Here is a 56264-nt window from a genome sequence, read left to right on the forward strand (position 1 = left end):
CAAACTTCGCGCGTAGCCGGGACAGGTCGAGATCGGCGACAACATCGGCGACCGACTCACTCGCGACGAGTGCCAGCGCACCGCAGTCATCGAGGACGTACTGCACCTCGTCGGTACGCAGATGGCGGTTGATGGCCGTGTAGTAGAGTCCCGAACGCTGTGCTGCCCAGGTGATCTCGAGAAATGAGCTGGTGTTCTCCATCAGGATCGCGATGTGATCACCCGGCTGCAGCCCTCGCTCACGCAGGGCGCGCGCAAACCGGATCGACCGGTCCTCGAGTTGGGCGTAGGTGACAACCTCGCCACTGATGCCCATCACGATGGCCGGCGCCTGTGGCGTCAGTCTCGCGTGGTGACCTGGTGTCATCTCCATGGGGTTGTCCTTGCTCGTGTCGGATCAGGGTTTGACTGATCCGAGTTGGTCACCGATCACTTCGTCGATCACTCCGAGTTGCCCGCCGAGTTCGAGGGCGACCGCGCGGACAACGCTCACGTCTTTACTGACGAATTCGCCGACGGCGTCGCTGAACGCGGCAACCGATCCGCGTGCCGAAACCCCGGCCAGCGCACGGCTGTTGGAGCTGGCGTGGGGGAGAGCGCTGAGCAGCGTGGATTCGTCGACGCCGAGTTCGGCACCGAGGCGAACGCCTTCGCGCAGCAATCCGATCTGCGCCGCAAACAATGCGTTGTTGACCAGTTTGACCCGCTGACCGGTGCCGATGGCCCCGACGTGGAGGATCGGTTCGGCGTAACTCTGCAAGGCCGGGCGGATGCGGTCGACGGTCTCGGTGTCGCCGCCGACGAAGAGGGTGAGGTCGCCGGCCGCGATGTTGTGCGGACCGCCACTGACCGGTGCATCGGCCACCTGGACACCAAAAGCTCTGGCGCGCTCGGAAATCAGCTCTGCGGTGACCGGGCTACCGGTGGTGTGCAACACCAATGCCGAACCCGGACGCATCGACGCGATCAGCGGACCCTGGAGGCAGATGTCGCGTACCTGATCGTCGGTGAACACGCAGACGGTCACGATATCGGCGTCAAAGGCGATCTCACTGATGTCGGTGACCGCCTCGGCGCCGGCTTCGGTGACGTCGCCACGCGACTGGTCGTTGCGGACGAGGGCACGCACCTGATGGCCGCCGCCGACGAGGCGGCGAACCATGGGGAGTCCCATCCGGCCGGTGCCGACAAATCCGACGCGCATCATGAGTCCTGTCGTGGGTAGTTCATCTGGGCGAGGGTGGCGTCGGCTGCATCCAGAACAGAACCGACCGTGGCGCCGGCGGCGTCGGCAAGGCTTGCGCTCAATGTGACGTCCTTGCGGAGCAATTCGCCGGCATGCCCGGCGATCTGGTCCAGAGATCCCGCGGTGGCGGTGATCCGGCCCAGGGCAAAGCTGTTCCCCGATCCGCGGGCCAGAACCTCGGCCAACCGCACGGGGTCGACGCCGAGCTTTTCGCCGAGTGCCATGGTGCTGGACGCGGTGGACAGGTTGGCGGTGAACAGCAGATTGTTGAGCAGCTTGGTGACTTCACCGGCACCGATGCCACCAAGGTGCACAACGGGATTCCCGTACGTTTCGAAGACCGGCCGCACGCGGGCGACAACGTCGTCGTCGCCGCCGACCATGACCAGCAGCGTTCCGGCCGCAGCGCCCATCCCGCCGCCGCTGACCGGTGCGTCAACCAGTGAGATGCCCTGCGCGGCAGCCTTCTCGGCCAATTCGCGGCAGGTGTCCGGATGGACGGTCGAGTGCACTGCAATGACGCCACCAGCGCTCATGCCACGCAGGATGCCCTGCTCGCCATCGATGACTTCTCGGACGTCTGCGTCGTTGACGACGCATACACAGGCAAGGTCGCTGGCCGCACCGAGTTCGGTGGGAGAACCGGCAATCTTCGCCGCGGTGTCACTGTACGGTTCGAGCGACTCCGGGCGCCGGGCCCACAGGGTCGTCTCGTATCCGGCTTCGACGATCCGGCGGGCCATCGCGCCGCCTTGGCTGCCGAGGCCGATGAATCCGACTCGCATCGTTACTCCTTCTGCTTGAAAGTGCTCAGTATCGGGGACGTTTTGCGTCATCGACGCACTCTTCGACAAACGACAAGATATTCAAGTGGTAGGCCATCGCGGTGTAGCCGAGGCTCAGGTTATGGCCACCGTCGAACTGCTGTTCCACCTCGACCCGCGGCGACATGCTGAACAGCGCCCCGATGTCGTGGAGCGCGTCGGGGTCGTTGCGCCAGACGTTTTCGAACTCACCGGCGGTGAAGTGCACCGGAATCCGGATCTGCGCGGCGAGGTCGGGGAAATTCATTCGCGGCCAGTCCCGGACCACCTCGTACTCGTACTTCGGGCCGGACGCGGAAATCGGTCCTCCGCCAGACAGTTCCGGTGGGTAGAGCCGCGCGGGATTCCACAGCAGCTCGCGAACACCGGCGCCATCAGGCTTGATCCCGCCTTTGCCCCGGGGTACCAGGACCGATGCGGCCTTGGCCTGATGTTCGGTTCCGGTTCCCGAGAGCTCGATGCCCAGGAGGTCACGGCCCCGGACGTCGGCGGCCATCCGCACACCCAACTCGCATCCCACGGAGTGGGCCAAGATGAAGATGCCCGCACCCCGCGATCGTGAACCGAGGTGGGCTTCAACTGCGGCATAAGCCCAGTCGACGCGCTGCTCCGCGGTGGTGAACCGGTCGACGAAGTCAAACGACGCTTCGTATCCCGGACGGTCCAGGGCCAGAACGGTATAACCGTTCGCGGCCCCGGCTCGCAGAAGCGAGTGCCGTGGGAATCCGGGGCAGTCGTAGTAAGCCGCCTTGGATGCCCCACCGTGCAGTGCCACGATCACACCGCGAGGATTCGGTACTGCGAGAAGCAAACTCGACGACGGGGTCCCATCGACGTCGACTATCTGAGCGACCGGTACGTCAACCGTGTCCGTCTCTACGACCGTCACGGGGCCGACCTCAGCAACATCACGCCGCCGGGGGTGAGCCCGCCGCTGCTGACGACGGCGGTGGCGGCACCGGGCACCTGGCGTTCGCCGCCCTCACCACGCAACTGGGTGATCGCCTCGTGGACCAGTCCCATGCCGTGGGTTCGGCCGTGCGACAACTGACCACCGTGGGTGTTGAGTGCGACCTCGCCGCCGATGGAAATGTTCTTACCGCCGTCGAGGAAGTCCTTGGCCTCGCCGATCTCACAGAAGCCGAGCGCTTCGATCCACGACAGACAGTTGAAGGTGAAACCGTCATAGAGCTCGGCGACATCGATATCGCTCGGGTGCAACGAGGTTCGTGTCCACATATGGGCAGCGGGACCGAGAACCTGCGGTTCATGGGTCAACGTGCTCTGGTCCCACTCGATGCGTTCCATGATTTGCGTGCCGACGGCTTCGACGTAAATCGGAGGTTTGGCCAGGTCTTTGGCGGCGTCTTTGGCCGAGACGATGACGGCGACCGATCCGTCGCAGGGCACATCGCAGTCGAAGAGACCGAAAGGCGTGGTGATGGTGCGGGCCGACAGGTAGTCGTCCATCGTCATCGGATCGCGGTAGATGGCAGTGGGATTGAGCGCGGCATTCTTTCGCTGGTTCAGGGCGATCCAGCCGAGTGTCTCCCGGGTCGTCCCGTACCGGTGAAAATGTCGCTGCGCATTCTGCGCCAACGTGTGCGCCGCGGAGATGCCGCCGAACGGCATCATCCAGCTGTTGGTGCGACCGCCGCCACCGGGCGGAGAGACCTTGCCCTGCTTCATCAGTTCGTTGTGCGTGGATTCCCACAGGGTGCGGAAGCAGAGCACGTGGGTGGCCATGCCGCTGGCAACCGCCATCATCGCGGCGATCACGGAACCACCGGGACCGAAGGTCTCCATGCCGCCGTTGTACCAGCTGGGCCGAATGCCCAGGGCCGCTTCGACTCCCATGACGCCAGTACCTTCGCCGAAACCTCCGACGTTGCCGGGGCCCGGATAGCTGGAGATGCCGTCGATGTCGTCGATCGTCAGGCCGGCGTCGGCGATCGCACGCTCGCAGGCGGTGATTGTCAGCGACATCGGCGAAACCATCAGGCGCCGACCGATTTCGGACATGCCGATACCGGTCAAGGCGACTTTGTCCTCGAACTTCTCCGAGGTGGCCCTCGATCGCACATGCAGGCCGATATCTTGTGGCTCGATCTCGTCGTGTGGCGCTGCGGCGGGCTGCTCGCCCTGGTCGGCGGCGGGGCGGAACAGTGGGTACCAGACGTCTTCTTGGTTCTCGAAAACGACCTCCATCCGCATCCCGAGCTCGAGCTCGGCAGGGTCGCATTCAACAGCGTTGGTGGTCAACCGGATTCGCGAATCCTCTTCGAGTGCAACCTGGGCCACCACGTACGGGGCGGGCATACCGGGCAGACTGAATCGCTCGTTGAGTGTGAACCCGATAAGGGTGGCATAGCCGGAGACATCCCGGGGTGCAAGTTCACGACCGCGGCAGTAGCGGCAGACCGGCTGTGGTGGATGGATCAGCGATGAGCAGCTCTGACACTCCTGAATACGTAACACGCCATCGGAACCCGACGTCCAGAAGAACTCGGTCTCGCTGGTGAGTAACGGCAGAGGACGTTTCGTCTTGTCGGCCACGGTGCCTCCTTGTTGGTATTACGACAGCGACCGCCACGCCTGCATCAGCGTGGCGGTCACTGCCAGATCAGTTGTTCTGTGCCGACTATCCGGCTGCTTCAGCGCGCGCCTTCGCGACGACTGCAGGCTCTGCCAGACGTGTGTCGTCGACCAGCTTCTGCAGCCGGACGAGGGTGGCGTCGAAGCCGTCGCCGATCCGCTCACCCGGAGTGAAGTCTGCCGGCAGGTGACGCATGCCCTGGATGACACCGATGGTGTCGTAGTGGACGGTGGCCTCCGGGTCACACTTGTAATCCGGAAGGCGGTCGAGCACTGCGAGTAACATGCGCTTGAAGACGGTCCGGGCGACATTGGATCCGGCGCAGCGATGCAGCCCGAGTCCGAAGCTGTAGTGCCGGTTGGCATGCCGGTCGAGAATTACCTCGTTGGGATCGTCGAACACCTCGGGATCGCGGTTGGCCATCGCCCACGAGAGCCACAACCGGTCGCCTTCCTTGAACTCTTTGCCCTCGATCTCGATGTCCTCGGCGACCGTACGCCCGTCACCGGGTGCCGGGGTGTAATAGCGCAGGAACTCCTCGGTGGCGGAGTCGAGCAGCTCATCTCGATCGTCGCTGAGGGTCTTGCGCGCTTCCGGATTCTCCGAGAGCCATTCGAGTGCGTGTGCGGTCAGTGCCGTCGTGGTGTCAAAGCCACCGCCGATCAGAAGACCGAGGTTGCCGAAGATCTCCATGTCAGGCAATGGTTCGCCATCGAGCCGGGCCTCCGCCAGAGCGTTGATCAGGCCCGGACGTGGGTTCGCCTTGATCTCTGCGAGATTGGCGAACAGATCGGCACCCATGGTCCGGTGCATCTCGTTGACCCGTGCGATATCCGGGGAGTCTGGCGGGGTGTAGACGGCAGCATGAACCGGCTCGTTGTAGAGCGTCCACTTCTCCAGCGGGATGCCCATCATGCCCAGGGTCAGGACCGCGGGCACGATGTTGGCGAGCTCGTCGACGAAGTCGATACGTCCCGACTCGATCTTCTCGTCGAGGCATGCATGCACGACCTCGTCGATGAACGGGATCCACGCCTTCACCGCAGCCGGTGAGAGGTACGGGTTCAGGATGCCACGGTAGATCTTGTGTTCGGGATCGTCCATTTCCAGGATGCCGCCACGAAGACCGTTGGCGCGCTCCGGGGTTGGGATCGAGATGCCCTTGTATCCCGAGCCGTCACCGGTCACGTCGTGGTCGGTGGAGATCACCGGGCAACGGGCGAGTTCGAAGACCTCTTTGTTGCCCGCGGCAACCCAATGGCCGCCGTAGGTGTCACTCCAGGCAACGGGGCACTCTGACTGCATCTTCTGCGTGACTTCTTCGAACTCGTCCCGATAGTGCGCAGCGTGTCGTTCGAATTTGAATCTAGGTGACTTGCGAGCGTCGTGGGTGACGTCGTCAACGGTCATGGGCGCCGTCCTTTCTCAGGTATGCGGGGCTACCGAATAGCCGGGGGCTGCTATTCGGTGATGGAGATTGCTCGTTCCGGGCACGAGGCGAACGCTTCGCGAACGCTCTTCTCATGCTCGGCCGGCACATCTTCGGTGATGGCCTGCGAATGACCGTCAATGTCATCCAATTCGAACGATTCGGGCGCGATCATCGCACAAAGCGTGTGGCCCTGGCACTTGTCTGCGTCGACGTGCACCTTCACTGTGAATCTCCTCGGGTAGTTGAAAAGCGGGCTGGGATAGGGGGTCCGGCGATCAGAAGTGGACGCCGTACCACTTCAGGTAGCCGCCGCCGTCGACCCGCTGCTGCGTGCCGGTGACGTAGCGGGATTCGTCAGACGCGAGGAACAGCACCATGTTGCTGATATCGACGGGCTCGATGAACGGGATCTTCATCGCCTGCTGTACACCGAACACGGGCTCGGCGTCTTCGCGCGTCGGATGCTCCAGGTCGGGGCGGAATGAACGGTACATCGGTTCGCTCTGGAGCATGGGGGTATTGCAGTTCGTCGGGTGAATCACGTTGGCGCGGATGCCCTCCGGGGCGATGTGCAGCGCGAGATTGTGGATGAAGTCGGTCAGGGCGCGCTTGGAGTAGACGTACGCCGTGCCACCGGGATCCTTGCCGGGCTCATCAACCTTGCTGGTGTCCATCAGCGCCGCGGTGGAACCGGTGGCGATGATCGAAGCACCTTCTTTGAGGTAGGGCAGAGCCAGGGTCACCGCGTTGATGGTTCCCACGAGGTTCGTGTTGATGACGTCGGTGAAGGACTGCCACCGGGGCTCGCCCTTCATGCCGGCGATACCTGCCTGTGCCACAACGATGTCGAGCCGGCCGAGCTCGGCGACACCCGTCTCGATTGCAGCCTTGACCTGAGCCGCGTCGCGGACGTCGGCCTGCACGGTCACGATGCGACGATCGTGCTTCTCGACCAGTCTGGCTGTTTCTGCGAGGTCTTCCGGGGTTGCCATCGGGTAACCGATGGTCTCGAAATCGGTGCAGTAGTCGATGGCAATGATGTCTGCGCCCTCTTCGGCCAGACGCACAGCGTGGCTGCGGCCCTGCCCTCGTGCTGCTCCCGTGATGAACGCGACTTTGCCCTCTACACGACCCATGGTGAATGCCTTTCAAATTTCTTCAGCTGCTGGAAACGATCAACAACGGCGGGTGGCGCCGATGCGCTTGCTTAGGTGTTGCGGCCGCCGTTGACGCCCAAGATCTGTCCGGTGATGTAGCTGGCGTCCTCGGAGATCAGGAAGGCGCACGCGTTGGCGATGTCTTCGGGCCGTCCGACACGGCGCACCGGAGTGCGGAGGATGTGGTCTTCGACGGTGCCGCCAAGACGCTTCTGGCCCTCGGCGCTGCGCAGGAGCGGGGTGTCGACGAAGCCCGGCGGTACCGCATTCACGGTGATGCCGACCTGGCCGAGTTCGAGCGCGAGCGACTTGGTGAGCCCGTTGACCGCGGACTTGGCCGAGACATACGCGGCCATGTACGGCTGGCCCGAATGCGCGCTGGACGACGAGATGTTGACGATCCGGCCCCACTTGGCTTTCAGCATGTCCGGCAACGCGGCCTGGATGCAGTGGTAGGTGCCGTGGAGATTGACCTCGTGGATCTTCTTCCACTCGTCGAAGTCGAGGTCGACAAAGCGGCCGAAACTGTCGATGCCGGCAGCGTTGACCAAGATGGTGACGGGACCGAGGGTCTCGCGAACCTCCGCCAACGCAGCGTCGATCTGCTCACGGCTGGTGATGTCGACGGTGTAGGAGTTCTTCTCTTCGCTTGGTGTCCGGTCGAAGGAGGCGACGTTGTAGCCGTCGGCGACAAGTCGCTCGACCACAGCGCGACCGATGCCGGAGCTACCGCCGGTGACAACTGCTGTTTTCACGCCCATGCCTCGCTGCCGGCCATCGTCGTCCGGTGCATCTCGCGTTCCGAGCTGGGGTCATACGGCAGTGCGCGATGCAGCATTCCGGTGTTGTCCCAGATCACCACGTCGCCGACCTGCCATTCGTGGGTGTAGGAGAAGCGCTCCTGCGTGGTGTACGCGAGCAGTTCGTCGAGCAGCTCGCGGCTCTCTTCAGGACGCATTCCGACGATGTGATCGGCGGTGGCGCCGATGACCAGCGACCTGCGGCCGTCCTTGCGGTCCCAGACCAGCGAGGTCTCGTGGGTGGGCAGTTTGCGCCAGCCGGCGAGCATGTCGGCGGGCGGATCCGGATGGACCAGTCGCTGGGCGGCTTCGAAGCTGTGGACCACGCGGAGACCTTCGTAGCGCTTGCGCTCGTTGTCAGACAGGCTCTCGTACGCGGCGTAGGTGCTGGCGAACTCGGTGCCGCCGCCAACCATTGCCGCGTGCTTGCAGGTCAACATCGTTGCCTTGGCGGGAATGTCGTTGGTGGTGTCGTCGATGTGCCAGAAGAGCGTGCCCTTGAGGTACTCGGCAGAGCGGGACTTCTCGGGGTTCAGTGAGACCACAAAAACCTCTTTGCCGCCCGGGGCCAGAACCGTGCCGAGCTTGCGGCTGAACGCAACCTGCTGCTCGTCGCTGAGATTCAGGCCACGGATGAGGAGGACACCCCGCCATTTGAGTGCTTCGAGGCACTGTGCGGCCACCACATCGTCGAGCAGGTCTTCGACGCCATGGACCTGAACTCCCAGTGCGGGGCTGAGGGCTGTTGTCTCAATCACAAGAATCTCCCTTTCTATTTGCGAGAACGATACTCTCGAAATGTAGCAGTCTGCAAGAGTCTGATGCGTTTGCTCTGCGTCTTTTGCCCGTTTCGCTGCCCGGGGTCTGCCCGTAGCCGGGTAGGCGCGCGCCGGAAATGTTGCTACAGTCCGTTTAAGGCGAATGTGGCGTTGGTCATATTTGAGAATGAAGTTTTCACAGATTTTGAGGAGGCGCAATGCCAGCCCAGGAAGCAGTGGTAGCCGGTGGAGGAACCGACGTGAATGGTGGAGGTGTCCGTAAGCGTCTGCTGATCGGCGGCAAGTTGGTGGCACTCGACAAGGAGTTCGCATCGCTCAACCCGGCCACCGAAGAGGTCTACGGCTATGCCCCTGACGCCGGTGTGAACGAGGCCAAGGCGGCGATCACCGCTGCACGTCAGGCATTCGACCACACCGACTGGTCCACCAACACCGAGCTCCGACTCAAGTGCCTCGACCAGTTCCATCAGGCAATGCTCGACCACTCCGAAGAGCTGCGCGAACTGACCATGGCGGAGGTCGGGGCCCCGCGGATTCTCACGCACGGCAATCAACTCGACGTTCCGATCGGGATCATCAAGTTCTACGCGGATCTGCTGCGTGAGTACCCCTTGACCGAGGACCTCGGCGAGATCGAGATCAATGGCCAGAAGCATCGCCGCTGGGTGGAGAAGGAAGCCGCCGGTGTGGTCTCGGCCATTGCCGCATACAACTATCCGACGCAGCTCGCTCTCGCCAAGCTCGTTCCCGCCCTGGCCGCCGGGTGCACGGTGATCCTCAAGGGCGCTCCGGACACTCCACTGCTGACCCTCGCCCTCGGTGAACTGATCGCCGAGCACACCGACATCCCGGCCGGCGTCGTCAACGTCCTGTCCTCGACGGAGGTCGCGGTCGGAGAGGTGATGACCACACATCCAGATGTCGACGTTGTGACCTTCACCGGATCCACCCCGGTTGGCCGCCTGATCATGGCCGCCGCGGCCGACAGCCTCAAGCGCGTGTTCCTCGAACTCGGCGGCAAATCGGCACTCATCGTGCTCGACGACGCAGACCTGCAGACAGCCGCCCAGTTCGCGGCGTTCAGCATCTGCTCGCATGCCGGCCAGGGCTGCGCGCTGACCAGCCGACTGCTCGTCCCGCGTGAGAAGCACGACGAGATCGTCGCGATGGTCGCAGCGATGATGAAGCGGGTCACGTTCGGTGATCCAACGAACCCGAAGACCTACATGGGGCCTTTGATCAGCGCGAAGCAGCGCGACAAGGTCGATGGAATGGTGCAGCGGGCCGTGACCGCCGGCGCAACGCTGGCATTCGGCGGCGAGTCGGTGAGCCCCGGCTACTTCTACAAGCCGACTCTGCTGGCGAACGTGGATCCGTCCAGCGAGATCGCCCAGGATGAGGTCTTCGGGCCGGTCCTGGCAGTGATCCCGTTCGACGACGACGAGCACGCCGTCCAGATCGCGAACGATTCGCAGTTCGGTCTGTCCGGCGGTGTCCTCAGTGCCGATGAAGACCGCGCACTCGCGATCGGTCGTCGGATCCGTACCGGAACGTTCAGCATCAACGGCGGCAACTACTTCAGCGCCGACGTGCCATTCGGTGGGTACAAGCAGTCGGGCCTCGGCCGTGAGATGGGTGCACCCGGACTCGAAGAATTCCTCGAGATCAAGTCCTTCGCAGCTCCGGTGGCCGCATCGTGAAACCACTCGAAGGGATCCGCGTCCTCGAGGTCGCGATGTACGGCTTCGTCCCGTCGGCCGGTGCCGTGCTCTCCGATTGGGGTGCCGAGGTCATCAAGATCGAACATGCCGTGACCGGTGATCCGCAGCGCGGATTGCGTCAGACCGGCACGATGGTTGTCGTGGGCGACCCCAACCCGAATGTCGAGCACGCCAACCGCGGCAAGCGGAGCCTCGGCCTGGACATGTCCGTCCCGGAAGGCAAGGAAGTCCTGATCGAACTGATCAAGAAGGCCGATGTCTTCCTGACCAGCTTCCTGCCCGATCACCGCGTCAAATTCGGGATCGACGTCGACGACGTCCGGGCGATCAACCCGAACATCATCTACGCCCGCGGCAGTGCCCTGGGGCCCCGCGGCGAAGAGTCGAATCGCGGCGGGTACGACATGACCGCATTCTGGTGCCGCGCCGGTACGGCCGCAACGGTCACGCCGCCCGGAACCAAGGGCATGATCGCGCCTCCGGGACCGGCGTACGGTGACACGATCTCGGGTACCAACCTGGCCGGTGGCATCGCCGCAGCGCTGCTCAAGCGGGAACGTTCCGGCGAGCCCTCGGTGGTCGACGTTTCTCTGCTCGGTAGCGGAATGTGGTCGATGGGCCATGGCATCGCGTTGTCCGCGCATCTGAAAGAGCCGATGGTTGCACCGGTTCCGGGTGTGCATGGTTCGCCGGTGAACCCGCTGACCGGTGTCTACGAGACGGCCGACGGCCGGTACATCTCGTTCATCATGATGCAGCCGTCGAAGTTCTGGGCGGATGTCTGCCGGCATATCGAGCGTCCGGAACTCATCGACGATCCGCGATTCGCCACGGGCAAAGACATCTCTGCCAATACCGAAGCCGCGGTGGCGATCCTGCGAGAGGCGATCAAGGGCCGCACGCTCGAAGAGTGGACCCCACGCCTCAGCACACTCGCGGGCCCCTGGGCGCCGGTGCAGGACTCGTACCAGGTCAGTGCGGACCCCCAGGTCCGGGCCAACGACTACTACGTCCAGGCCGGCGAGATCGAATTGGTGTCCACCCCGGTCCAATTCGATGTGACTGCGACGACGACCTCTGCTGCTCCGGAGTTCGCCGCCAACACAGACGAGATCCTCTTGGAAATCGGGCTGGACTGGGAGCGCATCATCGAACTGAAAACCGCCGGCGCGGTCACCTAGGTAATACGGGAGATTCAATGCCTTACATCGCCTCTATCGGAACGTACCTGCCACCGTGGGGTACTCCGGATCATCGCATCGCCGGTGACGACGAGGATGCCATCACGATGGCGGTGGAGGCAGGGCGGGCAGCGCTCAGCAAGGGGGGCACGGTCGACTCGGTTGTACTCGTCACCCGTGACCTTCCATTGCTCGAAAGCAGCAATGCTGCAGTGCTTCTCGCCGGGCTTGATCTCGACCCCGAGCTAGAGGTGACCGAGCGTCTCGGTGGCGCGCCGGCAACGCTTGATGCGTTGAGTTCGGCGCGCCAGCGGACGCTGGTCATAGGTGTGGACCTCGATCCGGCCGGAGCGGCTGCCGCTCTGACCTCCGATTGTGGTCTGCACGTGCGCACGTCGGCCCGGGTGGCGCGCAGCCTTCCGGTCCGCACGCGCAATTCATCCACAGGAGTTGTGCACGATTACGGCGACCCGCGGTTGTTGCACGACCGTGGTCTGGTGGCCTCGCTGGCCGCGGCCTGGCTGGATCATCCGACAGCTGTTGCCGGCGTGGATCAGAAACACGCAAATGAACTGAGCCAGGGGTTCTCCGCACCGCTGCCTACTGTGGGCGCCAGTTCAGGTCTGTTCGCCCTTGCGGCGATGGCCGAATCGGAGACCACCGGTCCGCTGGCCGCCGTCGAACAGGCGAGCCTGTCCGGGATCACGGTTGCCGCCGGGTCGGTCGCGCTGCACCGCCGCGAGCCCGCGGCCCGGCCCAAGCTGGAGACGACGTACATCCCGGGCAACGAGATCCCGATCTCGCTCGCGGCATACGAGCGGGCGTTCGAGGCGAAGGTGCGTTGGGAGGCAGGCAAATACGCCGATTCCGAGAACCTCGACTTCCCGCCGCGCTACCAGGTCTCCGATGACTCTGCGCTGCAGACCGAATACGAGCTCGTACCGCTACCGCGGACCGGGACCGTGTACACCGGTGTCACCGTGCATGTTCCGGTGCCGGGTTTGAAAACCCCCTATTCTTTGGTGATCGTCGAACTCGAAGATGTGAACGTTCGAGCGCTGGTCAAGGTGACCGGTGCAGATCCCGGGTCGGTGGGTATCGGCGATCGTGGGCGTCTGGCGCTCCGCCGGGTGGCCATGCGTTCGGGAGTTCCCGACTACGGCTACGCATTTGAGCCCGAACCTGTTGCGGAAGGAGCAGTGGTATGAGGAAGGTTGCAGTTGTCGGTGCGGGTATGACTCCGTTCGCCGAACACTTCGCTCACGGAATCAAGGACCTGCTCCCGATGGCCTACGCGGAAGCGGCGGCCAGCGTGGACAAGGGCATCAACAAGAACGATCTGCAGGCCGCCTGGTTCGGTGCCATGGGTACGACCGACGGGTTCCCGTCCGGCATCCTCGCCGACTCCCTTGGCCTGCCGGACATTCCGGTCACGCGCATCGAGAACTCGTGTGCCACCGGCAACGATGCCGTCCGTAATGCCTTGTACGGCATCGCCTCCGGCGCGTTTGACGTCGCGCTCGTGATGGGCGCCGACAAGCTCCGCGAGACTGCGTCGAAAGACATGCTGTGGGAGTGGGAAGCGACCTCTCGGGATATGGCGTGGGACTACCCGCTGGGACTGGTTGCGCCCGCCGGATTCGCGCTGCACGTGAGCCGCTATCTCCACGAGTCGCCGGCCACCCGCGAACACATGGCGATGGTCGCGGTGAAGAACCATCGCCAGGGGGTCAACAACCCCAAGGCGCGTTTGCGGTTCGAGATCACGATGGAGCAGGCCCTCGAGGCCCCGACGGTGGTCACACCGTTTGGTCTCTATGACTGTGCCCCGCAGAGTGATGGCGCGGCCGCTTTGATCCTCGCCGCCGAAGACGTCGTCGACCGCTATACCGACCGGCCCGTGTGGGTCCGGGGTGTGGGCCTGGGCCTGGATTCGGTGATGCACCAGCACAAGACAGACATGACCACATTCCCGGCCACCGTTCGTGCGGCCAAGCAGGCGTTCACGATGGCCGGATTGACTCCCGCCGACGTCGACGTCGCCGAGGTGCACGACTTCTTCACCGGTGTCGAGATCATCAGTTACGAAGACCTGGGCTTTGCCGACCGCTTCGAGGGCTACAAGCTTCTCGAAGCCGGTGACACCTCCGTGGGTGGTTCGTTGCCGGTGAATCCCAGCGGCGGTCTGAAGTCGAAGGGTCACCCGCCGGGCGCCACCGGTGTCGCACAGTGTGTCGAGTTGTTCGACCAGCTGCGCGGCAATGCCATCAACCAGGTCGACGGCGCCAAGGTCGGTTTGGCACACAATCTCGGTGGACCCACCGCCGTGGCAGCCGTGACGATCCTCGAAGGCCCCGACTCGGCCCGCTAACCCCCCGCCGACCGTGCCCAAATCACCGTCGACCGTGCCGAACCGTTCGTTGACCGTGCCGAAACCGCAAGGGCAGTAGCAGTTTTGGCACGCTCGGCGGTATCTAAGGCACGCTGGGCGGTATTTACGGCACGCTCGACGGTGGACCATCCGCCGACCGTGCCCAAATCACCGTCGACCGTGCCGAACCGTTCGTTGACCGTGCTGAAATTGTAAGGGCGGTAGCGGTTTTGGCACGCTCGACGGCAACGAAGGCACGCTGGACGGTATTTAGGGCACGCTCGACGGTGGACCATCCGCCGACCGTGCCCAGATCACCGTCGACCGTGCCGAACCGTTCGTTGACCGTGCCGAAACCGTAAGGGCAGTAGCAGTTTTGGCACGCTGGGCGGTAACTAAGGCACGCTGGGCGGTTTTGTTGGCACGCTCGGCGGTGGGTGGTGGTGGACGGGCTACTCGGCGGCGCGTCGGATTTGTTTGAGCATGCGTTTCACGATCAGTCCATGTGCGCCGGAGCTGATGACCAGCCGCCGATAGCCCCACCCGAGTACTCCGGGAAATACTGCATACGAGCGGGCGCTGACGATCGTTCCGCCGGCTTCGGTGCTTGTCGAAAACACGAGCTGGTATCTCGAGAACCGGTGGCGGCCGGCAAGTGTGATGTGACCCTCGGGCACGGATTCGGTGACTTCGAACCCGGGAATTGTGGCGCCCAACTCGGGGATTGTGCCCGAACCGCGCCGAGGCTCTGTTCCGAGCAGATCCGTGAAGTGCGTGTTGGCGCCGAGCTGTGTGCGCGCGATCCAGGCACTCAGCGCTTCCCACGTCGTGGCCAGTGAGGCAGCCACACTCAACCGGTGTTCATCGATCAGTGGAAGATCAGTGTCCATCCGGGTGTCCCTTCACGGATCCGTCTCAGCGGAGCAGGTCCTTCACAACCTTTCCGGTTGCGTTGGTGGGCAATTCGGTGAGGAACTCGATGGACCGGGGCACCTTGAAGCCGGCCATGCGCTGGCGGCTCCAGGTGATCAGATCGGCCTCGGACACAGCTTCGTTCGTCACCACGAAGGCTTTGCAGACCTCGCCGAGGCGTTCGTCGGGGACCCCGATCACCGCAACCTGTGCAATCGCGGGGTGCTCGAGCAGGAATCCTTCGATCTCGGCGGGGTAGGCGTTGAAGCCGCCGACGATGAACATGTCCTTTTTGCGGCCGATGATCCGCAGGCGTCCGCCCTCATCGAGGTTTCCGAGGTCGCCGGTGTGCAGCCAGCCGTCGGAGTCGATGGCTTCGGCCGTGGCCACGGGATCGTCGAGGTAGCCCTGCATGACGTTGTACCCGCGGATCAGCACCTCGTTGTCATCGGCGATGCGCAGTTCGATTCCATCGCACGGTGTTCCGACGGTGGTGGCGATCTGTTCGAAGGTGTCGCCGGCCCGTGATGCGGTGGCCGTACCGCCTTCGCTCAACCCGTAACCGGTCATGATGGTCTCGAAGGGGAGATCTTTTTTGATCCGGCGGATGAGTTCGACGGGGATGTCGGCCGAGCCGGTCACCGCCGCGCGCAGCGACGAGAGGTCGCGGCTGCCGTCGTTCGCCGCGAGCAGCGATTGATACAGCGTCGGGGGTCCGGGGAGCATCGTGATCTTCTCGCGCTCAACCAGATCGAGCACCTCATCGACATCGAGCACAGGCACCGGAAGAATGGTGGCGCCGCGGATCATCGATGCGATCATGCCGGCCTTGTAGCCGAACATGTGGAAGAACGGGTTGACGATCAGATAGCGGTCGCCTTCGCGGAGATCGGCGAGATCGCACCATTCGGAGAACAGCCGCAATGTCTGCCGGTGGTTCATCATGACGCCCTTGGGGCGTCCGGTGGTGCCCGAGGTGTACATGATGTCGGCGATGTCGTCGCCGCTGACCTCACACTCGAAAGGCTCACCACTGGACAGGAAGTCGGACTTGAGGTCGATGACGGGAACTCCGTCGGGGCCGCTGTACTCGGTGCCGAGGAAGCCCTGCTGCACGAGCAGCAGTTTGGCGCCGCTGCGGCGGACGATGTCGTCGGCCTCGTCAGCCTTGTACCGGGTGTTGACCGGGACCAGCACTGCGCCGGCGGTCAGCAGCCCGAAGACCGCGATGACCCATTCGGCCGAGTTGGGTGCCCAGATGGCGACCCGGTCGCCTTTGTTGATGCCCGCTGATGCAAAAGCTCCGGCTGCCTTCCGAACCCGTTGTGTGAGTTGACGGAAAGTCAGCCGGAGCGGTCCGTCGACGATCGCTTCGTTGTCACCGAAGCGATCGCCGACGGAGAGGACCATCTGCGGGATGGTCTCCCAGGTCATACCTTGAGCAACCTCGCCATGTTTCCGCCCATGACCAGCTTCTGATCCTCGAGAGGCAGGTGCTGGATGTGGTTGATGTACGTGGTCGGCTCGGCCAGGCCCTCGGGATGCGGGTAGTCCGACCCGAACAGCACGCGCTCGGCGCCGATGAGGGCGGTGAGCTTGCTGAAGTCTTCTTCCCAGAAGGGGCTGACGTGGATGCTCTTCTTGATGGCAGCCACCGGATCCTGCATGCCGAAGCCCTCAGGAGCCTTCTTGTACACGTCGGCCAGTGTCTGCAGCACGTGCGGCAACCAGCTGGCACCGTTCTCGATGACGGCGATGCGCAGCTCCGGGAAACGGAACAGGGCGCCGTGGCAAACCCACGAAGCAACCGTGTCCTGGATCGGACGCCATTCGCTGACCATGCGGAACGCGTTGGTCACGAACGGGAGCATCTCGTCGCTGGTGCCTTCCCAGTCCTGGTTGTACCGCGCGTAACCGCTGTCGGACGAATGCTGGGTGACCAGCACGTCGAGCTCGACAACGCGCTTCCAGAACGGGTCGAACTCGGGCAGGGCAAACGACCGCGGGCCCTTGTATCCGGGGACCGGAGCGGGGCGGACCAGGATGGCCTTGGCGCCACGCTCGACACACCACTCGAGTTCCTTGATGGCCTCTTCGACGATCGGCAAGCTGATCACCGGGACGGTGAAGATGCGATCCTCGTAGTTGAAGCCCCAGGTCTCGTACAGCCACTGGTTGAGCGAGTGGACCACGGCGTGGATTAGTTCCGGGTTGTCACTCATGCGCTCCTCGATGAGGCTCGCGAGCGTGGGGAACATCAGGGTGCGGTCGATCTGCAGCTCATCCATGAGCTTGAGACGCGCAGCAGGCTCGCGGAAGGCGGCAGGTGCCTTGATCGGCTTGCCGAAGATCTCGCGCTTGCTCTTGCCTTCGGGGTTGCCGTTCTTGAAGTAATCCTCCATGGCACCCGGGCGAGCGACGACGTCAAACGTCGGGTTCGGGATGTATTCGCTGATCTGACCCCGGATGGCGATCTTCGTGCGGCCATTGACCTGGACGTACTGGATCGCATTCTTGTACTTCTCCGGAAGGAACTTGGTCAGCGCCTCCTGGGTCTCGTACAGGTGGTTGTCCGCGTCGAACAACGGATACGGCAATGCTTCGGGCATGAGATCCTCCATTTCCTTTAGTGAGAACCATATTCTCTTTACACGGATGTCGCAATATCCTTGCGAACCTGAAACTTCTGTACTTTCCCGCTCGCAGTCCGCGGGAACTCGTCGACCTGATGCAATTCCTCGGGCCACTTCTGCTTGGCCAGGCCGATCCGATCGCAGTGTGCCCTGACTTCGTCCATCGTGGGCATGGAATGGCCGGAATGGAGACGAAGGACCCCGGCGGCATGCTCGCCGAGGCGGGCATCGGGGGCGGCGACCACCACCGCTTCGGCGACTGCGGGCATGCCCATCAGGACCTCCTCGACCTCGAGTGCGCTGATGTTCTCGCCACCGCGAATGATGAAGTCCGCCTTGCGATCTGTGATGGTGAGATAGCCGTCGTCATCGATCACGCCGACGTCGCCCGTGCGATACCAGCCCTCGGAATCGAAGCTGCGTTCGGTCAGTTCCGGGTCGGTGTAGCCGATGCAGAGGTCGGGTCCGCGACTGAAGATCTCGCCGTCCTCACCGAGCCGGACCTCGACGCCCGGCAAGACATTTCCGTCGGTGAACAGACGCTTGTCGATGGGGGCGTTGTACATCGAGCCGACGATCGAGGGATGCTCGGTGCTCCCATACGAGCGGAACACCGTGATGCCGAGATCTTCGAGTCGCGTGGTGACCGCCGCGGGAACTGACGACCCACCCAAGCCGGCGTACTTCATGAAGGGCAGGTACTCGTCGGTGAAGTCGGGGTGGTCGATCAGGCTCGTGACGAAGTAGGTGGCACCGCCGCCGACGGTCAGGCCCTCCGTCTTCATCAGATGCATGGACTGCGCCGGGTCCCACACGTCGGTGAGGTTGATGGGACTGCCGTCGAGGACCGGGATGAGGAAGGCGTTGACCATCCCGATGAAGTGCCCGACCGGGGCGGCGGTGAGCTGGCTCCCGCGGTCGGGCGGGTACCACGCGCCGAGCTGCCGGGTCTCGAAACCGAGGGTGCGATGACTGTGGATCACACCCTTGGGCGAGCTGGTGGTTCCCGAGGTGAACGCGATCAGTGCCGGTAGCGCGGCATCGGTCTCGATGATCCCGGACATCGGTTCGTCGGCGAGGAGATCGTCGAAGTTGCGGCCGACCACACCCACGATCGGCACGTCGGCGCTGAGTTCGGGGGAGTACTCGAGACGACCGAACTTTTCCGTGGCGATGAACACCTTCGGCTTGATCGCGCCGAGGATGTAGCCGACTTCTTTGCGTCCATAGAAGTGGACGATCGGTACGACCGTGGCGCCGAGGAATGACGACGCCCAGAACGTTGCGGCGGCCTCCATCCAGTTGGGCAGCTGAAAAGCGACGATGTCCCCGGGGCCCACGCCGCGGTCCCGTAGGCCTGCAGCAAGCCGCCGGGCCACGAGTTCGACGTCGGAGAAGGTGCCTGACCAGGGGCGGATCGATGAATGGATGCGGAATTCGACATCGGGTGCGGCGGTCAGTCCCGCTGCCAGCAGTTCGCCGATGGTCTCGTCGGTCCACCAGCCCTGTTGCTCATATCTGGCCACCAGGTCAGCGGGGATGGTTCGCATGTCGACAACTCCAATACAGCTCTGGCTCTGAACCCGGGGTCCGCGGCGACGACCGGGATGACGCCCGATCGAGGGTGTCCCCGGTCAACTATGGTGATGATATTCTCACAACTGAAGAATGCCAATCTCATTGATGGAGAATCTCCCATGGTTGAACTTGAACTCGACGAAGGCCTGGCGGTCATCACGATCAATCGCCCCGAGGCCCGGAACGCAATTGCGCCCGAAACCATGGATCAGCTCGAGACCGCGCTGGACGAGGCCAAAGGCGCTCAGGCGCTGGTCATCAAGGGTGCCGGCGACAAGGCGTTTGTCTCCGGCGGAGATCTGAAACAACTCAGCGCGTTGCGGACCATCGAAGAGGCCGAGGCGATGGCCCGTCGGATGCGCGGGATCTGTGACCAGATCGCCGCATTCCCGGCGCCGGTCGTCGCGGCGATGAACGGGCACGCACTCGGCGGCGGAGCCGAGGTGGCCGTTGCTGCTGACATCCGCGTCGCTGCCGACGACATCAAAATCGGCTTCAACCAGGTCACACTGGCAATCATGCCGGCGTGGGGTGGAGCCGAGCGGCTCGCTGCGCTGGTCGGTAAGAGCCGGGCGCTGCTGCTCGCCGGCGGTGGCGCGCTTGTCGGTGCTGCCGAGGCCGAGCGGCTCGGACTTGTCGACAAGGTGCTGCCCCGGGCCTCTTTCGAAGAGGGCTGGAAGGCCGTGGCCAGGTCGCTGGCCAACAATTCGTCCGGCGACATCAAGCGCGTGATCGGCGGCGCGACCCCCGATGAGGCGGTCGCCGCATTCGCACGTCTGTGGGTTGCCGACGAGCATTGGGCGGCAGCTGATCGGGTGATGAACCGAAAGCGCTGATCCATCATCTGAAGATGGTTCGAAACGGCCGCCCGGGAGATCCTGGGGGGCCGTTTCGGCGTTCCGGATGACCCGCTGCTAGGCATTTGCACAGCATCCGCCATCATTGTGGATATCGGCGCGCTAACATGTCGTGAGCCAGAGCGGCTGTCATCCATCGATGCGGAGGTCGAACTCGATGTCTACGCCCCGCAGACTCGGCGCACCGGACGCCAAGAATCGTGCGGTGCTGCTCGCTGCCGCCGAGCGTGTGATGTTGGAGAACGGCTATGCCGCGGTGAGTTCGCGGCGGGTGGCCGACGAAGCCGGTCTCAAACCTCAGCTCGTCCACTACTACTTCCGCACCATGGACGAATTGTTCCTGGAGTTGTTCCGGCGCCGGGCCGAGCAGGGCCTCGAGGTGCAGGCCTTGGCGCTCAAATCAGAGCAGCCGTTGTGGGCACTATGGGCTTTCAGCACAGATCCGGCGGGTGCGATTTTCACGATGGAGTTCATCGCGCTGTCGAACCATCGCAAAGAACTTCGCGCCGAGATCGTGCGGATCTCCGAACAGTTCCGCGTCGAGGCGAGCACCGGTATCGAAGACGTCCTCCGGCGCTACGGAGTCGATCTCGATCAGATGCCGGCCGTGGCGGCAATTGTGTTGATGACCAGCATCTCGCGCGTTGTGGTCATGGAAGACACTCTCGGCGTCCGGGAAGGGCATGCCGAGATGATCAAGGTGGTCGAGGACTACCTACGCCAACTCGAGGGTGAACCCGGTCCCGAGCTGCTGGAGGCCCTGCAGCACCGTCGGTGACGGTGCAGCGGTTCAGGCGACTGTCTTGAGGCTGTCGTCGTTGACGAACACCAGGCTGCCGTCGTTCAGCAGAACGGCAAAGCGCTTCGGGCTGACCTGGAGGCCGTCACCGAGGTCGACGGTGGCCTCGGGAAGTACGCCGAAGTCCTCGACGATGGTGCCCTCACGAGTGTTGTCGTCTGCGGTGACGCTGACCGCAGTTCCGACGCTGAATGCGTCAGATGCTGCAGGAGCATCCTTCTCGGCAGCCGATTGTTTATTTCGCATGCTCACATTAGATCAGTAGATTGCCGCTTTTGGTACGCCGGAGTTGCTGAAGTGAATGTCCGGTGTTGACGAGTATTCGAATACACAACGTGTATTTGCTCTGCCGATCGTGTCGAGGTCGCACGCGCAAAGATCTCGTATAGATCGCGCGAACCAGCGTATGAAGGTCATCAACGACGGGTCCGATGTGCTTGCTTGCGCCGCGTGCATATGCGCGTTGGTGTTGCGCGTCGTCGCAGCGAGATCTCGCAAATGACCGCCGACGGAGTGATCAATGCGGTGCTGCTGATCCTCGCCACCGTTGTGGCGATATCTCTGTGCAGCCCTGGTGTTTCCTGAAAGGTTCGTAGAGGCGGGAGTTCCTCGTTGGCCGCAGCCCTTCAGATCGGGTGAGACTCATTGCGCTGCTTGCCTGTTCGATCACCTCGGCGGTCATCTCATCATGAACTCGATGTCGGCATGGATTCGGCAAGGTGTGGTAACTCCAGGTGCCCGGGGCAGCCCGGCTCTTGGGACAGCTGACCGTCAATGCGCTGGGTGTCAACATCGGCCTGGGGCTGACGGCTCCGGGCTGCGACTAAGATCGCTGCAGTGACCGCCGGTGCAGAGGGCAGGGGACGACTCGAGGTGTTCCTCGGTTGCGCACCTGGCGTGGGCAAGACCTACGAGATGTTGGCCCAGGCGCACACGATGCTGGCCGATGGGGTCGACGTTGTGGTCGGTGTGGTCGAATCCCACGGCCGATCGATCACGGCCGCCATGATCGACGGTCTCGAGGTCATCGACCGGGCCTGGGTCGACTACCGCGGAACCCTGTTGGACGAGATGGATCTCGAGGCCGTCCTGAAGCGCCGGCCGCAGGTGGTCCTGGTGGACGAACTGGCCCACACCAATGCGGCGGGGTCACGAAATCCGAAGCGGTGGCAGGACATCGATGAACTCCGCGACGCGGGTATCGATGTGATGTCCACGATCAACATCCAGCATCTGGAAAGCCTCAACGACGTTGTTCAGGAAATCACCGGAATCGTTCAGCGTGAAACGGTGCCGGACGATGTGGTGCGCTCTGCCGACGAGATCGAACTGGTGGACATCGCGCCGCAGGCTCTGCGCCAACGACTTTCGGCGGGCAAGGTCTATCCGGGAGACCGCGTGGGAGGTGCCCTCGCCAACTACTTCCGACAGGGGAACCTCACCGCGCTCCGTGAACTGGCTTTGCTGTGGCTGGCCGATCAGGTCGACGACAACCTCGCCGACTACCGCGCCGCCCACGAGATCACGGACACCTGGGAGGCGCGTGAACGAGTGGTGGTCGCGATCACCGGCGGCCCCGAATCGGCGACCCTGCTGCGACGGGCGAGCCGCATCGCATCACGATCGAGTGCCGAACTCGTTGTGGTCCATATTGTTCGCGATGACGGGCTGACCGATCCGGCGATGGTGGACCTGGCAAAGCTCACCGAACTGGCCAAGGGGTTCGGAGCCCAGATGCACTCCATCGTCGGCGACGACGTCCCTGCCACACTGCTCGAGTTCGCTCGTGGGGTCAACGCCACGCAGCTGGTCCTGGGCACCTCGAGGCGGTCCCGATGGCAGCGGATTCTGGACGAAGGTGTCGGCTCCGCCGTCGTGCAGCGGTCCGGCAAGATCGATGTCCACATGGTCACCCACGAGGAGACCAAGGCGCGGAACGTCCTCGACATCAGGAACACTCGGTTTCATCGCCCCCTGAGCTGGGTGTGTGCCGTGGTCGTCCCGGTGGTGGCGGCGGGAATTCTGATGGCGCTCGATCCGTGGCTGGGCATCGCCAGTCAGTCCGCACTGCTCTTTGTGGTTGTCCTCGCGGTGTCGATGCTCGGCGGGATCGGGCCGGCGGCGTTGTCGGCGATCGTTTCTGGGCTGCTCCTGAACTTTCTCTTCACGTCGCCGCGGTACACCTTCACCATCAATGAGACCGACAATGCGATCACCATCATCGTGATGCTGGTGATCGCGATAGCCGTTGCAGTGCTGGTGGATTCGGCGACGGTTCGCCGCGTGCAGGCACAGCGGGCCGCCCGGGACGCGGAGCTGCTGGCGATCTTCGCAGGGGCAGTTCTCAGCGGTGAAGATATCGAAGGGTTGTTGCGGATCGTGCAGACGACATATGACCAGAGCGCGGTCTCGGTGGTTCGGATCGCGCACCGCGAGCCGAACGTCGTCGAGGGTTCGGTCGGGGACGATCCGCCTGCGGATGCCGAACATGCGGACACGGTCTGCGAGGTGCCCGGAGGTGACTTCGCGATGCTGTTGCGCGGACCCAAACTCGGTGGCCGCGATCGCCGGGTGCTGGTCGCCGTGGCAAACCAGGCCGCGGGTGTTGTCCAACGACGAAAGCTGGCCACGCAGGCTGCCGAAGCGCGGGCACTGGCGGAAACCGATCAGTTGAGGCGGGCGCTGCTGTCTGCGGTCAGTCACGACCTGCGGACGCCGCTGGCCGCGGTGAAGGCATCGGTGTCGAGCCTGCGGGGAACCGATGTCGTGTTCTCGCCGCAGGACACCGCGGAGTTGCTGGCGACCATCGAAGAATCCACCGACCATCTGACCGCGCTGGTGGGTAACCTTCTCGATTCGTCACGGCTGGCCGCCGGGGTGGTGCGCCCGGACCTGCAGATGGTCTACCTGAATGAGGTCGTCAGTCGCGCGGCGGTGGGCATCGCGCGATTTGATCCGGTCGCCGCGGAACGCGTCGAGCTCGACATCGATCCGGTCCTTCTCTATGCCGATGCGGGGCTCCTCGAGCGGGTGCTTGCCAATCTCATCGACAACGCGCTTCGGCACAGCGGCGACTCGACGCCTGTGCAGGTGCGGGCGAGGCTGACCTCCGACGATCCTCCGCGGTGTTCCATCGCGGTTGTCGATCATGGTCCCGGTGTACCGGTAGAGGTGCGGCCGAAGATGTTCACCGCGTTCCAGCGCCTGGGTGACGAAAACACCGTGGACGGCGTCGGTCTGGGGCTGTCGGTGGCGCAAGGATTTGTGCGGGCGATGAACGGGGTCATCACTCCGTCGGAGTCTCCCGGTGGTGGCCTGACGATGGCATTCGATCTGCCGCTCGGCCCGCAGACGGGGGAATCCGATGCCTGAAAAAATTCGGGTCCTCGTAGTCGATGACGAGCCCCAGATCTTGCGCGCGTTGCGGATCAACCTGAACGCGCGGGGCTTCGATGTGACGACGGCGTCGAGCGGGGCCGGCGCGCTGACGGCGGCGGGCCAGACAAACCCGCACGTCATCGTTCTCGACCTCGGGCTACCTGACATCGACGGATTCACTGTGCTGGCCGGACTGCGTGGGTGGACCAATGTTCCGGTGATCGTGCTCTCGGCCCGAGTCGATTCGTCGGACAAAGTGCAGGCACTCGACGCCGGTGCCGACGATTACGTGACGAAACCATTCGGGATGGAAGAGTTCTTGGCCAGGCTGCGAGCTGCGGTGCGACGCGGGAGCGCGAGCACCGACGAGGCACTTCCGGTGGTTCAGACCGATGCCTTCACCGTGGACCTCGGGGCCAAGCAGGTGATCCGCGACGGTGAACCGGTGCATCTGACTCCCACCGAGTGGGGCGTTCTCGAGATGCTCGTGCGGCACGAAGGAAAACTCGTCAGCCAGCGCGACATCCTCAACCACGTGTGGGGACCGACGTACGGCGCTCAGTCGAACTATCTGCGCGTGTATCTGGCGAGCCTGAGGCGCAAGCTCGAACCTGACCCAACCCGTCCACGCCATCTCCTGACCGAGGCCGGTATGGGATATCGCTTCGTCGGATAGGTTTCATTACCGACCGAGTTATTTGTTGGTTGCAATTCCTGGTTGTTAATTCCTTTACCTGCCCAAAAGGGCAGGTGGGCATTTGTCGACAATTGTTCGTTGTTTCCATTGGGAAACACGGATGAAACTTTGCGAGTGCTCGCTTTTAATTTAAGGACTCGGTGTCCGTTGCTGGTTCTGCAAAGCAACGCGCTTCACCTGTTCGTATTACACCGCAGGTCAGCGGAGTGTCCGTCGAACCTTGCGCGCCCGGTACAGCCGGTTTGCTGAAATTAATTCCCTCCTGGGAGTTTTACTCCGAACAGCCGATTTCATATATGTTTATGAAGATTCGTACCCGGGTATGAGTTGTTGTGCGGCGATCGTCTTCACTTTGTGACTAGGATCAAAACTGCTCTAGTGGAAGGTGGGCGAGGATGGCGGCCAGTCGGCATGATGAACCTCAACTTGTTATTGAACGTGGGGGCAAATTGTCACAGAGAGTGGATGGGCGCAGTGCAGCAATCAGGAGCTGAAACGACGACGTTGCTCGCCACTCTTCGGCGCTGGCAGGACGCCCAATGTACGGACGGCGTCTACTGGTGCGCGGCATGGCTGTACTCCTGTGGAGATCCCATCGCCAATGACCTCCTCGATGACTTGGCGCGGGACGAGAGTCTGGAAGTCGACCACATCGAAACGGTCCTACCCCGATTGGCGCGCTGCCGATTCCAGGATCTTGTCGAGTGGTGCCTGCACACCGCCACCCGCCTGGACGGATCGCTGACGACGGATCCGGGCCGGTGGTTGCCCGACCTGAACCGCAGTCTCGACGACGGTGTCCTGACGTTGGCCGTGGCGCTACACCGCGTGGTACTCGCCGACATGTGGTTGATGACGTGTTCGGACACAACTCTGAGCGACAACGCCGCGGTGATCCGGGCGTACCAGGTCAGGCGGCAATCGGTGCTGGCAGCTGCCGCCCAGCGGAACTGATCTGACCCCGGACCGACCCCGGCATCAAACAAACTGGTTTGTTCGCTATCTGCTAGCGTGGTCGCCATGCCCGAATCAGCAGACGAATCTACCGTCGACCAGAACGTTCAGAGTGCCGAGGTGCGCCCACAGAAACGCGGTCTTCGCATCGCTATGACACCTGCGGAGCGCGACGAGTTCTTGGCCGCACAACGTACCTGCCGAGTTGCCACCACCGGTGTGGACGGTGCGCCGCATCTGTCGGCGCTCTGGTTCGTCTGGGACGGAGATGTGTTGTGGCTCAACTCGATTGTGAAGAGTCAGCGCGGGACCGATGTGTCCCGCGATGCCCGGGTATCGGTACTGATCGACGCCGGCGAGGGTTTCACGGATCTGGCCGGCGTCGAGATCAGAGGGCGTGCCGAGTGGGTTGGCGAGGTGCCGCGGACAGGTGAGCCCAATGAGGAACTGGTGGCTCCGGAAACGGCGTTCGGCAACAAGTACGCGGGCGGTCGGTTTGGTTACGACGGCCGGCACGCGTGGCTCAAGGTTGTCCCGGAGAAGATCGTCAGTTGGGATTTCAGCAAGAACAAGCGCTGAGCTCCGGGGTACGCGAGTGATTCAGGCCGCGGGACCGATGATGCGGCGGACTGCTTCCTCGACATCGGCCCTGCGGTCACCGGCGGTCCTACCTCGCACGGGCAGTGTTGCCGCCCAGAAGGTCGCCACTGAATGGATCAGCTGAAGTAACTCACGCGGATTCCATCGCGTATCTACAGTGCCGGCGTCCTGCGCGCGTCGGACGGCCTCACCCTTTTCCTGTTCGAGCAGGACCACGGCGTCGACATGTGCTGTTGCGCACTGTTCTTCGAGCTGCATCCAGGCCAGCATGCGGACCTGATCGGGGTGTTCGAGAAAGTGCTCGTACAGCCGGCCCGCGTAGGCGACGAGGTCATCGTTGTCGATCGGGATCGACGACGTGCCTTCCCGGACACCTTCCCGAATGGCCTCATCGAACAGGACTTCTTTGCTGCCGAAGTACGCGTAAAGGCGTTCCTTGCTCGCTCCTGCACTTTTCGCGATGCGGTCGATACGGGCGCCATTGATTCCGTACTGCGCAAACTCTGCCCGCGCTGCTTCCAGGACACGAGCCCTCGCATCTTCCGCTGATCGCCGCATTCAGGAAGTGTACCGCTCGCAAACGAACTGGTTTGTTCGCGTGGCTCAACCTGCATCAGGTGAATCGAAGCCGGTCGGTGGCTGCAGTAGCAGCCACCGACCGGTGCGATCTGGCGCCGGTGGTGAACCGGCGAGTATTCGGGCGGCGATCAGGCCTGCCCGGTCACCAGATGTTTCTGCGCGTAGAGCTTGGCCCACTCGGCGCGCGGACGAATTGAGACATCGACGTCGGTTGCGGTGGCCCGCAATGCGCCGACGGTCGCGTCCTCTCGCTTGGTCTTCGCGAACGGATCCCACCCGAAGTGGCGGCACGAGTTCTCGAAGGTGATCTTGTTGATGTCGCTGTCGCTGGCGCCCACAGCGGTCAGCTCGCCGTACACGCTCTCGGCGGCATCGGGGAAGAAGCAGTCCGAATGCGGGAAGTCGCATTCCCACGCGATGATGTCGATGCCGATCTCGTGCCGCAACTTCAGGGCGGTCGGATCGGTGACGTAACACGCGAGGGAATGCTCCTTGAATACTTCACTCGGCAGCTTGCCGCCAAAATCGCGCTGCAGCCAACGCTGATTGGTGTAGTGCCGGTCGCAGCGGTCGAGGTAGAACGGAATCCAGCCGATACCGCCCTCGGAGAACGCGAACTTGAGGTCGGGGAACGAACGCATCGCCGGACCCCAGAGCAGGTCTTGGGCGGCGATGGCGGAGATCTGGGTGGCCAGGACGATCAAGTTGTCGACCGGAGCGTCGGGTGCCATCGAGATCGCCCCGAATCCCGATCCGATGTGGAGGCACATGACCACGTTCTCGTCCGAGAGTGTCTGGAATACCGGACCCCAGTAGTCGATGTCGTGATAGCTGGGGAGACCTTCGAGGTGCGGGATCTCGGGCATGGTGACGGCATGGCAGCCTTTCGCGGCCACTCGCTTGATTTCGGCGACCATCGCCTCCGGACTCCAGGTGGGCAAAAGGGCCAGCGGGAGGAACCGGTCGGGGTACGCGGCGCACCACTCGTCGATGTGCCAGTCGTTGTATGCCCGCACCATCACGATCGTCACCTCGGCCTGATGCTGGTTGAGGTGGCGCGCGGAAAAGCCTGTGAAGGTGGGGAAGCACATCGAAGCCAGGATGCCGTTGCGGCTCATGTCGCGGACGCGTTCGTGGACGTCGTACACCCCTGGGCGCATCTCGGCGAACCGGGCGGGATCGCGACCCCACTCCTCGGCCGGCCACGAAACGACGGCGTTGAGCCCGCTGACGCCGGTGGGTTTACCCTGATAGACCCACTGATCGACGCCCTGGTCGGTCACGATCACCCGGGGCGCCTCGTCGACGTATTTGGCCGGGACATGATTCAGGAACATGTCGGGTGGCTCGACAACATGGTCGTCGATGCTGACCAGGATCAGGTCTTCGACATTCATTAAAAACTCCTCGAAGTGCGGTAGGTCACGTGGGCTCTCACTATGTGTACCCTTCATAACCATGACCGACTCCACACATTCGGCCATGCCTCGTGCAGAAGCGGCCAATGTCAAGCGGCTACGCCGTAGCGCCGTGGTGAGCGCCGGTAGCCACCTTTACGAGGGGGAACGGCTGGTGACCGGATGGCACCATCACGACGAGCATCAGATGGAGTACGCGGTCGGTGGAGTGGTGGAGGTCGAGACCGCATCAGCCCACTATCTTCTTCCTCCCCAGCGGGCCGTGTGGATTCCGGCCGGGCTGGAACACCAGGCCACGATGAACTCGAATGTGCAGTCGATCGCGGTGATGTTCGATCCGGAACTCGTGCCGTATGAGGGGCGGAGTGCGGCGATTCTCAGCGTCTCCCCACTGATCCGGGAGATGATCGTCTACGCGCAACGCTGGCCGATCAACCGGCTGAGGAGCGACACCGAAGCCGATAGCTTCTTCGCCACTCTCGGAAACCTGTTGCTCGAGGCGATCGCAAGCGGTGGTGCGACGCTCAGTCTGCCCACCTCGGACAACTCTGTGGTCGCAGACGCCATGGCGTTCACCAAGGAAAACCTGCAGTCGGTCGGCATCGCGGACGTCGCCCGGGCGGTGTCGGTGTCGGAGCGCACCCTGCGCCGCATGTTCCACGAGGAGGTCGGATCGTCGTGGCGCACCTATCTCCTGCGGGCGCGCATGTTGAAAGCGATGGCGCTGCTGGCTTCTCCGGATCAATCCGTCCAGGAAACGGCTCGCGTAGTGGGTTTCCAAAACGCCAGTTCGTTCGCCAGGGCATTCACCGACTACTGGGGGCAGACACCTTCGTCATGCCGTCAAAGCAGCCCAGGTCTGTGACCGGAGCGCGCGGAGACCTACGAAACAAGGAAACCCCGGTCCGCATTTCTGCGAACCGGGATCTCACTGCTTGTGTCTCAACTGCTCACAGCGTCGCGAAGACCCCGCCGTCGACCGCGAGGTCGGTGCCCGTGATGAACCCCGACTCCGGCCCGACCAGGAACGCCACGGCTGCGGCAATGTCTTCGGGCGTGCCGAACCGTCCGGTGCCGCTGAGCTCCATGCGCTCACGCATGCTGTCGCCCCCTTTGCTCTTTAGCTCGAGAAGTGCCATCGGGGTGATGATGACACCGGGGCTGATGGAGTTGACCCGCGCGCCGCGCCGACCCCAGGTAATGGATGCGTCCCGGACGCGCAGTTGGTTGCCTCGCTTCGAGACGCCGTAGGCGACAACCGGCGCGGGTATGTCCGCGAGTGCCGGGATGGCGAGAAGGTCCTCGGTCGGTGTCGATCGCAGCAGCGTCTCCAGCTCCGGCGCCACCGGGATACGGTGGCCGGCCATCGAAGCGATGAACACACCGGCACCGCCCGGCGCGATGACCTCGCCGAAGGCATCGCTGACCAGCGCCGCGCCGAGCAGGTTGACTTTCAGGATTGTCTCGATGCCGGCCTGCGACGGCGAGAGTCCGGCGGTGTGAACGACGGCGGTCACCTGCCCGAGATCTGCGGCGGTCTTCGCCAGCGTGCGTACCGATTCTGCATCCGATATATCGACGGCGTGCGGTACGACGACATGACCGACTTGGCGCAGCGACTCGGCCACCGGGTCGAGACGATTCGAATCGTGATCGGCGATGACGATCGTGGAGCCAGGGCCCAGGCGACGGGCAATGGCGAGTCCCATCCCCCCGGTGCCGGTGATGACGGTGACACGGGGATCTGAACGCATAGAGGGATATTCGCGCCCGTCCGCTCGTCTGTCAATTCCCAAGAGCCACCTCGTCGGCCGCTTATCGAGGCAACCCCAGAAACGAGGAAACCCCGGCTTTGGTTTCCCAAGACCGGGGTCTCACTGCTTGTGTCTCAACCAACACATCCTGCAAGACCGATCGAAATCGGTCTTTCTGTCGGGGTGGCGGGATTCGAACCCACGACCTCTTCGTCCCGAACGAAGCACGCTACCAAGCTGCGCCACACCCCGTGATCAATCAGCCTGCGATAGCTTACCGCAGTCCGCCCGAGGCATTAAATCGCCTGGTCAGAGGCATCAATTGGCCTCGGCGTTGATCGGTGGAAGCGACCCTTCGTGGTCGAAATCGGAGTCGTCGTCGGAGACCGGGGTCAGGGTCAGCAGCGACGCCTCGGGGCGGCAGCAGAAGCGGGCGGGAGCGTACGGGGAGGTACCCAATCCGGCGCTCACATGCAGGCGCATCGAGGCACCCCAGGCGGACGGTCCCTTGACCCTCGACCGGTCGAGATGACAGTTGGTCACCAGCGCACCGTAGAACGGCAGGCAGAGCTGGCCGCCGTGGGTGTGGCCGGCCATCACGAGGTCGTAGCCGTCGTCGGCGAACCGGTCGAGGACACGGGGTTCGGGGGAGTGGGTCAGCCCGAGTCGCAGGTGCGCGAGTGGGTTGGGACGTCCCTCGATGGTCTCGTAGCGGTCGCGTCCGATATGTGGATCGTCGACGCCGGCGGCGGCCACGCGGACCCCGGCGACCTCGAGTTCGCGGACCGAGTGGGTGGCGTCGAGCCAGCCGCGCTCGGTGAACGCAGCTCGCAGATCCTGCCAGGGCAGGGGCTCACCATGGGACCGCTTGTGGTTCTTCTTGAAGTACTTGAGCGGGTTCTTGGCCGTCGGCCCGAAGTAGTCGTTGGAGCCGAAAACGAACAATCCCGGCACCGACAGCAGTCCCCCGAGAGCCTGGACCACCGCGGGCACCGCCTGCGGGTGAGCCAAGTTGTCGCCGGTGTTGATCACCAGGTCGGGTGCCAGGCCGGCGAGCTCCTGAACCCAGGCCTGCTTGAGGCGCTGGCCGGGCATCATGTGCAGGTCGCTGATGTGCAGAACCCGCAGCGGTGTGGCGCCGGGCTCGAGAACGGGCAGCGTCTGATGGCGTAGCGCAAAAGCATTGCGCTCCACCAGAGTTGCGTAGGCGAGGCCGGCAGCGCCGGCGGCAACAGTGCCGAGAGCGAGCTGCTGCAGCGTCGGTCGTGAAACCTGATTCGCGCGCCGAGCAGCGCCATGTAGTCCCTGAATCATTGCCCCAGGATACGCGTCGGGCTCGGTGCTGCGGGTTTCTTGCCCTCTGCGCGCGGAGAAAGGGTTGGGAACCGGACACCCCGTCGGCGTAGCTTTGACGTCATGTCGACCATCAAGGAGCAGATCCGCGCCGATCTGACCACTGCCATGAAAGCCAAGGAAACGCTTGTCACCGGAACGCTGCGGATGGTCCTCGCCGCGATCGGTGCCGAAGAGGTCTCCGGCAAGGCGGCGCGTGAGTTGACCGACGAAGACGTCCTCAAAATTCTCGCCCGCGAAAGCAAGAAGCGGGCCGAGTCAGCGTCGATCTTCGCCGAGAACGACCGCGAGGAATTGGCCGCCAAAGAGCGCGCCGAGGGCGAGATCATTGCTCGCTACCTGCCGAGCCAGCTCGATGACGCCGAACTCGCCGCAGTGGTCGACCAGGCCTATGCGGCAGTCGCCGAACAGACCGGTACCGAGCCGACGATGAAGCAGATGGGCCAGATCATGGGGCAGGCCACCGCACTTGCCGCCGGCCGGGCCGATGGCAAGCGCCTGTCGGCCGCGGTCCGCACGCGACTTCAGTAGTCGAGGGGTTGGTCCCCTATCACCCGGCCGGTATCTCGATCGGGCCGATCCCCGGGACGGTGATCGTTGTGGGCGGAGCGGGTGCGCGGGACGTCGGCTGTTGCTGCACCTGTCCGGTACTGACGTAGATGGTGATGGTGCTGCCCGCGATCGCGCTGCCCTCCGGGCTCGCCGAGACGACAGTGCCCACGGCCTGAGCGCTTTCGGTCTCGGCCTGGGCGACCCGGAATCCGGCGGCCTCGAGCCGGCTGGTCGCCGCACTCGCGGTCATCCCGGCCACACTCGGCACAGCGGTGCCGCCGACCCCGGCGACGTAGGCCGGATCATTGGGCGGCAGCGCGGTCGGCCCGAAGTTGTTGGCGATCGGAAGCATCGCGTTGAACCAGGTCCGCGCCGGCTCGCTACCGCCGTACAGGGTTCCGGAGCTGCACTGGCGAAGTGGGCCCGAGCAGAGTTCGGACGGCGTTGGCGAGTCGTTGTAGGTGTAGGCCGCCGCGGCAAAATTGTTGGTGAACCCGATGAAGCCCGACGAGCGGTGAGCTTCGGTGGTACCCGTCTTGCTGGCCAGCGGTAGGCCCCAGCCGACGGAACCGGCTGCGCCCGCGGCGGTGCCCGCGCCACGATCGTCGGCGCTCATCGCGTTGGCGAGGGTATCCGCAAGTCCCGGCTCCACGACCTTTTCGCACTGCGGCCGATCGAAGGCGACTTCCTGGACGGCCGGGGCGCCATTGGCGTCTATGACCTCGTTGCCGTAACGGTCCCGCTTGGGCTGGGTGATCGAGGCAATCGGGTTCGGCGGGCACCAGACGCCGTGCGACGCGAGCGTGGCGCCGACGTTCGACAACTCCAGTGCGTTGACCGCGGTCGGCCCAAGAGTGAACGACCCGAGGTTGCTCTGTTTGAAGTAGTCCGCGAGGCTCTGCTCACCGTCACCGGAGCTGCCGGGGCTGGCGTACGACCGCATTCCCAACCGCACCGCCATATCGACTGCCGGTGCCACACCGACATCCTTGAGCAGTTTCACGAACGCGGTGTTGGGTGACTGTGCGAGCGCGTCGGTCACCGACATCCGCGCCGGGTACTTGCCGTCGTTCTTGACGCAGTAGGTCGCTGGTGGGCAACCGTTGGCGCCATCGCTGCTACCCATGCCCTGCGCCTGGAAGGTCGGCGGGACCGCCAGCGACGATCCGGCGCCGAGTCCGTTTTCCATGGCTGCGGCGACTGTGAAGATCTTGAAGATCGATCCGGCACCGTCTCCGACCATCGAGAACGGTTGCGGCTGGACGGTCTGGTTCAGGTTCTGATCGAGCCCGTAGACGCGGCTCGACGCCATCGCCATGATGTCGTGCGACTCGTTGCCGGGTTTGATCACACTCATCACCGTTGCCACGCCGTCGAGATTCGGGTCGGTGAACTTTTCGACACCCGCCTTCGTCGAGGCCTGGACCGCCGGATCGAGCGTTGTCCGGATTGTGTAGCCGCCACGGGCGATCGCGTCTTTGGTCATTCCGTTCTCGGCCAGGAACTGCAGCGCGTAGTCGCAGAAGAATCCGGCGTCGGCCGCGGAGATGCAACCGTTCGGCAGTGTGTTGGGGGTGGGGACAACACCCAATGGTGTGTCCATTGCGGCCCGGTACTCGTCGGCGCGGTTCGGGAAGTTGGAGACCATCGTCTCGAGCACCGTGTTGCGACGTTCGAGCACGCCGTCGGGGTTGGTGTACGGGTCCAGGGCGGAGCTCGACTGGACCATGCCCGCGAGCATGGCCGATTCCGGGACCGTCAGATCCTTGGCCGGCTTGTTGAAGTACGTCCAGGCGGCGGCTTCGATGCCGTACGCCCCGTTACCGAACGGCACCACGTTCAGGTAGCGGGTGACGATCTCTTTCTTCGCCTCTTGCTTGGCCTCTTCGTCGCTGAGGTTGCGGTCCTTCTTGATCTGGTTGGTGAGCGTGTTCTCGAGGGTCAGCGCCATGCGGACCTCTTTGAGCTTGCGCGCCGGAGTGGTCTCGGTGGCCGCGCGGCGCTCGGCGTCGTTCTGTGCCAGCACCAGCAGTTGGTAGTTCTTCACATACTGCTGGTCGATGGTCGACGCACCCTGTTGGACCTCACCCGACGACTGGTTCTTGAGGAACGCGCGGATCGTGCCCTTCCAGTCGACGCCGTCGTGATCGAGGAATCGACGGTCCTCGACGGAGATGATCGCCCGGATCATCTCCGGGGAGATGTCGTTGTAACCGACCTGCGTGCGTCGTTGGTCGTAGAGATACGCGATCGGCTTGCCGTTGACGTCGGTCATCGTGGTGACCTCGGGCACCTGACCTTCGATCAATTCCGACGACACGTTCTGCATGGTGTCCGCTGCCCGGTTCGATACCAGGCCCAGTCCGCCCGCGACGGGAAAGAGCAGGCCAGCGACCAGAACGCCGGCCAATAGGCAGCATCCCACGAGCAGAGTTATGGACTTCGACTTCGACACGCCCGCAAGGATACGTGCCACTGGCCGCAGAGACGGTATCCGAAGGTCTCGGGGGCGGGCGCGGCAGCGTCTGTTTGGACGTAAGTGCCACTTTTTTCATTCCAGCACTTGACTGACGACGAGTGTGATCCATAGATTGGTTCTACTTGAATGTGACTCACATAACATTCAGTCGTAAATGTAAGCCCAGGCGTACTTGTTGTGATTCAGAGGGGATGCACATGGCGAAAGCGGCAGCTGCGACCATAGAGAACGAAGCACGACTGGCCTGGGTGGCCAGGGCACGTTGCCGCGAGGTCGATCCCGACCAACTGTTTGTCCGCGGCGCTGCACAGCGCAAGGCAGCAACCATCTGCCGGCACTGCCCGGTGCAGCTCGAATGCGGTGCAGATGCACTCGACAACCACGTCGAGTTCGGTGTGTGGGGCGGGATGACCGAGCGTCAGCGTCGAGCACTCTTGCGGCAGCATCCCGAGGTCACCTCGTGGAGCACCTTCTTCGAAACTCAGCGCAGGCGTCAGGTTGTGGGCGTCGGCTAGATCCGACCAACCGAACATGAAGAGGCGGCCAGGTGGCCGCCTTCTTCATGTGTTCAGCCCTTGCTGGTGATCTGCTCGGCCACAGCGCGCAACGCCGTCATATCCGCGACCTCGAAGGGCAACGACGGAACGCCCACGATCGGGACCGTCGGATGCGACGTCGTAAAGCTGTGCAGCAGATGCAGTTCCCGTTTGCCGGTAGTGGCCCGCTCGGCGTGAATCGTCAGAATCGCCTTCGTCAGCGGATCGTCGATCTGCCCGGCGGTGGCCTCGGCGGTCGATCCGCTGATGCCGGTGAGATTCGGATGGGTCCGGTTGAGGATCAGTCCGGCCAGCGGCATCTTCTCTCCGGACAACCGGTCGACGAAAAACGCCGCTTCGCGCAATGCGTCCGGTTCGGGCGAGGCGACCACCGCGAACTGGGTGCCCGGCTGCTTGAGCAACGTGTACGTCTTGTTGGCACGTTCCCGGAAGCTACCGAACATCGTGTCGAGTGACTGTACGAACACCGACACGTCGCGCAGTGTTTCGCCGCCGACGATCGTCGAGACGCCCTTCATCGCCAGGCTGACGGCGCCGGTGACCACGCGGCCCACACCACGTCCACCGCCGACGAGCACCTTCATCAGGCGGCCTTCGAGGAACGAGCCGAGTCGCTGGGGTGCGTCGAGGAAGTCCAGGGCGTTGCGAGAGGGCGGGGTGTCGACCACCACGAGATCCCAATCATCCTGCGACAGAAGCTGCCCCAACTTCTCCATCGCCATGTACTCCTGTGTTCCGGAGAACGAGCTCGCGACGGTCTGGTAGAAGGAGTTGTTCATGATCGCCTCGGCCTTGTCGGGCGGTGAGTACTGCGTGACCATCTCGTCGAAGGTCCGCCGCATGTCGAGCATCATCGCGTCGAGCGTTCCGTCGCCGTCGATCTTCACCGGCTGCGGGCTGTTGGTCAGCTCGTTCATCCCGAGCGACTGCGCCAGGCGCTTGGCCGGGTCGATGGTCAGGACGACCACTTTGCGGCCCCGTTCGGCAGCCCAGACAGCCATCGCGGCTGCGGTGGTGGTCTTACCGACTCCGCCCGCACCGCAGCAGATGACCACTTTGGTGGCCGGATCCGACAGGATCGAACCCATCTTCAGGTCGATAGGCATCAGGCACCAGCTTTCTGCAGGATCTCAGACAGGTCGTAGAGACCGCCGAGGTCGATGCCGTCATCGAATGTCGGCAGCTGCAACTTGTCCTTGTGTAACGACTCCAGCTCGGTGCCGGCCTCGAGTTGGGCCTGCACGCGGCTGGCGTGCTCGATGGTCTCGGTCAGCAGGCCCTCGAAGTCGGCTTCGGTGATGGCCAGACCCGCGGCGTCGAGCTGGGCCCGTAGCGCCGCGGCATCGATGACACCGTCGGCGATGTCCGCGATCGTGTCGGCCGGCAGATGCTCCGGCGACACCTTGTTGATGATCAGTGAGCCGATCGTCAGGTCTTTGCCCTCGAGTTCGTTGACCGCCTCGATGGTCTCCTGAATCGGCATCGCCTCGAGCAGGGTCACCAGATGCACCACGGTGTCACTCGAGTGCAGCAGCTTCACCACCCCGTCACTCTGATTGCGCAACGGACCGGTTTTGGTCAGATCCGCCATCGCCTTGGTGACATCGAGGAAGTTACCGATACGGCCGGTCGGCGGTGAATCGACGACCACCGCGTCGTAGACCCGGTTCCCCTTCTTGTCCGTCCGGACGACACATTCCTTGATCTTTCCCGTCACCAAAACGTCGCGAAGCCCCGGCGCGACGGTGGTGACAAAATCGATCGCCCCGATCCGGCGCATGGCGCGGCCGGCGAATCCGAGGTTGTAGAACATGTCGAGATATTCGAGTAGTGCATGTTCGATGTCGATGGCGAGCGCCGACACCTGGCCGCCGCCCTCCGCTGTGGCCACTTTGGTTTCGGTCGGTGCAAGCGGTGGAACATCGAATATCTGCGCGATGCCCTGCCGCCCCTCGCATTCCACGAGAAGCACTTTCTTACCCTCGGCCGCAAGAGCCAACGCGAGCGCAGCCGCGACGGTCGTCTTACCGGTCCCACCCTTACCTGACACGAAATGAAGCCGTGCCTTCCTGGCCGCTTCCGGCCAGTGATAACCCTGCGGTTGTTCTGACGTCACCGGCTCACCTTATCCACCAGGGGTACTGATCGACATGTCCCAGCGGACTTCCTGTCCGCTATTCGCGGCTTTTCCGACGTCCACGCGGACGACTGATCGCGGTCGCCCCTGGCATGCGGATATGCAGCCGATAGGCTGGGCACATGAGTGAGCCAACTGCCTGGGAATACGCAACCGTTCCGCTTCTGACCCACGCCACCAAACAAATCCTCGACCAGTGGGGTGCCGACGGCTGGGAGCTGGTCAGCGTCCTCCCCGGTCCCACCGGCGAACAGCACGTCGCCTACCTCAAGCGCGCGAAAGGCTGATCTGCACATGACCTGGTCGGAGCGACTGACTGAACTGAACATCGTGCTCCCCAAGGTGGTAGCACCACTGGCCGCATACGTACCGGCCGTGCAGACCGGCAATCTGGTCTACACATCAGGCCAGCTGCCGATACACGGTGGCGAGCTGACCGAGCACGGCAAGGTGTCCGAGGGTGCCGAAGGTGTGGTCCGGCCTGACGCTGCTGCTGCCGCCGCGCGGATCTGCGCACTGAACGCGCTGGCCGCGATCGACGCGCTGGTGGGCATCGACTCGATCAAGCGGATCGTCAAGGTGGTCGGGTTCGTGGCATCGGCACCCGGGTTCACCGGGCAGCCGGCCGTCATCAACGGTGCCTCGAATCTGCTCGGTGAGATCTTCGGTGAAGCCGGAGCTCACGCCCGGTCAGCGGTGGGTGTTGCCGAACTGCCGCTCGGTGCGCCGGTTGAGGTCGAACTCATCGTCGAGGTCTGACCACCGCGGTATCGATCCAGCTGTACCACTGCTCCAAACCTTCACCGGTCCGCGCGCTCACGGGAATCACGTGGGCGCGCGGATTCGTTTCGGCGATCGTGTCCAGAAACTGCTGCAGCTCGACGTCCAGATGCGGCAACAGGTCGATCTTGTTGAGCAGCACCACATGTACCCGGCTGAACATCAGCGGGTACTTCAGTGGCTTGTCTTCGCCCTCGGTCACCGAATAGACCATCACGCGGGCGTGCTCGCCGACATCGAACTCGGCCGGGCACACCAGGTTTCCGACATTCTCGATGAACACCAGGTCGAGTGTGCCCAGATCGAGACCCTGGAGTGCGCGATTGACCATCGGCGCGTCCAGGTGACATTCGCCGCCGAATCCGTTGGCGGTGTTGATGAGTGAGACCTGCGCGCCCTTGTCCTCGAGGCGCGCGGCGTCCAGGTCCGTCGCGATGTCGCCTTCGATGACGCCGATCCGAAGGGTCGGTCTCAGTGCGTCGAGTGTCGCCGACAGGATTGAGGTCTTCCCAGATCCCGGCGAACTCATCAGATTGACTGCAGGCACCCCGGCGGCGTCGAATGCGCCGCGGTTGAGATCGGCCCGGACGTCGTTCTCGGTGAAGATGGCCTCGAGGATCTCGACCCGCTGCGACCCGGTGTCGTAGCCGCTGTGGTCACCATGGCTGTGCGTGGTGCCGTCGGCATGGGTGTGTGTTGTGTCGTCGTGACGATGGAATCGACCCATACCGCCCATGGTAGGTCGTGTGAGCTGGGTAATAGGCTTGCAGACAGGTCCACCCAAGAAGCAGCCCATCACACAAGGAGTATCGGTGATCGATCCGGCGGAGCGATGGGCCCGCAGCGGGATGGCCCATCTGACCGGTGATCCCGACGGTCCACCCGACTTCAGCCGGGCGGGCATCCTGGCGATGGCCGACGAGGTCGCCGAGCCCTTCGATGTCCGGGTCGACGACCTCCTGGCGGGCAGGTCGACGCTGATGGGGACCAGTCGCCAGGGTCGGATATCGGCGGGCGGGGCGACCCGGCTGATCCGGTGCAGCGACACCTGGGCGGCATTTTCCCTCGCGCGCACCATGGACATCGACTCACTGGGTGCGTTGCTGAGTACCGACGACATCATCGATGACCCCTGGTCGACGCTGGAAGTCGCGGCCCGGACCTGGGTGGCCGACGAACTCGTCGAACGTGCGCAGATGCTCGAGATCCCGGCCGCGGTCCTGGGGTCGGTGACCGCGCCACCGGTGGAGATCACGCCGTGCTGGGAGAGGTCGCGGCCGCGCGCCGTCGACAACAATCTGCTGGTGGTCGACTTGTCCGCGATGTGGGCCGGTCCGTTGTGCGGGCAGCTTCTCGGAACCCTCGGGGCGACGGTGATCAAGGTGGAGAGTCCGGGCCGTCCCGACGGCGCCCGTGCGGGGAACCAGGACTTCTTCCGCTGGATGAACGGCGCAAAACTGCTGTTCCCGGCCGAGATCACCAGTCACAACACCGAACTGGCGGATCTGCTCGATGTCGCGGAGGTGGTGATCGAGGCATCCCGGCCGCGTGCGCTGGAGTCAGCCGGGCTCGATGCGACGACGAGGGCACCCCGGCGGGGGCGGGTCTGGGTTCGGATCACCGGCTACGGCACCGCCCCTGACATGCGCAACCGCGTGGCGTTCGGCGACGACGCGGCAGTCGCCGGTGGTCTTGTCGGCCAGGGCAGTGGTGGTCCGGTGTTCTGCGGCGACGCCATCGCCGATCCCCTGTCCGGTCTCGAGGCCGCTCGCGCGGTGGTCGATTCACTGGGTCGGGGTGGCGGGGAACTCATCGACGTGGTGATGTCGGGGGTGGCCGCGAAATATGCTGCAGTGCAAACCGTTCCATCCAGAAGTGACCACGTGGCGGTCGCCGCCCGGATGCCTCCGATCGCAGAGCCCTCCGGCTACCCGGTCGATGCGCAGTGGGTGGCCGAGCTAATCGAGAGTCGGCGGAGCGCATGCTGATCATCAACGCGCGGCGGCTCCCCGGGCAACCTGTTGCATTGCGAACCGTGGGTGAGCGGATCGCGGACGTGGGAACGGATCTGGTTGCGGTACAGGGAGAAACGGTCATCGATGCCCGGGGCGGAACCCTGATCCCGGGCCTGTGGGATCACCACATCCATCTGCGGGCCACGGTCGCGGCCGCCGCGTCGATCAGAGTCGGACCCCCGCAAGTCCACACGCCGGAGAAATTCCGGGCCGCACTGGCTGCAGCGACGCCACAGCCGGATGGCTGGATCCGCGCGGTCGGCTACCACAACAGTGTCGCCGGTGAGCTCGACCGGTATGCCCTCGATGCGGTGGTTGCTCACGTGCCCTTACGAATTCAGCATCGCAGCGGTGCGATGTGGTTTGTGAACTCGGCCGGTCTGGCGGTCCTCGGGCAGTCCGACCATCCCACCGGGCAACTCTTTCGGCAGGATGCTCAGGTGGCAGCGGCAACCACCGGACATGCTACCGACTTCGGTCCACTCAGTGCTCGTCTGAGTAGATACGGCGTCACCGGTGTCACCGAGGCCACCCCGAATCTGACTGCTGCTGATCTGGATTCGCTGGATGACGCCGTCGGTGGTGGGCAGATCCGCCAGCGGGTCCTGGTGATGTCCGCTGATTCGGGCCGCGACCATCCGCATCTGGTGTTCGGGCCCGTTAAACGCATTCTCGACGACGACACCCTCGATCTCGACGCGTTGACGGAATGGATTGCCGCAGTGCATCACCGCGGTACCGCCGTGGCCCTGCACTGCGTCACGGTCGTGCAGTTGGTGGTCGCGACCACCGCCCTGCGCACCGCCGGCGTGCACACCGGCGACCGCATCGAACACGCGGCAGTGGTCCCGCAGTCGATGATTCCCGACCTCGTCGAACTCGGCATCACCGTGGTGACACAACCGAACTTCGTGGCCGAACGCGGCGACGAATACCTGCAGGACGTTCCGGCCGCCGAACACGAAGAACTCTGGCGGCTCCGGAGTTTGCAGTGCGCCGGTGTGCCCGTTGCCGGTAGCACCGACGCCCCCTTCGGTGATCTCGACCCCTGGGCGGCGATGCGTGCCGCGCGCGATCGCCGGACAGCGAGCGGATCGGAGATCTCCATCGCGGAACAGATTTCCGATGCCGCTGCGGTAACACTGTTCCTGGGTGAGCCAGGGGCTCCGGGAAGATCGCGGGAGCTGACCATCGGATCAGCAGCCGACCTGTGTCTGCTCTCTGAACCACCCGAGGTGGTTCTGCGGGAGCTGGACGGAGAACTTGTGGCCGCCACCGTGATCGGCGGACGGTTGATGGACCGATGAGGAGTATTCGATGACAGATCTGCCGCAGTTCGGAATCTTCGTCCCCCAGTTGGGAATGGAAGCAGGCGCCGTGATCGCCGCCGCGCAGGGCGCCGAGCGGGCCGGGTTCGATTCCTTCTGGCTGATGGATCACCTGTTCGCACCCGGCGTACCGACCATGGATGCACTGGAGAGCTGGACTCTCCTGTCGGCGATCGCCGCGACCACGTCCGACATCCGGCTCGGACATCTGGTGGTCTGCAACCCACTTCGCCATCCGGCGGTACTGGCCAAGATGGCGGCCACCGTCGATCGGATCTCGGGAGGCCGGCTTGATCTGGGTCTGGGCTGGGGATCCATCGAGGCCGAGCTCGAGATGTTCGGCATCGAACACGGGTCGCGGAAGGAACGTGCGCAGCAACTGGGCGAGACCGTCGAGATCCTTCGGCTGATGTTCTCCGGCGAACCGTTCGATTACCAGGGCAAGCACTTTCAGCTGTCGGGTGCCTACGGCAGGCCGACGCCCGTGCAAGCCGCCATTCCGATCCACATCGGTGGTGCCGGCAAACAGCTGACGATGCCATTGGTTGCCGAGTACGCAGACTGGTGGAATTGCGTGGGTGGCGCGCGTGATCAGCTCGACGAACTGCGCCCACTGAGCGGCAGTGCGCGCCTGTCGGTGCAGTACGCGGTGGGCGTTGTCACCGATGAGTCGCTGCGCGCCAAGGTGATCGAGCGGACTGCACGCCGACTGCCCGAATCCGGCTGGGGCAAGGCGCTGGTCGGCACACCCGACGAGTTGGTCGAGATGTTCAAAGCCGAGATCGATCATGGCGTGGAGTTGTGCATCGTCCGCCTCCACGACCTCGCCGACCCGGCGACCATCAAGACCTTCGGGCGCGACGTGATCGCCCCGATTCTGGAGCGTTGATTGCTTGTGCGATAGGCATTTTCGGCGCACTCGGCGGCGATTTTGGCACGTTCGACGGTCGGTTCGGCACGCTCGGCGGTGCTCCCCGTCGAGCGTGCCGAACCGTCCGTCGAGCGTGCCCATCCGGCCGTCGAGCGGGCCGAACGGTCCGTCGAGTGTGCCTTTGTTGCTCGTGTCTGGCCGGCGCTACGTCGTCAGTGCGGTGAATTTCCAGTCGAGGACCGGGGTTGTGGTTCCGTCCACCGCAACAACATCGGCGAGCGACCGCAGCTTCAGCAGGGTTCCACCGGCAGTGAGGGATTCGGCAGATTCCACCTCCAGGCGACTGGTGATCGTGTCGCCCTCATGCACCGGACCGACATGGTCGCAGGACTGCCAACCCAGAACCGTCACCAGATTCGGCAATGCCCGGTTGGCCTGCGACAGCGCGATGCCGATGGTGTGACCGCCGTAGACCAGGCGCTCGCCACCGATCCGCGCATCATGGTGGGTCGCAGCGATATTGAGGGTGAGCCGGGCCAACTCCGGGGCGCTCGACACCACATCGGCACTGGATTCGAAGATGGTGCCGGCGGCCGGAATGTGCTGCGACGTGGGTAGTGCGGCCAGGTTCCAGCCGGCCGGGACCTCGAATGCCGGTTCGTCGGCAGGTCCGATCGCGGAGAGATCGTCGGCCGCCGGCGGGCGGTTCTGCGCAGGCGACTCGGACAGCGGGATCATCGCGCACCGGTAGAAGTCGAGGATCTTGTTTCCCTCGGAGTCGGTGGTCTCCATGCGCAGAGCTGCAAGGCCGGTGGGCCGGCGTCCCGGTTTGACCGAATTCGCCCGCAATCCAACAACTTCGGTGCGGGTGTACAGGGTGTCGCCGATATGGGGGAAGCGATGAAATCGAAGTCCGCGGTAGAAGAGGTTGGCCTTCACGTGGTGGGTGGCCAGCGTCGACTGGCCGATCGCGACGTCGCAGACCAGGCCGGGGTGGGCCAGGGCGGTCGGACGACCGGTCACGGCCTGGGACAGGTGTGCGTCCAGGGACAGGCGCATCCGGTCCCCGAGGATCGACTGATGTACCGCGGCGGCACCTTCGGTCAGGGTCATCGACGGGGCGGTGTCGAAGACCTGCCCCACCTCGAGTTCGTCGAAGTACGGTCCGCCGACGGATACCGGGTCAGACATCTGCTTTCTCCTCTACTTTGGCCAGCGTGCGCCGTGCGGACACGGCAACTGCCTCGTCGAGCATCTGCCCGTCGAGTTGAGCGGCTCCGGCGCCTTCTGAAGCGGCTTCGTCGAGTGCGGCCAAGATGCGCCGGGCGCGATCGACAGCCTCGGCCGACGGCGTGAATTCGGCTGTCACAACATCGATTTGACGTGGATGAATCACCCATTTGCCATCGAATCCGAGCTCACGCACCCATCGCGTCGCGAACCGGAACTCGTCGTCGTCGGCGGTTCCGAGATGGGGTCCGTCGATCGCGGCGATACCTGCGGTCCGGGCGGCGATCAGCACCCGGTCCTGAATCGCCGCCCACCGCTGCGGTGGTAGACCGGGCTCGCGGCCGAGTTCGGCCCCGAGGTCGGCGTATCCGATGATCAGGCCGTCCAATTCGTCGACGGCAGAGCAGATGTCGTCGAGAGTGGTGAGGCCACTGGGGGTTTCGATCAGCGCCTGGAGTGTCGCGCCGTGCCCGGCGAGCCCGGCTGCGGCGATCTCGAGGTCTGCGGGGCCGTTGACCTTGGGTACCACCACACTCGACAGACCTGATCCGGTTTGCGCCAGCGCTGCCAGATCGGCAGCGGCCCACGGTGAATCGACGCTGTTGATGCGAACCGCGATGGTGGTTCCGGGGGCAGGTGCGATCGAGTTGATGGCCTCGACCACCAGAGCCCTGGCATCATCCTTGTTGGCGGGTGTGACGGCGTCCTCGAGGTCGAGGACAACTTCGTCGGCTCCCGCCTGCAAAGCCTTGGTCAACTTGCGCCGGTCGGATCCCGGCGCCACGAGTACAGATCGTCGGCGACTCATCGCATCCCTTCGAGTTCGGTTCGAGCTCGTATGTACGGCCAAATCATGGTCGGCGATGTTTGCTGATGTCAAGGTGTCGTTCGGTGCGGTGTCATTGCCTCGAGGTTGACAGCGAGCCCACCGGGCGACGAATATGGCCGTACAAAGTTTTGCTGCCGCGGAGGATGTCATGAGCTACAACTTGAACGACGAAGAATCGATGCTGGTGAAGACGGTGCGTGACTTCGTCGACCGCGAGGTGAAGCCCTCGGTCCGGGAGGTCGAGAAGGCCAACGAATACCCCGACAAGTGGATCGATCAGATGAAGCAGATCGGGATCTACGGCCTGGCGATCGATGACGAGTTCGGCGGTTCGCCGGTCTCGATGCCCTGCTACGTCGCGGTCACCGAGGAACTGTCCCGCGGTTGGATGAGCCTGGCCGGTGCGATGGGTGGCCACACCGTGGTCGCCAAACTCCTCACGATGTTCGGGACCGACGAGCAGAAGCAGAAGTACCTCCCCGTGATGGCAACCGGCGAGTTGCGCGCGACCATGGCGCTGACCGAACCGGGCGGCGGCTCTGATCTGCAGGCGCTGACCACCACGGCGAAAACCGAGGGTGATGACCTGGTCATCAACGGTGCCAAGACCTGGATCAGCAATGCTCGGCGATCCGGTCTGATCGCACTGCTCTGCAAGACCGACCCGGCAGCCACCCCGCGCCACGCCGGTATCTCGATCGTGCTGGTCGAGCATGGTCCGGGCCTGACGATCTCGCGAGATCTGCCCAAGCTGGGCTACAAGGGTGTGGAATCCTGCGAGCTCTCCTTCGACAACTACCGCATCTCGCAGTCGGCGATCCTGGGTGGCACACCGGGTAAGGGCTTTCCGCAGATGATGAAAGGCCTGGAGACCGGACGTATTCAGGTCGCCTCCCGTGCGCTCGGCGTAGCGACGGCTGCACTCGAAGACGCCCTGGCCTATGCGCAGCAGCGGGAGAGTTTCGGTAAGCCGATCTGGAAGCACCAGTCGATCGGAAACTACCTGGCCGACATGGCTACCAAGCTGACCGCTGCCCGGCAGCTCACCCGCTACGCCGCGGAGAAGTTCGACTCGGGCGAGCGCTGCGACATGGAAGCCGGGATGGCCAAGCTGTTCGCCTCCGAGGTCGCGATGGAGATCGCCCTCAACGCCGTCCGGATCCACGGTGGCTACGGTTACTCCACCGAATACGATGTCGAACGCTACTTCCGGGATGCGCCGCTGATGATCGTCGGTGAGGGCACCAACGAGATCCAGCGCAATGTCATTGCCGGACAACTGGTGTCCCGCGGCGGCCTGTAGAAGGATTTGGGGACCATGGCGGGGAAGAGGAACGAGTCCGAACCGGCCTATGCGCTGCTGGCCAGGCAACTGCGCCAGGACATCGCTGCCGGACGCTACGACAACGGCGCCCGCCTGCCCACCGAGTCCGAGTTGTCGGAGCGCTACGAGGTCAGCCGCCAGACCGTCCGCCGCGCGTTCGTGGATCTGGTGGCGGCCGGCACGGTGTATCGGGTGCCGGGCCGGGGGACGTTCGTCAACGAATCCGGTGGTCGCTACTTACGCCAGCAGGGGTCGATCGAGGACCTCATGAATCTGTCGCACGACACCACGATGGAGGTGGTGCAGCAGTTGCGACGTCGCGTCGACGTCGAGGCCGCCGGTCGTCTGCGCCTCGACAGCGACGTCGTGTACACCGTGGTCTTCCGGCGGATCCACGACGGAATTCCTTTTGTGCTGACCACCGTGCATCTGCCCGAAGAGGTCGCGCGGCTGATCATCGATGCGCCGGAGATGGCGCAGGGCGCGGTCAGCACGTACACGGTGATCGGGCTCCTCGAACGGCATCTGTCGACGCCGATCGCCGAGGCGGCGCAATCGATCACCGTCGACCAGGCCGATGACCTCGACGTCCTCCACCTGAACTGCGAACCGGGCCGGCCGGTGCTCCGGATCGACCGGTTGTACACCGACAGCAACGGGGTGATCAGCGAATTGTCGGTCAGCCACTTCCTGCCCGAGCACTACACCTACCGCGTCACGCTGTATCGCGATCGCGGGTGAGCTGCGTCATGCCGCGGACGTTAGCCTGGGTCGCATGAGTGAATTGCAGCATCCTGCATATCGTGAGGTTCGCCCGGTGACCGACTTCGCGTCGGTGCTGTTATGTGCCAATCCCGGGATGATGACCCTGGACGGCACCAACACCTGGATCTTGCGCGCCCCCGGACATCCGGATTGTGTGGTCGTCGACCCCGGGCCCAAAGGCAAGAAAAAGCATGTGAAAGCCGTTGCTGCGCAGGGCAACGTGGTGTTGGGTCTGATCACCCACCGGCACTACGACCACACCGGTGCCATCAAGGATTTCCGGAAGCAGACCGGTGCACCGGTCCGTGCCCGCAGCGCCGAGTACACCCGCGGTGCCTCGATCCTCGCGGACCGGGAGGTCATCGAGGCCGCCGGCCTGAAGATCACCGTGCTGTACACCCCTGGGCATACGGGGGACTCGGTCAGTTTTCTCGTCGAGTTCGACGGTCGGCGCGCGATGCTGACCGGTGACACCATCCTGGGTGGTGGTACGACGGTTCTCGATCCGAAGGACGGATCGTTGCGCGACTACATGAACTCACTCAACCGGCTCATCGTCGAGGGCGACGAGTGTGCGATGTTGCCCGGTCACGGTCCCGACCATGCCGAGCTGATTCCGGTCGCCCGCTACTACAAAGCACATCGCGAACAGCGCATCGATCAGGTACGGGCGGCCCTCGCCGACCTCGGGGTGAGTGCGCAAGACGCCAAACCCGGCAAGATCGTCAAAAAAGTGTATGCCGACGTCGACAAGAAGCTGTGGCCGGCGGCGAAGATGTCCGTCAAAACCCAGCTGGCCTACCTGGCCGACAAGTAGCCGCGCAGACACATCAAAAAAGCCGCTCCACCCGCAGAACGCGGATGGAGCGGCTTTGTGTCGTTGTGTGCGTCAGCGAGCGCGGCGGGCCAGGCGCTCGGAGTCGGCGATCAGGACGCTCTTGCCCTCGAGACGGAGCCAGCCACGCTGCGCGAAGTCGGCCAGTGCCTTGTTCACGGTTTCGCGGGAGGCGCCCACCAGCTGGGCGATCTCTTCCTGGGTGAGGTCGTGGGTGACGCGCAGCGCGCCGGCCTCCTGGGTACCGAACCGCTGGGCCAGCTGCAGCAGCTGCTTGGCCACGCGTCCGGGAACGTCGGTGAAGATCAGGTCGGCGAGGTTGTTGTTCGTGCGGCGCAGGCGACGGGCCAGCACACGCAGGAGCTGCTCGGCGATCTCGGGGCGGTCGGCGATCCATGAGCGCAGGGCTTCACGGTCCATCGACACTGCGCGGACTTCGGTGACGGTCGTTGCCGACGACGTCCGGGGTCCCGGGTCGAAGATCGAGAGCTCACCGAACATGTCCGACGGTCCCATGATCGTGAGCAGGTTTTCGCGGCCATCCACCGACTTACGGCCGAGCTTCACCTTGCCGGACAAGACGATGTAGAGCCGATCTCCGGGCTCGCCCTCGTTGAAGATGATGTGACCGCGTGGGAAATCAACCGGCTGAAGCTGATTGGTCAGTGCCGCGACGGCGGTCGGTTCGACCCCTTGAAAAATGCCCGCCCGCGCGAGTACTTCCTCCACTTAAGCCCCTTCCTGAGGGTCCAGCCAGACCACGTTGAAACCTGAGAGTGCGCACACGGTTGGTGTTGTTGTGTTCGTCACCCGTCAAGCAGTCTACGGGTATGGACGCGAAATGCTGGTTGTTACCCCAACTAACGCCGACGGCCTGTCGCGACTCGAGCCGGTTTACTGGGTGACACGGATCGAATCGCCGGTTTCTGAGTTCGCGGGCGACCGCCGATCGCGGAATTCGTCGAGTGCGGCGGGAAAACCGTGCGTGGCCAGGGTGTCCAGTTGTTCGGGCTGCGCCGACTCCAGGAACTCCTCGACGTGTTCACCGCGAACGTTGAGACGTTCGAGCCGGCTCTCGAGTCGCTCCATCGCCAGAGCGAAGAGCATGAGAGCAGCCGGGAACAGAAGTACAGCGAGTCCGTGCATGGGGTGTAGTTAACACACCGAAGGTCTCAGAACAGACACAATCACCGCGCGACCGGCTGCGGAGAGCTGGTCGGAGGCGGAAATCGACCTGTCGACGGTGACGGAGCCCGACCGTGAAACCAGGGCATGTCGGGGCGCACCGTACTCTGAATTGGTGAGTTCGAAGGCAGGGGTCAAACGCGCCAAGACCGCGGCGCAGCGCGGCACCGAGACCCGCACAGGTCTGGTGCGACGCGCGCGTCGGATGGATCGCACCCTGCAGACCGCATTTCCGCACGTCTACTGCGAACTCGACTTCACCACGCCGCTGGAGTTGTCGGTGGCCACCATCCTGTCGGCGCAGTGCACCGATGTACGTGTGAACCTGACAACGCCGGCCCTGTTCAGTCGTTACCGCACTGCCGAGGACTACGCCGGTGCCGATCGCACCGAACTCGAAGAGATGATCCGGTCGACGGGTTTCTACCGGAACAAGGCCAACTCGATCATCGGACTCGGTCAGGCATTGGTCGAGCGCTTCGACGGGGAGGTTCCGTCGAATCTGCGTGACCTCGTGTCACTGCCCGGTTTCGGCCGCAAAACCGCCAACGTCGTCCTCGGCAACGCCTTCGGTGTGCCCGGGATCACGGTCGACACCCACTTCGGCCGGCTTGCGGCGCGCTGGAAGTGGACCGACGAGACCGATCCGGTAAAGATCGAGCACGCCGTCGGTGAGCTCATCGAACGCAAGAACTGGACCGACCTGTCGCATCGCGTGATCTTCCACGGCCGCCGTGTCTGCCACTCACGCAAACCCGCCTGCGGAGTGTGCGTGCTTGCGTCCGACTGTCCCTCGTATGGTCTGGGACCCACGGACAAGGCCGAGGCCGCAGTTTTGGTGAAGGGACCCGAGACCGACCACCTACTTGCACTGGCAGGTCTGTAGTCGATGTCTGATTCACCCGATCCGGGCGAGGCCCGGACAACTGAGCGGTCGCGTTTTGCTTTGTCGACATCTGCGCGATGGACGCTGGCTGCCCTGATCGTCGTGATGGCACTGATCGTTGCCATCTGGCCGCGGTCGTCACCGGATCCCGCGCCTGCGCCCACCGGGGCGTCGACGAACAGTACGAGCAAGCTCCCGGGTCTGCAGGCAAGTGTGTCCGACGACGACATGATCAAGGCCCGGGAGAAGGCCGGGTTGCAACCCTGCCCGGCCGAGCCCGGTCCGGCACCGGAGAACTCGGCACTCAAAGGTGTGTTGGTGCCGTGCCTGGCAGACGGATCGACCGTCGACCTCGGAGCCGCGACCGCGGGTACACCGATGCTGGTGAACGTGTGGGCGCACTGGTGTGGACCCTGCCGGGCCGAACTCCCGGTGATCGCCGACTACGCCGAGCAGGCCGGAGACCGGATCCGGGTACTGACCGTCCAGGGCAAAGAAGGGTCGGAGAACGTCTTCCTCTCCCTCAACCTGCTCGCCGAAATCGGTGTCAACCTACCGACCGTGGTCGATCCGGATGCGAAAATCGCTGCTGCCCTGGGGATTCCGCGGGTCTATCCGGCCACGGTTCTGGTGCGGGCGGACGGGACGGTCGCCGCGGTGCTGCCCACCGTCTTCGATTCCGTCGACGAGGTCTCCGCGGCCGTCGACAAATACCTGGGCGCAGCCACGTGACCCGGGTTCTGGTGCCGACCGGATCGGTCCCACCGTGGATGCGTGCGCTGACCGCAAACCTTGCCGGCGTCACGCAGTCGGTCGAAGATCGCGGCGGCATGACCGCACGACTGCTGCGTTCGGTGATGCCCGCCACCCGTCCCGCCGCGGTGCTGGTCTTGATCAGCGGCGACTGGAACGGTGACCCCACCCACCACGGCGGTGTCCCCGCCGATGCCACGGTGCTCCTGACCCAGCGCGCCAGCAGCCTGCGTAATCACGGCGGGCAGATCGCCTTTCCCGGTGGTACCCGCGATCCCGGCGACGACTTCCCGTTGGGCACCGCGATGCGCGAGGCCGAAGAAGAGACCGGACTCGATCCTTCAGGCGTCAGCCAACTGGCCTTACTCGACAAGTTCCCGGTTCCACCGTCGGGCTTCGAGGTGTCGCCGGTGATCGCCTACTGGACCGAACTCTCCGAGGTTGGTGTGGTCGATACCGGCGAGACCTCCAGGGTGGTTCGGGTGCCGCTGCGCGATTTGATCGATCCGCACAACAGGATTCAGGTCGAACGGATGATCGCCGGGACCCGCGCCTATCAGGCTCCGGCGTTCTGCGTCGACGGCATGCTCGTCTGGGGTTTCACCGGTGGCCTGCTGGCCGCGATCATCGAGGCGGCCGGCTGGGAGATCCCGTGGGACAAATCAGACGTCCGTGACCTAGACGAGGAGCTCGCCAAGGTGGGTCAGTGATGAGCGGATCCGCCTGGGTCGATGTGATCGTCATCGGCGTTGCCTTGCTCGCCGCCGCCTCGGGATACCGCCAGGGTGCGATGTCGTCTGCGATGGCGTTCATCGGTGTCCTGCTGGGCGCGGCGGCCGGGGTGCTGCTGGCGCCGCACCTGATCCGCAACATCGAAGACCAGCGCTGGCGCCTGATAGCGGGTGTCCTGCTGCTGGTCGCACTGGTGATCGTCGGCGAGATCTCGGGGATGGTCCTGGGACGGGCCGCCCGCAGCGGTATTCGGACGCTGTCGCTTCGGCGAATCGATTCGGTCGTCGGGTCGCTGCTGCAGGCGGTTGCGGTCCTGTTGGCCGCCTGGATTCTGGCCACCCCGATCAGCACGTCGGCGCAACCGGAGATCGCGGCTGCGGTCGGGGACTCCAAGGTCATCGAGGAGATCAACGAGATCGCGCCGACGTGGTTGCAGCGGGCGCCGCGCGAGTTCTGGGACATGTTCGACAGTTCAGGGCTCAAAGAGGCCATCGGACGGTACGGCCGGACACCGATCACCAGTGTCGATCCGCCCGATCCGGCGTTGCTCGACCAGCCCATCGTCGAACAGGTCCGCGGCAGTGTCGTCAAGGTCGAGGGCATCGCGGAGATCTGCGGGCAGGCGCTCGAAGGCAGTGGTTTCGTGGTCTCGCCCGAGCGGGTGATGACCAACGCACACGTGGTTGCGGGTACCAACACGCTTCAGGTGACGGCGTCCGACGACACTTTCGACGCGACGGTTGTCTACTTCGATCCACTCACCGACATCGCGGTTCTCGATGTCCCCGGACTGAAGGCGCCGGCGATGCGGTTCGCGGACGAGTTGGCCGAGACGGGAACCGATGCCATCGCGCTCGGATATCCCGAAGGTGGACCGTTCAATGCCAGCGCAGAGCGGGTCCGTGAGGTCATCCAGTTGCGCGGTCCGGGTATCTATCCGACCACGTCGGTCACCCGCGAGGTGTACACCGTGCGTGGTTCGATCCGGCAGGGCAATTCGGGCGGACCGTTGATCAATGCGGACGGCGAGGTGCTCGGTGTGGTGTTCGGAGCCGCCGAGGACCCGACCACCGAGACCGGCTTCGTGCTGACCGCGGATCAGGTCAAACCCGGCTTGGCGGAATCGGAACGCCTCAGCGCCGCGGTCGATACCCAGTCCTGCGTCCACGCGTCCTGAAAGGTCGTACGCAGCACGGGTCAGTTCGCGGCGAACTCGATCAGCCGGTGATTGACGTCGTCGGGTTGTTCCTGATGTGAATAGTGCCCCGCGTCGGGGATCTCGGTCAGTTCCAGCTTCGACGACCATTGGGCGCTCGCCTCGAGGGTCGATCGCTGGATGTAGTTGTCGACTTCACCCCGGATCGCGAGCGCCGGGATGTGCAGGCGCTTGTCCATGAGTTCGAGGAATTTGCTGCCGTCGGGACGGAACTGGGACCGGAAAGCCCACCGCTGATATTCGAGGCTGCAATGGGCGACGCCCGGAATCTGAATCGCAGAGCGGTTCCGGCGGGCGGTGTCGGAGAAGTCATCGGTGTCCAGCCATGCCGGACCGGAGTGCGCGCGAAGGAGCATTTCGGCCATCACGCCGTCGTCTTCGGTGAGGGCCCGCTCGGCGGTCCGGGGGATCTGGGCCTTGAGGAAGCCTTTGAGGAACGTCTTGCGCTGGTTCGATTCGCGCAGCGCGGCCGTCTTGAGAGCCTGGGGATGCGGGGAGGAGATCACCGCCATGGACCGGACCGACCGGGGATGCAGGGTGGCCGTCGCCCAGCAGACCAGGCCGCCGTCGGCATGGCCCACCAGGGTGGCTTCGGTGTGGCCCAGCGCTCGGATCAGGCCGTCGGTGTCACCGGCGAGGGTCCAGCCGTCGTAGCCGCGGGGAGGTTTGTCGCTGTCGCCGTAGCCGCGCAGATCCACGGCCACCGCCCGGTAGCCCGCCTCGGTGAACGCCTTCAGTTGGTGGCGCCAACTCCACCAGAACTCACCGAAGCCGTGCATGAAGAGAACCAGTGGCCGGTCGGTGCGCGGTGGCTCGACCTCGACCGCGTGTAACCGGACGCCGTTGGCCCGGACATCGACGTGGTGCCAGCCCGTGAACCGAACGGACGACGGATCAGGGGCGGGCAAACGTCAGCCTTTGTAGGGCTGGCTCGACTTGCGCAGGTCGGCGCCGGGCCGGACCTGTACGTCGTCGTGTCCGCCGGGCAGCACATCAGAGAGGTGATGGACGGAATCGATGGTCTTCGTGGGTCCGGTCATCCGTTTGAACACCTTGTAGCCGATGAGCCCGGTGATGATCGCGGCGACGAGCAGGATCAGGAAGACGATGCCGAACGCGGCCCACCGCGGCAGCCACTCGGAGAGCAGTTCGCCGAGGAACCAGAAAAAGAACAGGCTGGCGTAGAGCGCGACTGTGAGCGCCACGAGGATCAGGCCCGCGCCGACGGCTGCCTTCTTGGCCTCAGTTGTCAGTTCGGCCTTCGCCAGCGCGACTTCGGCGCGGAACAGCGTCGACAGGTGAGCCGTGGCATCTCTCACCAGCGTGCCGATACTCGGATCACCGCCGGGGCGCGCCTTGGGGTCGGACAACGGGATCGACGAGACGTTCGGCGGTACATCTCCCGAGGTGCGGTCGTCCAGCGTCACTGCTACTCCTCCATCTTCGGACAAGCGCCCGAGCCCACCCGGACGCTTGATCTTTCTTCTCGCCGGGGTTTGTAGAACCCTTATGTTGCCATGCCAGGATTGATCTCAGGCTCATCGGACCGTTCTCGCGCGAGTGGTCGAATCATGTGACCGACTCACCACTCGCCGGGAATGAATGCCATACGAAAGGCGAACATGCCCGCGTACCCGCTCGAACCGTTTGCTCTCGACTTCTTCGACATCGCGCCCGTCACCCATCGTTTCTCGGTCAACCTGCCGGTCAGCCCCGCAACGGCGTGGTCCGAGCTGACCCGGCAGAACACCCTCGACTGGTGCCGGATCATCAAATCGATCACCTTCACGTCCCCGGCACCCTATGGGGTCGGCACCACGCGGTCGGCCGAATTGGCGCCCGGATATGTGAAATTGTCGGAAAAATTCTTCTGCTGGGATGAGGATCCCGACGCCGGTAGATACCGCAATGCCTTTTATGTCGAGCAAGCCAACGTGCCGGGTCTCAAGGCGTTCGGTGAACTCACCGAGGTCGAACCCGCACCGATCGGCTGCCGATTCACCTGGTCGTTCGCCATCGAACTCGCGGGGGTGATGGCCAAGACCTCGAAATTTGCGAATCCGGTCTCCGCAAAGACGTTCGCCACCATCGAGACCGACACGGTCAAGCACTTCTCGAAGTTCTGAAGCCGAGTATTGATCAGCGGGCGCGTGGGCTGACCACGCCGTGGTCGAACGCGTAGACCACGGCTGCGGCGCGGTCGCGGACACCGAGTTTGTGGAAGATGTTGCCGACGTGGCTTTTGACGGTGACCACGGAGATCACCAGTTCGGCGGCGATCTCGTCATTCGACATTCCGCGGCCGATGAGGCCGAGGACCGCCGCTTCGCGTGATGTCAGGCGGTCCAGTGAGGGGTTGCCGGTGGCCGGTCCCGGTGCGGCCCGGTAGGTGTCGAGCACCCGTGCGGTGATCGCCGGGTCGAGTACGGCTTCGCCCTCGGCGACGATGCGTACCGCCCGGATCAACTCCTCGGCGGGCGAATCCTTCAACACGAATCCGGCCGCACCGGCGCGCAGTGCATCCGACAACAACTCCTCGTCCCGAAACGTGGTGAGGACCAGCACCGGTGGCGGACCGACGGTTGCGGCCAGTCGCCGGGTCGCGGTCATACCGCTGACCCGCTTCATCCGCAGGTCCATCACGACCACATCGGGCCGGAGGTCGGCCACTGCCTCGACGACCTCGTCGCCGTCGGAGCACTCGCCGATCACCTCGAATCCGTCCTTGCGGCGCAGGATCCGTCGCAGGCCGGATCGGATGAGGTCCTGATCGTCCACCAGGAGGACGCGTATCCGCGCCGCGTCACCGGTCACCGGGCACCGTCGCGTGCCAGGTCGGTGCCGGTCGAGAACGGCAGCACAGCGTTGACCTCCCAGGTGTCCTGGTTGGGTGCAGCGTGAAATCGCCCGCCCAGATGCTCTGTGCGCGAACGCATTCCGCTCAGACCGGAGCCGCCGGGCCGGCGGCGGGTATCGGGAGCGACCTTGTTGCGCACGCTGATCTGCAGGCTTCCCGCCGAATCGGGACCCACCTCGACGTCGACCGCCGCACCCGGGGCGTGCTTCGACGCGTTGGTCAGCGATTCCTGAACGATGCGGAACGTCGCGAGTTCGGTGGCGCTCGTCGGTGATCCACCGGGGTTGTCGTAGCGGAACCGGACGTCCTGTCCGGCGCGCTGGAATGACGAGACGAGTTCGTGGAGATCGTTCAATCCCGGTGTCGGACTGGCTGGTTCGGCGTCGGCGCGCAGCAACTCGATGGTCTGGCGGATGTCGGCCATGGCCGCGCGGCCCTGCTGCTCTGCGTCGAGTAATGCCGCGACGGCATCCGCGGTGTCGTTGTCCTCCTGTAACGCTCGCCGGGCACCGGTCACGTTCAGGAGCACGATGCTGAGCGAGTGTGCGATCACGTCGTGCACCTCGGTGGCGAGGGTGACACGGTCGAGTTGGAGCCGGGCCACCCGGGCCTGACGCTCCCGCACCAGCAATGCCAACTGCATTTGCAACAGATGTCCGACCGCCACACCGAAACACAGCATCGCAGCGATCAGCCATCCCTGTTCCACCGCTCCGATCGCGATTCCGTAGACGAGCACGCCGACGGTCATGACCATGTTGAAGGTGGTTTGCTTCCAGGTGCTGACCGCAGCATCGGTGGTGATGCCGAGAACAAGCAATAGGGTCGCGGCGTCGGCGTATGTCGGGAGCTGCCAAAAGAGGATCACCGAGATCACGGTGGCAATGACGAGCGCCGGGGTGAAAAGGGCTCGCTTCGTGACGAAGAGGCACGCGATGTGTGGAGCCGCGGCGAAACCGAACGCCATGGCCAGGATGATCCACTCCCAACCCGATGGGTGCTCGAGCACTCGTTGCACTGTCGCAAGGGCCGCGGTGAGCAGGATGGCGCCGTCGGCGATGACCATGTAGTACCAGGGGTACTGGTACCCCATCAACGCGAAGGCGCGTGCGTAGCGTGCAATCAACCATCGCATTGGCTGATTTTATCGGTTCGCGCCGGGGAAAACCTCCGTCCTGGGGAGGATCCTGTGCCCCTGCGGTGGTAGCCGCCGCAGAGCCGAACATCGCCCGGCACGGGTAATTCGCCCTGACGAATCGGGTAGTCCGCTACTCATGTCGAACGGTGGTCAGGGGTCGTAGCTTCAAAATGCGA

57 protein-coding genes and 1 tRNA gene (1 of these 58 cut by a window edge) are annotated in these 56264 nt (G+C 64.0%); 26 read left to right on the plus strand and 32 right to left on the minus strand.

Annotation, left to right across the window (positions count from 1 at the left end; translation table 11 throughout):
* The 10 genes from H290_RS0124280 to H290_RS0124325 form a co-directional block, all read right to left on the minus strand.
* Positions 1–367, minus strand: the beginning of a protein-coding gene (locus H290_RS0124280; RefSeq protein WP_028463648.1) for an acyl-CoA synthetase. It extends 1175 nt beyond the left edge of the window; only the first 367 of its 1542 coding nucleotides appear in the window; the start codon lies at positions 365–367; the stop codon falls past the left edge of the window.
* 30 nt (positions 368–397) lie between these two features.
* Positions 398–1204, minus strand: a complete 807-nt coding sequence (locus tag H290_RS0124285) for an NAD(P)-dependent oxidoreductase (RefSeq protein WP_036520132.1) — start codon at positions 1202–1204, stop codon at positions 398–400.
* Entirely contained in the window at positions 1204–2031 is an 828-nt protein-coding gene (locus H290_RS0124290) for an NAD(P)-dependent oxidoreductase (protein ID WP_020109455.1), read from the minus strand. Before H290_RS0124290 ends, H290_RS0124285 begins: the two co-directional genes overlap by 1 nt.
* Before the next feature lie 25 nt (positions 2032–2056).
* The gene (locus H290_RS0124295; protein ID WP_020109456.1) at positions 2057–2959 is read right to left on the minus strand and encodes an alpha/beta hydrolase; all 903 of its coding nucleotides are present in this window, start codon (positions 2957–2959) and stop codon (positions 2057–2059) included.
* On the minus strand, positions 2956–4626 hold the full coding sequence (locus tag H290_RS0124300) for an OB-fold domain-containing protein (protein WP_020109457.1): 1671 nt from the start codon (positions 4624–4626) through the stop codon (positions 2956–2958). The genes H290_RS0124295 and H290_RS0124300 overlap by 4 nt, the downstream gene beginning before the upstream one ends.
* Before the next feature lie 85 nt (positions 4627–4711).
* Complete coding sequence (locus H290_RS0124305) at positions 4712–6076, minus strand: cytochrome P450 (RefSeq protein WP_020109458.1); 1365 nt, start codon at positions 6074–6076, stop codon at positions 4712–4714.
* Between the two features lie 50 nt (positions 6077–6126).
* A complete protein-coding gene (locus H290_RS0124310; protein WP_028463649.1) occupies positions 6127–6321 on the minus strand; it encodes a ferredoxin in 195 nt (64 codons plus the stop codon).
* 52 nt (positions 6322–6373) lie between these two features.
* Positions 6374–7234, minus strand: coding sequence for a mycofactocin-coupled SDR family oxidoreductase (locus H290_RS0124315; protein WP_020109460.1), 861 nt, complete (start codon positions 7232–7234; stop codon positions 6374–6376).
* Positions 7235–7305: 71 nt separating this feature from the next.
* On the minus strand, positions 7306–8016 hold the full coding sequence (locus tag H290_RS0124320) for an SDR family NAD(P)-dependent oxidoreductase (protein WP_020109461.1): 711 nt from the start codon (positions 8014–8016) through the stop codon (positions 7306–7308).
* Entirely contained in the window at positions 8007–8813 is an 807-nt protein-coding gene (locus H290_RS0124325) for a TauD/TfdA family dioxygenase (RefSeq protein ID WP_020109462.1), read from the minus strand. Before H290_RS0124325 ends, H290_RS0124320 begins: the two co-directional genes overlap by 10 nt.
* 218 nt (positions 8814–9031) lie before the next feature.
* On the opposite strand from H290_RS0124325, the gene H290_RS0124330 reads away from it, so the two are divergent.
* The 4 genes from H290_RS0124330 to H290_RS0124345 are packed head-to-tail and all read left to right on the plus strand — an operon-like array spanning position 9032 to position 14107.
* On the plus strand, positions 9032–10534 hold the full coding sequence (locus tag H290_RS0124330) for an aldehyde dehydrogenase family protein (RefSeq protein WP_020109463.1): 1503 nt from the start codon (positions 9032–9034) through the stop codon (positions 10532–10534).
* On the plus strand, positions 10531–11736 hold the full coding sequence (locus H290_RS0124335) for a CaiB/BaiF CoA-transferase family protein (protein WP_020109464.1): 1206 nt from the start codon (positions 10531–10533) through the stop codon (positions 11734–11736). The genes H290_RS0124330 and H290_RS0124335 overlap by 4 nt, the downstream gene beginning before the upstream one ends.
* Before the next feature lie 17 nt (positions 11737–11753).
* Positions 11754–12944: an OB-fold domain-containing protein gene (locus tag H290_RS0124340; protein ID WP_020109465.1), complete on the plus strand. Its 1191-nt coding sequence runs from the start codon at positions 11754–11756 to the stop codon at positions 12942–12944.
* On the plus strand, positions 12941–14107 hold the full coding sequence (locus H290_RS0124345; RefSeq protein ID WP_020109466.1) for a thiolase: 1167 nt from the start codon (positions 12941–12943) through the stop codon (positions 14105–14107). The genes H290_RS0124340 and H290_RS0124345 overlap by 4 nt, the downstream gene beginning before the upstream one ends.
* A 452-nt stretch (positions 14108–14559) precedes the next feature.
* On the opposite strand, the gene H290_RS0124350 is transcribed toward H290_RS0124345, so the two are convergent.
* From H290_RS0124350 to H290_RS0124365, 4 genes are read right to left on the minus strand one after another with little or no spacing between them, the layout of a single operon-like run.
* The gene (locus H290_RS0124350) at positions 14560–14997 is read right to left on the minus strand and encodes a hypothetical protein (protein ID WP_020109467.1); all 438 of its coding nucleotides are present in this window, start codon (positions 14995–14997) and stop codon (positions 14560–14562) included.
* Positions 14998–15022: 25 nt separating this feature from the next.
* Positions 15023–16453, minus strand: a complete 1431-nt coding sequence (locus tag H290_RS0124355) for a FadD3 family acyl-CoA ligase (protein ID WP_020109468.1) — start codon at positions 16451–16453, stop codon at positions 15023–15025.
* A complete protein-coding gene (locus H290_RS0124360) occupies positions 16450–17628 on the minus strand; it encodes an amidohydrolase family protein (protein WP_028463651.1) in 1179 nt (392 codons plus the stop codon). The genes H290_RS0124355 and H290_RS0124360 overlap by 4 nt, the downstream gene beginning before the upstream one ends.
* A gap of 38 nt (positions 17629–17666) precedes the next feature.
* A complete protein-coding gene (locus H290_RS0124365) occupies positions 17667–19202 on the minus strand; it encodes an AMP-binding protein (protein ID WP_020109470.1) in 1536 nt (511 codons plus the stop codon).
* Positions 19203–19349: 147 nt separating this feature from the next.
* Between H290_RS0124365 and H290_RS0124370 the strand changes: the two genes are divergently transcribed.
* Both H290_RS0124370 and H290_RS0124375 read left to right on the plus strand, forming a co-directional pair.
* Complete coding sequence (locus H290_RS0124370; protein WP_028463652.1) at positions 19350–20066, plus strand: enoyl-CoA hydratase/isomerase family protein; 717 nt, start codon at positions 19350–19352, stop codon at positions 20064–20066.
* 178 nt (positions 20067–20244) lie between these two features.
* Complete coding sequence (locus tag H290_RS0124375) at positions 20245–20865, plus strand: TetR/AcrR family transcriptional regulator (protein ID WP_020109472.1); 621 nt, start codon at positions 20245–20247, stop codon at positions 20863–20865.
* Between the two features lie 12 nt (positions 20866–20877).
* On the opposite strand, the gene H290_RS29620 is transcribed toward H290_RS0124375, so the two are convergent.
* Positions 20878–21132, minus strand: a complete 255-nt coding sequence (locus H290_RS29620; RefSeq protein ID WP_020109473.1) for a hypothetical protein — start codon at positions 21130–21132, stop codon at positions 20878–20880.
* A gap of 591 nt (positions 21133–21723) precedes the next feature.
* On the opposite strand from H290_RS29620, the gene H290_RS0124390 reads away from it, so the two are divergent.
* The 4 genes from H290_RS0124390 (at position 21724) to H290_RS0124405 (ending at position 26494) form a co-directional block, all read left to right on the plus strand.
* Positions 21724–24258: a sensor histidine kinase KdpD gene (locus H290_RS0124390; RefSeq protein WP_020109476.1), complete on the plus strand. Its 2535-nt coding sequence runs from the start codon at positions 21724–21726 to the stop codon at positions 24256–24258.
* A complete protein-coding gene (locus H290_RS0124395; protein ID WP_020109477.1) occupies positions 24251–24940 on the plus strand; it encodes a response regulator in 690 nt (229 codons plus the stop codon). Before H290_RS0124390 ends, H290_RS0124395 begins: the two co-directional genes overlap by 8 nt.
* 495 nt (positions 24941–25435) lie before the next feature.
* Positions 25436–25915, plus strand: coding sequence for a hypothetical protein (locus H290_RS0124400; RefSeq protein WP_155977015.1), 480 nt, complete (start codon positions 25436–25438; stop codon positions 25913–25915).
* A 66-nt stretch (positions 25916–25981) separates the two neighbouring features.
* Positions 25982–26494 carry a pyridoxamine 5'-phosphate oxidase family protein gene (locus tag H290_RS0124405; protein ID WP_020109479.1) on the plus strand — a complete coding sequence of 171 codons (513 nt, stop codon included), beginning with the start codon at positions 25982–25984 and terminating at the stop codon, positions 26492–26494.
* A 21-nt stretch (positions 26495–26515) separates the two neighbouring features.
* Here the strand turns inward: H290_RS0124405 and H290_RS0124410 are convergent, their stop codons facing one another.
* Both H290_RS0124410 and H290_RS0124415 read right to left on the minus strand, forming a co-directional pair.
* Complete coding sequence (locus tag H290_RS0124410) at positions 26516–27073, minus strand: TetR family transcriptional regulator (protein ID WP_020109480.1); 558 nt, start codon at positions 27071–27073, stop codon at positions 26516–26518.
* Between the two features lie 149 nt (positions 27074–27222).
* Positions 27223–28491 carry an amidohydrolase family protein gene (locus tag H290_RS0124415; protein ID WP_020109481.1) on the minus strand — a complete coding sequence of 423 codons (1269 nt, stop codon included), beginning with the start codon at positions 28489–28491 and terminating at the stop codon, positions 27223–27225.
* Between the two features lie 61 nt (positions 28492–28552).
* Between H290_RS0124415 and H290_RS0124420 the strand changes: the two genes are divergently transcribed.
* Positions 28553–29377, plus strand: a complete 825-nt coding sequence (locus H290_RS0124420; RefSeq protein ID WP_028463654.1) for a helix-turn-helix transcriptional regulator — start codon at positions 28553–28555, stop codon at positions 29375–29377.
* A gap of 85 nt (positions 29378–29462) precedes the next feature.
* Here H290_RS0124420 and H290_RS0124425 read toward each other — a convergent pair whose 3' ends face one another.
* From H290_RS0124425 to H290_RS0124435, 3 genes are all read right to left on the minus strand, one after another.
* Positions 29463–30266: an SDR family oxidoreductase gene (locus H290_RS0124425; RefSeq protein ID WP_020109483.1), complete on the minus strand. Its 804-nt coding sequence runs from the start codon at positions 30264–30266 to the stop codon at positions 29463–29465.
* Between the two features lie 178 nt (positions 30267–30444).
* Positions 30445–30518: transfer RNA gene (locus H290_RS0124430), tRNA-Pro, on the minus strand.
* A gap of 66 nt (positions 30519–30584) precedes the next feature.
* The gene (locus tag H290_RS0124435) at positions 30585–31580 is read right to left on the minus strand and encodes a metallophosphoesterase (RefSeq protein WP_020109484.1); all 996 of its coding nucleotides are present in this window, start codon (positions 31578–31580) and stop codon (positions 30585–30587) included.
* A 102-nt stretch (positions 31581–31682) separates the two neighbouring features.
* Here H290_RS0124435 and H290_RS0124440 point away from each other — a divergent pair, with 102 nt between their 5' ends.
* Positions 31683–32150, plus strand: a complete 468-nt coding sequence (locus H290_RS0124440; protein ID WP_020109485.1) for a GatB/YqeY domain-containing protein — start codon at positions 31683–31685, stop codon at positions 32148–32150.
* A gap of 19 nt (positions 32151–32169) precedes the next feature.
* On the opposite strand, the gene H290_RS0124445 is transcribed toward H290_RS0124440, so the two are convergent.
* A complete protein-coding gene (locus H290_RS0124445) occupies positions 32170–34626 on the minus strand; it encodes a penicillin-binding protein (protein WP_051122196.1) in 2457 nt (818 codons plus the stop codon).
* 221 nt (positions 34627–34847) lie between these two features.
* Here H290_RS0124445 and H290_RS0124450 point away from each other — a divergent pair, with 221 nt between their 5' ends.
* Positions 34848–35165 (plus strand): WhiB family transcriptional regulator, encoded by a 318-nt coding sequence (locus H290_RS0124450; RefSeq protein WP_020109487.1) that lies wholly within the window; start codon positions 34848–34850, stop codon positions 35163–35165.
* 53 nt (positions 35166–35218) lie between these two features.
* Here the strand turns inward: H290_RS0124450 and H290_RS0124455 are convergent, their stop codons facing one another.
* Positions 35219–36313 (minus strand): ArsA family ATPase, encoded by a 1095-nt coding sequence (locus H290_RS0124455; RefSeq protein ID WP_028463656.1) that lies wholly within the window; start codon positions 36311–36313, stop codon positions 35219–35221.
* On the minus strand, positions 36313–37323 hold the full coding sequence (locus H290_RS0124460; protein WP_020109489.1) for an ArsA-related P-loop ATPase: 1011 nt from the start codon (positions 37321–37323) through the stop codon (positions 36313–36315). Before H290_RS0124460 ends, H290_RS0124455 begins: the two co-directional genes overlap by 1 nt.
* Positions 37324–37466: 143 nt before the next feature.
* Here H290_RS0124460 and H290_RS31315 point away from each other — a divergent pair, with 143 nt between their 5' ends.
* Both H290_RS31315 and H290_RS0124470 read left to right on the plus strand, forming a co-directional pair.
* The gene (locus H290_RS31315) at positions 37467–37631 is read left to right on the plus strand and encodes a DUF4177 domain-containing protein (protein WP_020109490.1); all 165 of its coding nucleotides are present in this window, start codon (positions 37467–37469) and stop codon (positions 37629–37631) included.
* Positions 37632–37638: 7 nt separating this feature from the next.
* The gene (locus H290_RS0124470; RefSeq protein ID WP_020109491.1) at positions 37639–38103 is read left to right on the plus strand and encodes a RidA family protein; all 465 of its coding nucleotides are present in this window, start codon (positions 37639–37641) and stop codon (positions 38101–38103) included.
* Here H290_RS0124470 and hypB read toward each other — a convergent pair.
* Positions 38087–38851: a hydrogenase nickel incorporation protein HypB gene (gene hypB / locus H290_RS0124475; protein ID WP_028463657.1), complete on the minus strand. Its 765-nt coding sequence runs from the start codon at positions 38849–38851 to the stop codon at positions 38087–38089. The genes H290_RS0124470 and hypB overlap by 17 nt on opposite strands.
* Positions 38852–38936: 85 nt before the next feature.
* Here hypB and H290_RS29630 point away from each other — a divergent pair, with 85 nt between their 5' ends.
* The 3 genes from H290_RS29630 to H290_RS0124490 are packed head-to-tail and all read left to right on the plus strand — an operon-like array spanning position 38937 to position 42356.
* Positions 38937–40112, plus strand: a complete 1176-nt coding sequence (locus H290_RS29630) for a CoA transferase (protein ID WP_155977016.1) — start codon at positions 38937–38939, stop codon at positions 40110–40112.
* The gene (locus H290_RS0124485; RefSeq protein WP_020109494.1) at positions 40106–41446 is read left to right on the plus strand and encodes an amidohydrolase family protein; all 1341 of its coding nucleotides are present in this window, start codon (positions 40106–40108) and stop codon (positions 41444–41446) included. The genes H290_RS29630 and H290_RS0124485 overlap by 7 nt, the downstream gene beginning before the upstream one ends.
* 10 nt (positions 41447–41456) lie before the next feature.
* A complete protein-coding gene (locus tag H290_RS0124490) occupies positions 41457–42356 on the plus strand; it encodes an LLM class flavin-dependent oxidoreductase (RefSeq protein ID WP_020109495.1) in 900 nt (299 codons plus the stop codon).
* A gap of 186 nt (positions 42357–42542) precedes the next feature.
* Here the strand turns inward: H290_RS0124490 and H290_RS0124495 are convergent, their stop codons facing one another.
* Positions 42543–43529 carry a MaoC family dehydratase gene (locus H290_RS0124495; RefSeq protein ID WP_020109496.1) on the minus strand — a complete coding sequence of 329 codons (987 nt, stop codon included), beginning with the start codon at positions 43527–43529 and terminating at the stop codon, positions 42543–42545.
* On the minus strand, positions 43522–44376 hold the full coding sequence (locus H290_RS0124500; RefSeq protein ID WP_036520142.1) for a CoA ester lyase: 855 nt from the start codon (positions 44374–44376) through the stop codon (positions 43522–43524). Before H290_RS0124500 ends, H290_RS0124495 begins: the two co-directional genes overlap by 8 nt.
* Positions 44377–44545: 169 nt before the next feature.
* Between H290_RS0124500 and H290_RS0124505 the strand changes: the two genes are divergently transcribed.
* The 3 genes from H290_RS0124505 to H290_RS0124515 are packed head-to-tail and all read left to right on the plus strand — an operon-like array spanning position 44546 to position 47303.
* Positions 44546–45700 carry an acyl-CoA dehydrogenase family protein gene (locus H290_RS0124505; RefSeq protein ID WP_028463658.1) on the plus strand — a complete coding sequence of 385 codons (1155 nt, stop codon included), beginning with the start codon at positions 44546–44548 and terminating at the stop codon, positions 45698–45700.
* A 15-nt stretch (positions 45701–45715) separates the two neighbouring features.
* On the plus strand, positions 45716–46462 hold the full coding sequence (locus H290_RS0124510) for a GntR family transcriptional regulator (RefSeq protein WP_020109499.1): 747 nt from the start codon (positions 45716–45718) through the stop codon (positions 46460–46462).
* Between the two features lie 34 nt (positions 46463–46496).
* Positions 46497–47303 (plus strand): MBL fold metallo-hydrolase, encoded by an 807-nt coding sequence (locus H290_RS0124515; protein ID WP_036520145.1) that lies wholly within the window; start codon positions 46497–46499, stop codon positions 47301–47303.
* 72 nt (positions 47304–47375) lie between these two features.
* Here the strand turns inward: H290_RS0124515 and H290_RS0124520 are convergent, their stop codons facing one another.
* Together H290_RS0124520 and H290_RS0124525 are read right to left on the minus strand one after the other, a co-directional pair.
* The gene (locus tag H290_RS0124520; RefSeq protein ID WP_020109501.1) at positions 47376–48050 is read right to left on the minus strand and encodes a Crp/Fnr family transcriptional regulator; all 675 of its coding nucleotides are present in this window, start codon (positions 48048–48050) and stop codon (positions 47376–47378) included.
* Positions 48051–48215: 165 nt separating this feature from the next.
* On the minus strand, positions 48216–48467 hold the full coding sequence (locus H290_RS0124525; protein WP_020109502.1) for a hypothetical protein: 252 nt from the start codon (positions 48465–48467) through the stop codon (positions 48216–48218).
* A gap of 244 nt (positions 48468–48711) precedes the next feature.
* Here H290_RS0124525 and nth point away from each other — a divergent pair, with 244 nt between their 5' ends.
* The 4 genes from nth to H290_RS0124545 are packed head-to-tail and all read left to right on the plus strand — an operon-like array spanning position 48712 to position 52054.
* The gene (gene nth, locus H290_RS0124530; protein ID WP_081631708.1) at positions 48712–49392 is read left to right on the plus strand and encodes an endonuclease III; all 681 of its coding nucleotides are present in this window, start codon (positions 48712–48714) and stop codon (positions 49390–49392) included.
* 3 nt (positions 49393–49395) lie between these two features.
* The gene (locus H290_RS0124535; protein ID WP_020109504.1) at positions 49396–50124 is read left to right on the plus strand and encodes a TlpA disulfide reductase family protein; all 729 of its coding nucleotides are present in this window, start codon (positions 49396–49398) and stop codon (positions 50122–50124) included.
* A complete protein-coding gene (locus tag H290_RS29635) occupies positions 50121–50855 on the plus strand; it encodes a CoA pyrophosphatase (RefSeq protein WP_020109505.1) in 735 nt (244 codons plus the stop codon). The genes H290_RS0124535 and H290_RS29635 overlap by 4 nt, the downstream gene beginning before the upstream one ends.
* Complete coding sequence (locus tag H290_RS0124545; RefSeq protein ID WP_020109506.1) at positions 50855–52054, plus strand: MarP family serine protease; 1200 nt, start codon at positions 50855–50857, stop codon at positions 52052–52054. Before H290_RS29635 ends, H290_RS0124545 begins: the two co-directional genes overlap by 1 nt.
* 20 nt (positions 52055–52074) lie before the next feature.
* On the opposite strand, the gene H290_RS0124550 is transcribed toward H290_RS0124545, so the two are convergent.
* On the minus strand, positions 52075–53001 hold the full coding sequence (locus H290_RS0124550) for an alpha/beta fold hydrolase (protein ID WP_020109507.1): 927 nt from the start codon (positions 52999–53001) through the stop codon (positions 52075–52077).
* Positions 53002–53004: 3 nt separating this feature from the next.
* Positions 53005–53520 carry a phage holin family protein gene (locus tag H290_RS0124555; RefSeq protein WP_020109508.1) on the minus strand — a complete coding sequence of 172 codons (516 nt, stop codon included), beginning with the start codon at positions 53518–53520 and terminating at the stop codon, positions 53005–53007.
* A gap of 171 nt (positions 53521–53691) precedes the next feature.
* Between H290_RS0124555 and H290_RS0124560 the strand changes: the two genes are divergently transcribed.
* Positions 53692–54219 (plus strand): SRPBCC family protein, encoded by a 528-nt coding sequence (locus H290_RS0124560; protein ID WP_020109509.1) that lies wholly within the window; start codon positions 53692–53694, stop codon positions 54217–54219.
* A 13-nt stretch (positions 54220–54232) separates the two neighbouring features.
* Here the strand turns inward: H290_RS0124560 and H290_RS0124565 are convergent, their stop codons facing one another.
* Together H290_RS0124565 and H290_RS29640 are read right to left on the minus strand one after the other, a co-directional pair.
* Entirely contained in the window at positions 54233–54907 is a 675-nt protein-coding gene (locus H290_RS0124565) for a response regulator transcription factor (protein ID WP_020109510.1), read from the minus strand.
* Positions 54904–56085: a sensor histidine kinase gene (locus H290_RS29640; protein WP_020109511.1), complete on the minus strand. Its 1182-nt coding sequence runs from the start codon at positions 56083–56085 to the stop codon at positions 54904–54906. The genes H290_RS0124565 and H290_RS29640 overlap by 4 nt, the downstream gene beginning before the upstream one ends.
* Between the last annotated feature and the right edge of the window lie 179 nt (positions 56086–56264).

The sequence above is a fragment of the Nocardia sp. 348MFTsu5.1 genome (assembly GCF_000383535.1).
GTDB classification, from domain to species: Bacteria; Actinomycetota; Actinomycetes; order Mycobacteriales; family Mycobacteriaceae; genus Williamsia; species Williamsia faeni.

Coding starts and splice junctions, on each gene's coding strand:
- H290_RS0124340 (WP_020109465.1), top strand. CDS start 11,754: ATGCCTTACATCGCCTCTATCGGAACGTACCTGCCACCGTGGGGTACT.
- H290_RS29640 (WP_020109511.1), bottom strand. CDS start 56,085: ATGCGATGGTTGATTGCACGCTACGCACGCGCCTTCGCGTTGATGGGG.
- H290_RS0124450 (WP_020109487.1), top strand. CDS start 34,848: ATGGCGAAAGCGGCAGCTGCGACCATAGAGAACGAAGCACGACTGGCC.
- H290_RS0124435 (WP_020109484.1), bottom strand. CDS start 31,580: ATGATTCAGGGACTACATGGCGCTGCTCGGCGCGCGAATCAGGTTTCA.
- H290_RS0124305 (WP_020109458.1), bottom strand. CDS start 6,076: ATGACCGTTGACGACGTCACCCACGACGCTCGCAAGTCACCTAGATTC.
- H290_RS0124440 (WP_020109485.1), top strand. CDS start 31,683: ATGTCGACCATCAAGGAGCAGATCCGCGCCGATCTGACCACTGCCATG.
- H290_RS0124285 (WP_036520132.1), bottom strand. CDS start 1,204: ATGCGCGTCGGATTTGTCGGCACCGGCCGGATGGGACTCCCCATGGTT.
- H290_RS0124535 (WP_020109504.1), top strand. CDS start 49,396: ATGTCTGATTCACCCGATCCGGGCGAGGCCCGGACAACTGAGCGGTCG.
- H290_RS0124510 (WP_020109499.1), top strand. CDS start 45,716: ATGGCGGGGAAGAGGAACGAGTCCGAACCGGCCTATGCGCTGCTGGCC.
- H290_RS0124370 (WP_028463652.1), top strand. CDS start 19,350: ATGGTTGAACTTGAACTCGACGAAGGCCTGGCGGTCATCACGATCAAT.
- hypB (WP_028463657.1), bottom strand. CDS start 38,851: ATGGGTCGATTCCATCGTCACGACGACACAACACACACCCATGCCGAC.
- H290_RS29620 (WP_020109473.1), bottom strand. CDS start 21,132: ATGCGAAATAAACAATCGGCTGCCGAGAAGGATGCTCCTGCAGCATCT.
- H290_RS0124320 (WP_020109461.1), bottom strand. CDS start 8,016: ATGGGCGTGAAAACAGCAGTTGTCACCGGCGGTAGCTCCGGCATCGGT.
- nth (WP_081631708.1), top strand. CDS start 48,712: ATGGATCGCACCCTGCAGACCGCATTTCCGCACGTCTACTGCGAACTC.
- H290_RS0124405 (WP_020109479.1), top strand. CDS start 25,982: ATGCCCGAATCAGCAGACGAATCTACCGTCGACCAGAACGTTCAGAGT.
- H290_RS0124375 (WP_020109472.1), top strand. CDS start 20,245: ATGTCTACGCCCCGCAGACTCGGCGCACCGGACGCCAAGAATCGTGCG.
- H290_RS0124455 (WP_028463656.1), bottom strand. CDS start 36,313: ATGCCTATCGACCTGAAGATGGGTTCGATCCTGTCGGATCCGGCCACC.
- H290_RS0124515 (WP_036520145.1), top strand. CDS start 46,497: ATGAGTGAATTGCAGCATCCTGCATATCGTGAGGTTCGCCCGGTGACC.
- H290_RS0124355 (WP_020109468.1), bottom strand. CDS start 16,453: ATGACCTGGGAGACCATCCCGCAGATGGTCCTCTCCGTCGGCGATCGC.
- H290_RS31315 (WP_020109490.1), top strand. CDS start 37,467: ATGAGTGAGCCAACTGCCTGGGAATACGCAACCGTTCCGCTTCTGACC.
- H290_RS0124365 (WP_020109470.1), bottom strand. CDS start 19,202: ATGCGAACCATCCCCGCTGACCTGGTGGCCAGATATGAGCAACAGGGC.
- H290_RS0124420 (WP_028463654.1), top strand. CDS start 28,553: ATGACCGACTCCACACATTCGGCCATGCCTCGTGCAGAAGCGGCCAAT.
- H290_RS0124350 (WP_020109467.1), bottom strand. CDS start 14,997: ATGGACACTGATCTTCCACTGATCGATGAACACCGGTTGAGTGTGGCT.
- H290_RS0124545 (WP_020109506.1), top strand. CDS start 50,855: ATGAGCGGATCCGCCTGGGTCGATGTGATCGTCATCGGCGTTGCCTTG.
- H290_RS0124505 (WP_028463658.1), top strand. CDS start 44,546: ATGAGCTACAACTTGAACGACGAAGAATCGATGCTGGTGAAGACGGTG.
- H290_RS0124525 (WP_020109502.1), bottom strand. CDS start 48,467: ATGCACGGACTCGCTGTACTTCTGTTCCCGGCTGCTCTCATGCTCTTC.
- H290_RS0124345 (WP_020109466.1), top strand. CDS start 12,941: ATGAGGAAGGTTGCAGTTGTCGGTGCGGGTATGACTCCGTTCGCCGAA.
- H290_RS0124395 (WP_020109477.1), top strand. CDS start 24,251: ATGCCTGAAAAAATTCGGGTCCTCGTAGTCGATGACGAGCCCCAGATC.
- H290_RS0124315 (WP_020109460.1), bottom strand. CDS start 7,234: ATGGGTCGTGTAGAGGGCAAAGTCGCGTTCATCACGGGAGCAGCACGA.
- H290_RS0124490 (WP_020109495.1), top strand. CDS start 41,457: ATGACAGATCTGCCGCAGTTCGGAATCTTCGTCCCCCAGTTGGGAATG.
- H290_RS0124485 (WP_020109494.1), top strand. CDS start 40,106: ATGCTGATCATCAACGCGCGGCGGCTCCCCGGGCAACCTGTTGCATTG.
- H290_RS0124560 (WP_020109509.1), top strand. CDS start 53,692: ATGAATGCCATACGAAAGGCGAACATGCCCGCGTACCCGCTCGAACCG.
- H290_RS0124500 (WP_036520142.1), bottom strand. CDS start 44,376: ATGAGTCGCCGACGATCTGTACTCGTGGCGCCGGGATCCGACCGGCGC.
- H290_RS0124360 (WP_028463651.1), bottom strand. CDS start 17,628: ATGCCCGAAGCATTGCCGTATCCGTTGTTCGACGCGGACAACCACCTG.
- H290_RS0124410 (WP_020109480.1), bottom strand. CDS start 27,073: ATGCGGCGATCAGCGGAAGATGCGAGGGCTCGTGTCCTGGAAGCAGCG.
- H290_RS0124495 (WP_020109496.1), bottom strand. CDS start 43,529: ATGTCTGACCCGGTATCCGTCGGCGGACCGTACTTCGACGAACTCGAG.
- H290_RS0124470 (WP_020109491.1), top strand. CDS start 37,639: ATGACCTGGTCGGAGCGACTGACTGAACTGAACATCGTGCTCCCCAAG.
- H290_RS0124425 (WP_020109483.1), bottom strand. CDS start 30,266: ATGCGTTCAGATCCCCGTGTCACCGTCATCACCGGCACCGGGGGGATG.
- H290_RS0124330 (WP_020109463.1), top strand. CDS start 9,032: ATGCCAGCCCAGGAAGCAGTGGTAGCCGGTGGAGGAACCGACGTGAAT.
- H290_RS0124290 (WP_020109455.1), bottom strand. CDS start 2,031: ATGCGAGTCGGATTCATCGGCCTCGGCAGCCAAGGCGGCGCGATGGCC.
- H290_RS0124415 (WP_020109481.1), bottom strand. CDS start 28,491: ATGAATGTCGAAGACCTGATCCTGGTCAGCATCGACGACCATGTTGTC.